This is a genomic window from Deltaproteobacteria bacterium, from assembly GCA_029860075.1.
Classification (GTDB): Bacteria; Desulfobacterota; JADFVX01; order JADFVX01; family JADFVX01; genus JAOUBX01.
The window spans coordinates 1-57,671 of sequence record JAOUBX010000013.1 but is presented as its reverse complement, the minus strand read 5'-3'; the positions used below and the strand labels follow the sequence as shown (position 1 = coordinate 57,671).

General features: G+C 44.5%; 57 protein-coding genes and 1 pseudogene (1 of these 58 running past the window's edge). 27 read left to right on the top strand and 31 right to left on the bottom strand.

Features of this window, described 5'->3' with window-relative positions:
* From OEV42_06185 to OEV42_06095, 19 genes are all read left to right on the top strand, one after another.
* Positions 1-1,288: the 3' portion of a cytochrome c biogenesis protein ResB gene (locus OEV42_06185; protein MDH3973850.1), read on the top strand. It extends 29 nt beyond the left edge of the window; 1,288 of the gene's 1,317 nt are visible here — the last part of the coding sequence; its start codon lies off the left edge, out of view; it ends in the stop codon at positions 1,286-1,288.
* Between the two features lie 71 nt (positions 1,289-1,359).
* A complete protein-coding gene (ccsA, locus tag OEV42_06180) occupies positions 1,360-2,187 on the top strand; it encodes a cytochrome c biogenesis protein CcsA (protein ID MDH3973849.1) in 828 nt (275 codons plus the stop codon).
* A gap of 52 nt (positions 2,188-2,239) precedes the next feature.
* Positions 2,240-3,055: a cytochrome c biogenesis protein gene (locus OEV42_06175; GenBank protein ID MDH3973848.1), complete on the top strand. Its 816-nt coding sequence runs from the start codon at positions 2,240-2,242 to the stop codon at positions 3,053-3,055.
* 122 nt (positions 3,056-3,177) lie between these two features.
* A complete protein-coding gene (locus OEV42_06170) occupies positions 3,178-3,675 on the top strand; it encodes a hypothetical protein (GenBank protein MDH3973847.1) in 498 nt (165 codons plus the stop codon).
* 205 nt (positions 3,676-3,880) lie between these two features.
* Positions 3,881-4,942, top strand: coding sequence for a 6-bladed beta-propeller (locus OEV42_06165; GenBank protein ID MDH3973846.1), 1,062 nt, complete (start codon positions 3,881-3,883; stop codon positions 4,940-4,942).
* Positions 4,942-5,790, top strand: a complete 849-nt coding sequence (locus OEV42_06160) for a hypothetical protein (protein MDH3973845.1) — start codon at positions 4,942-4,944, stop codon at positions 5,788-5,790. The genes OEV42_06165 and OEV42_06160 overlap by 1 nt, the downstream gene beginning before the upstream one ends.
* 5 nt (positions 5,791-5,795) lie before the next feature.
* On the top strand, positions 5,796-6,989 hold the full coding sequence (locus OEV42_06155) for a cytochrome c3 family protein (GenBank protein MDH3973844.1): 1,194 nt from the start codon (positions 5,796-5,798) through the stop codon (positions 6,987-6,989).
* Positions 6,990-7,186: 197 nt separating this feature from the next.
* The gene (locus OEV42_06150) at positions 7,187-8,395 is read left to right on the top strand and encodes a type II secretion system F family protein (GenBank protein ID MDH3973843.1); all 1,209 of its coding nucleotides are present in this window, start codon (positions 7,187-7,189) and stop codon (positions 8,393-8,395) included.
* Positions 8,396-8,514: 119 nt separating this feature from the next.
* A complete protein-coding gene (locus tag OEV42_06145; protein ID MDH3973842.1) occupies positions 8,515-10,221 on the top strand; it encodes an ATPase, T2SS/T4P/T4SS family in 1,707 nt (568 codons plus the stop codon).
* 12 nt (positions 10,222-10,233) lie between these two features.
* Positions 10,234-11,130, top strand: a complete 897-nt coding sequence (locus tag OEV42_06140) for a hypothetical protein (GenBank protein MDH3973841.1) — start codon at positions 10,234-10,236, stop codon at positions 11,128-11,130.
* 198 nt (positions 11,131-11,328) lie between these two features.
* Positions 11,329-11,694, top strand: coding sequence for a PilN domain-containing protein (locus OEV42_06135; GenBank protein ID MDH3973840.1), 366 nt, complete (start codon positions 11,329-11,331; stop codon positions 11,692-11,694).
* 2 nt (positions 11,695-11,696) lie between these two features.
* Positions 11,697-12,251: a type 4a pilus biogenesis protein PilO gene (gene pilO, locus OEV42_06130; protein MDH3973839.1), complete on the top strand. Its 555-nt coding sequence runs from the start codon at positions 11,697-11,699 to the stop codon at positions 12,249-12,251.
* Positions 12,251-13,042: a hypothetical protein gene (locus OEV42_06125; GenBank protein ID MDH3973838.1), complete on the top strand. Its 792-nt coding sequence runs from the start codon at positions 12,251-12,253 to the stop codon at positions 13,040-13,042. The genes pilO and OEV42_06125 overlap by 1 nt, the downstream gene beginning before the upstream one ends.
* Positions 13,043-13,123: 81 nt before the next feature.
* Positions 13,124-15,328, top strand: a complete 2,205-nt coding sequence (locus tag OEV42_06120) for a cohesin domain-containing protein (GenBank protein MDH3973837.1) — start codon at positions 13,124-13,126, stop codon at positions 15,326-15,328.
* Positions 15,325-15,822, top strand: coding sequence for a type II secretion system GspH family protein (locus tag OEV42_06115; GenBank protein MDH3973836.1), 498 nt, complete (start codon positions 15,325-15,327; stop codon positions 15,820-15,822). Before OEV42_06120 ends, OEV42_06115 begins: the two co-directional genes overlap by 4 nt.
* Before the next feature lie 76 nt (positions 15,823-15,898).
* Positions 15,899-16,273: a type II secretion system GspH family protein gene (locus tag OEV42_06110; GenBank protein MDH3973835.1), complete on the top strand. Its 375-nt coding sequence runs from the start codon at positions 15,899-15,901 to the stop codon at positions 16,271-16,273.
* Positions 16,274-16,285: 12 nt separating this feature from the next.
* A complete protein-coding gene (locus OEV42_06105) occupies positions 16,286-16,762 on the top strand; it encodes a type II secretion system GspH family protein (GenBank protein MDH3973834.1) in 477 nt (158 codons plus the stop codon).
* Positions 16,763-16,837: 75 nt separating this feature from the next.
* Positions 16,838-18,307, top strand: a complete 1,470-nt coding sequence (locus OEV42_06100; protein ID MDH3973833.1) for an ATP-binding protein — start codon at positions 16,838-16,840, stop codon at positions 18,305-18,307.
* 4 nt (positions 18,308-18,311) lie between these two features.
* Positions 18,312-19,688, top strand: coding sequence for a sigma-54 dependent transcriptional regulator (locus OEV42_06095; protein ID MDH3973832.1), 1,377 nt, complete (start codon positions 18,312-18,314; stop codon positions 19,686-19,688).
* A 118-nt stretch (positions 19,689-19,806) separates the two neighbouring features.
* Here OEV42_06095 and OEV42_06090 read toward each other — a convergent pair whose 3' ends face one another.
* The 4 genes from OEV42_06090 to OEV42_06075 are packed head-to-tail and all read right to left on the bottom strand — an operon-like array spanning position 19,807 to position 23,809.
* Positions 19,807-21,135, bottom strand: coding sequence for a Ni/Fe hydrogenase subunit alpha (locus tag OEV42_06090; protein MDH3973831.1), 1,329 nt, complete (start codon positions 21,133-21,135; stop codon positions 19,807-19,809).
* Positions 21,125-21,898 carry a hypothetical protein gene (locus OEV42_06085; protein MDH3973830.1) on the bottom strand — a complete coding sequence of 258 codons (774 nt, stop codon included), beginning with the start codon at positions 21,896-21,898 and terminating at the stop codon, positions 21,125-21,127. Before OEV42_06085 ends, OEV42_06090 begins: the two co-directional genes overlap by 11 nt.
* A complete protein-coding gene (locus OEV42_06080) occupies positions 21,898-22,755 on the bottom strand; it encodes an FAD/NAD(P)-binding protein (GenBank protein MDH3973829.1) in 858 nt (285 codons plus the stop codon). Before OEV42_06080 ends, OEV42_06085 begins: the two co-directional genes overlap by 1 nt.
* Before the next feature lies 1 nt (position 22,756).
* Positions 22,757-23,809 (bottom strand): 4Fe-4S dicluster domain-containing protein, encoded by a 1,053-nt coding sequence (locus OEV42_06075; protein MDH3973828.1) that lies wholly within the window; start codon positions 23,807-23,809, stop codon positions 22,757-22,759.
* A gap of 143 nt (positions 23,810-23,952) precedes the next feature.
* Here OEV42_06075 and OEV42_06070 point away from each other — a divergent pair, with 143 nt between their 5' ends.
* Genes OEV42_06070 through OEV42_06060 form a run of 3 tightly spaced genes read left to right on the top strand, consistent with a single transcriptional unit; the run spans position 23,953 to position 25,168 of the window.
* Complete coding sequence (locus OEV42_06070; protein MDH3973827.1) at positions 23,953-24,090, top strand: hypothetical protein; 138 nt, start codon at positions 23,953-23,955, stop codon at positions 24,088-24,090.
* Positions 24,087-24,296 (top strand): hypothetical protein, encoded by a 210-nt coding sequence (locus OEV42_06065; GenBank protein ID MDH3973826.1) that lies wholly within the window; start codon positions 24,087-24,089, stop codon positions 24,294-24,296. Before OEV42_06070 ends, OEV42_06065 begins: the two co-directional genes overlap by 4 nt.
* The gene (locus tag OEV42_06060) at positions 24,284-25,168 is read left to right on the top strand and encodes an Hsp33 family molecular chaperone HslO (protein MDH3973825.1); all 885 of its coding nucleotides are present in this window, start codon (positions 24,284-24,286) and stop codon (positions 25,166-25,168) included. Before OEV42_06065 ends, OEV42_06060 begins: the two co-directional genes overlap by 13 nt.
* A 1-nt stretch (position 25,169) precedes the next feature.
* On the opposite strand, the gene lysA is transcribed toward OEV42_06060, so the two are convergent.
* The 8 genes from lysA to hslU all read right to left on the bottom strand — a co-directional run bounded on the left by lysA (position 25,170) and on the right by hslU (position 34,851).
* The gene (gene lysA, locus OEV42_06055) at positions 25,170-26,423 is read right to left on the bottom strand and encodes a diaminopimelate decarboxylase (protein MDH3973824.1); all 1,254 of its coding nucleotides are present in this window, start codon (positions 26,421-26,423) and stop codon (positions 25,170-25,172) included.
* 36 nt (positions 26,424-26,459) lie between these two features.
* Positions 26,460-27,536 carry a hypothetical protein gene (locus OEV42_06050; protein ID MDH3973823.1) on the bottom strand — a complete coding sequence of 359 codons (1,077 nt, stop codon included), beginning with the start codon at positions 27,534-27,536 and terminating at the stop codon, positions 26,460-26,462.
* Positions 27,537-27,696: 160 nt separating this feature from the next.
* Complete coding sequence (gene argH, locus OEV42_06045; protein ID MDH3973822.1) at positions 27,697-29,064, bottom strand: argininosuccinate lyase; 1,368 nt, start codon at positions 29,062-29,064, stop codon at positions 27,697-27,699.
* 9 nt (positions 29,065-29,073) lie between these two features.
* On the bottom strand, positions 29,074-30,276 hold the full coding sequence (locus OEV42_06040) for an argininosuccinate synthase (protein ID MDH3973821.1): 1,203 nt from the start codon (positions 30,274-30,276) through the stop codon (positions 29,074-29,076).
* 195 nt (positions 30,277-30,471) lie between these two features.
* Positions 30,472-31,407 carry an ornithine carbamoyltransferase gene (gene argF / locus OEV42_06035; protein ID MDH3973820.1) on the bottom strand — a complete coding sequence of 312 codons (936 nt, stop codon included), beginning with the start codon at positions 31,405-31,407 and terminating at the stop codon, positions 30,472-30,474.
* Positions 31,404-32,600, bottom strand: a complete 1,197-nt coding sequence (locus OEV42_06030; protein ID MDH3973819.1) for an acetylornithine transaminase — start codon at positions 32,598-32,600, stop codon at positions 31,404-31,406. The genes argF and OEV42_06030 overlap by 4 nt, the downstream gene beginning before the upstream one ends.
* Positions 32,601-32,605: 5 nt before the next feature.
* Positions 32,606-33,487, bottom strand: a complete 882-nt coding sequence (argB, locus tag OEV42_06025) for an acetylglutamate kinase (protein MDH3973818.1) — start codon at positions 33,485-33,487, stop codon at positions 32,606-32,608.
* Between the two features lie 17 nt (positions 33,488-33,504).
* Positions 33,505-34,851, bottom strand: coding sequence for an ATP-dependent protease ATPase subunit HslU (gene hslU / locus OEV42_06020; protein ID MDH3973817.1), 1,347 nt, complete (start codon positions 34,849-34,851; stop codon positions 33,505-33,507).
* Positions 34,852-35,164: 313 nt separating this feature from the next.
* Here hslU and OEV42_06015 point away from each other — a divergent pair, with 313 nt between their 5' ends.
* The 4 genes from OEV42_06015 to OEV42_06000 all read left to right on the top strand — a co-directional run bounded on the left by OEV42_06015 (position 35,165) and on the right by OEV42_06000 (position 39,734).
* On the top strand, positions 35,165-36,712 hold the full coding sequence (locus OEV42_06015) for an NAD(P)H-hydrate dehydratase (GenBank protein ID MDH3973816.1): 1,548 nt from the start codon (positions 35,165-35,167) through the stop codon (positions 36,710-36,712).
* Positions 36,713-37,027: 315 nt separating this feature from the next.
* Complete coding sequence (locus OEV42_06010) at positions 37,028-37,789, top strand: outer membrane lipoprotein-sorting protein (protein MDH3973815.1); 762 nt, start codon at positions 37,028-37,030, stop codon at positions 37,787-37,789.
* 20 nt (positions 37,790-37,809) lie between these two features.
* Positions 37,810-39,054: an ABC transporter permease gene (locus OEV42_06005; GenBank protein MDH3973814.1), complete on the top strand. Its 1,245-nt coding sequence runs from the start codon at positions 37,810-37,812 to the stop codon at positions 39,052-39,054.
* 20 nt (positions 39,055-39,074) lie between these two features.
* Positions 39,075-39,734 carry a M15 family metallopeptidase gene (locus tag OEV42_06000; protein ID MDH3973813.1) on the top strand — a complete coding sequence of 220 codons (660 nt, stop codon included), beginning with the start codon at positions 39,075-39,077 and terminating at the stop codon, positions 39,732-39,734.
* 426 nt (positions 39,735-40,160) lie between these two features.
* On the opposite strand, the gene OEV42_05995 is transcribed toward OEV42_06000, so the two are convergent.
* The 8 genes from OEV42_05995 to OEV42_05960 all read right to left on the bottom strand — a co-directional run bounded on the left by OEV42_05995 (position 40,161) and on the right by OEV42_05960 (position 46,866).
* Positions 40,161-40,460, bottom strand: a complete 300-nt coding sequence (locus tag OEV42_05995) for a hypothetical protein (protein ID MDH3973812.1) — start codon at positions 40,458-40,460, stop codon at positions 40,161-40,163.
* Between the two features lie 230 nt (positions 40,461-40,690).
* A complete protein-coding gene (locus OEV42_05990) occupies positions 40,691-41,206 on the bottom strand; it encodes a hypothetical protein (protein MDH3973811.1) in 516 nt (171 codons plus the stop codon).
* A 136-nt stretch (positions 41,207-41,342) separates the two neighbouring features.
* A complete protein-coding gene (locus tag OEV42_05985; protein ID MDH3973810.1) occupies positions 41,343-42,077 on the bottom strand; it encodes a hypothetical protein in 735 nt (244 codons plus the stop codon).
* A gap of 42 nt (positions 42,078-42,119) precedes the next feature.
* Complete coding sequence (locus OEV42_05980) at positions 42,120-42,791, bottom strand: DUF998 domain-containing protein (protein ID MDH3973809.1); 672 nt, start codon at positions 42,789-42,791, stop codon at positions 42,120-42,122.
* A 16-nt stretch (positions 42,792-42,807) separates the two neighbouring features.
* A complete protein-coding gene (locus tag OEV42_05975) occupies positions 42,808-43,560 on the bottom strand; it encodes a PaeR7I family type II restriction endonuclease (GenBank protein MDH3973808.1) in 753 nt (250 codons plus the stop codon).
* Positions 43,557-45,206, bottom strand: coding sequence for an Eco57I restriction-modification methylase domain-containing protein (locus OEV42_05970; protein ID MDH3973807.1), 1,650 nt, complete (start codon positions 45,204-45,206; stop codon positions 43,557-43,559). Before OEV42_05970 ends, OEV42_05975 begins: the two co-directional genes overlap by 4 nt.
* Positions 45,207-45,662: 456 nt before the next feature.
* Positions 45,663-46,046, bottom strand: coding sequence for a hypothetical protein (locus OEV42_05965; GenBank protein MDH3973806.1), 384 nt, complete (start codon positions 46,044-46,046; stop codon positions 45,663-45,665).
* 142 nt (positions 46,047-46,188) lie between these two features.
* On the bottom strand, positions 46,189-46,866 hold the full coding sequence (locus tag OEV42_05960) for an SIMPL domain-containing protein (protein ID MDH3973805.1): 678 nt from the start codon (positions 46,864-46,866) through the stop codon (positions 46,189-46,191).
* 354 nt (positions 46,867-47,220) lie between these two features.
* On the opposite strand from OEV42_05960, the gene OEV42_05955 reads away from it, so the two are divergent.
* Positions 47,221-48,183: a hypothetical protein gene (locus OEV42_05955; protein ID MDH3973804.1), complete on the top strand. Its 963-nt coding sequence runs from the start codon at positions 47,221-47,223 to the stop codon at positions 48,181-48,183.
* Between the two features lie 233 nt (positions 48,184-48,416).
* On the opposite strand, the pseudogene OEV42_05950 reads toward OEV42_05955, so the two are convergent.
* From OEV42_05950 to OEV42_05900, 11 genes and pseudogenes are all read right to left on the bottom strand, one after another.
* Positions 48,417-48,536 (bottom strand): annotated as a pseudogene (locus tag OEV42_05950) (transposase).
* A gap of 59 nt (positions 48,537-48,595) precedes the next feature.
* The gene (locus OEV42_05945) at positions 48,596-49,762 is read right to left on the bottom strand and encodes an ATP-binding protein (GenBank protein MDH3973803.1); all 1,167 of its coding nucleotides are present in this window, start codon (positions 49,760-49,762) and stop codon (positions 48,596-48,598) included.
* A gap of 360 nt (positions 49,763-50,122) precedes the next feature.
* The gene (locus OEV42_05940; protein ID MDH3973802.1) at positions 50,123-50,917 is read right to left on the bottom strand and encodes an IPT/TIG domain-containing protein; all 795 of its coding nucleotides are present in this window, start codon (positions 50,915-50,917) and stop codon (positions 50,123-50,125) included.
* A gap of 201 nt (positions 50,918-51,118) precedes the next feature.
* On the bottom strand, positions 51,119-51,523 hold the full coding sequence (locus tag OEV42_05935; protein MDH3973801.1) for a hypothetical protein: 405 nt from the start codon (positions 51,521-51,523) through the stop codon (positions 51,119-51,121).
* A 207-nt stretch (positions 51,524-51,730) separates the two neighbouring features.
* Positions 51,731-52,018 carry a hypothetical protein gene (locus OEV42_05930; GenBank protein ID MDH3973800.1) on the bottom strand — a complete coding sequence of 96 codons (288 nt, stop codon included), beginning with the start codon at positions 52,016-52,018 and terminating at the stop codon, positions 51,731-51,733.
* Positions 52,019-52,218: 200 nt separating this feature from the next.
* Positions 52,219-52,584, bottom strand: a complete 366-nt coding sequence (locus tag OEV42_05925; protein ID MDH3973799.1) for a DUF6488 family protein — start codon at positions 52,582-52,584, stop codon at positions 52,219-52,221.
* Between the two features lie 20 nt (positions 52,585-52,604).
* Positions 52,605-53,369, bottom strand: coding sequence for a HupE/UreJ family protein (locus tag OEV42_05920; protein ID MDH3973798.1), 765 nt, complete (start codon positions 53,367-53,369; stop codon positions 52,605-52,607).
* 70 nt (positions 53,370-53,439) lie between these two features.
* The gene (locus OEV42_05915; GenBank protein ID MDH3973797.1) at positions 53,440-53,829 is read right to left on the bottom strand and encodes a VanZ family protein; all 390 of its coding nucleotides are present in this window, start codon (positions 53,827-53,829) and stop codon (positions 53,440-53,442) included.
* Complete coding sequence (locus tag OEV42_05910) at positions 53,826-54,338, bottom strand: hypothetical protein (GenBank protein MDH3973796.1); 513 nt, start codon at positions 54,336-54,338, stop codon at positions 53,826-53,828. Before OEV42_05910 ends, OEV42_05915 begins: the two co-directional genes overlap by 4 nt.
* Positions 54,335-55,132 (bottom strand): exosortase/archaeosortase family protein, encoded by a 798-nt coding sequence (locus OEV42_05905; protein MDH3973795.1) that lies wholly within the window; start codon positions 55,130-55,132, stop codon positions 54,335-54,337. Before OEV42_05905 ends, OEV42_05910 begins: the two co-directional genes overlap by 4 nt.
* Complete coding sequence (locus tag OEV42_05900) at positions 55,129-57,159, bottom strand: VIT domain-containing protein (protein MDH3973794.1); 2,031 nt, start codon at positions 57,157-57,159, stop codon at positions 55,129-55,131. The genes OEV42_05905 and OEV42_05900 overlap by 4 nt, the downstream gene beginning before the upstream one ends.
* Positions 57,160-57,671 lie beyond the last annotated feature (512 nt).

The following is a 57,671-nucleotide window of genomic DNA, read 5'->3' as shown; positions in this document are numbered from 1 at the left end:
TCTCGGTTCCCGTAAGCTTTCTGTTTTTATCTTTGTTATGGCAATTGTTTATTACCTTCTGCTTTATGCTTTCAGTCTTGTCGTTCCTGACTGGTGGCTTGCTAACCTGAGCAAACTTCTGCCTTATAAAGTGCTCTATCTTCTCTTTGTTATTAATCTTGTCATTTGTGAAATTAAATGGATCCCCGCTGTTTTGCGGCGTTGTAAAAAACCTGCCCCCCCGGCTTCGCCTGAGGACCTGAAAAGGTTCAGAGACAAATCGGAACTGGCGGAGGATTCAGTAAATGCCAAAGCGTTTGCATCCTATCTGAAAAAAAGATTATACACCGTTAGTGAAGGGAAGCGTCATGGTGAACTGTCTCCAGGGGCTGAAAATCCCTTTTTGCTTTACGCTTATGGCGGCAGATTTTCACCACTTGGCAATGTCATGTTTCATATTGCTTTTATACTCATTCTTACAGGCATTTACGTCAGCCTTCAGTACCGTTTTGAAGGAAAGGTGTATCTCGTTGAGGGGCAAAAGTTTACCGGCACATATGGTGAATATGCACAACTCCATGCGGCGCCCGGCGCGGATTTTATGAAAACACCTTTTCTGGTAAAAGATATAAAAACGGATTTCTGGGGAAGCCATCTCCTGTTTACCGATCTCAGGGCAGACATTACATCCGGTGAAAAGACATTCCCCGTGTGGCTTAGCAAGGCAGGAAGCATTGATGGTTACCGTATTACCATAGAGGAGCTAAATTATACGGCAAGCTATATTTTGAGCGACAAAAACGGCAGATTGGCGGACCAGGGGGCCGTCAATCTTGCCAACTTCGGACCGGGGTCCTTCGATTCGTTTCAGATACCGGGCTTTCCCTATAAAATATCGCTTTCCATTTATCCCGATGCCGTTTTGTCGGAAGGCATGCTCGTCAACCGGTCTATGAACCTTAATAACCCGGCCAGCCAGGTGAAGGTGGTAAAAAACAAGCGGCTCCTCTATTCAGGAGTAGTCAAGGGGGGACAGCCCCTGTTTTTTGATGATTATAAACTCTCTTTTCCAAAAATCAGTTATAATGGTGCATTCAGCATCGTCAGGGACCCGGGCTTGCGGTGGATTATTGCGTCATTTTTTATGATGATCACGGGGCTTGTCTGGCGGATGATTTTTTGCAGGAATGAAGTGGCGCTGGTGCAGGGTGAAGGCAAGGTCTTCATCTATACCCGGTCGGACTATTATCCCGTTACATTTAAGGGAAAATGTAGTAAAGTTGCAATGACAAAGGGGAGAGCATCATAAAGCCCCTTTCCCAAAGGGGGCTTAGGGGGATTTTTGAAGGGAGCAAAAAATACGCTCAAGGGTGAGTTGACATGACAAACATAGAAGCCATATTTATCTGGATAGCCCTTTATATCTATTTCTCAAGCTTTATCGCCTTTCTCTGGGGATTTGTCTTCAAGAAGGAGAAGCCTGTTATATGGGGCTGGCGGTTGGCCCTCATAGGTTATTTGCCCCACAACATCAGCATGATCATAAGATGGGTCGAGACAGGGCATGCGCCGGTCATGCGTTCCTATGAAAATGCGACGCTCGGCGCCTGGTTTATTCTCCTGATCTACTTTACTATTCGTTGGCGGAGTAAAAAGCTGGAAATACTGGGCATTGCCATTGTTCCCATTATCTTGCTCATGATAGGCAACGGCATCATGTCAAAACCCTACCTGGAGCCCCTTTCACCTCCTTTCAGGAGCAACTGGCTCATACTTCATGTGCTTTTTGCCTGGATAGCCTATGGAACTTTCTGTATCATGGCGGCACTTGGTATGGTCTATTTGCTGAAGAGCAGGGCTTTAGCCGCTGGAAAGGAAATCCCTTTTTATGAACGCTTCCCCGATCTCAATATTTTGGATTACTTGCTTGTTAAGACAGCCATCTTCGGTTTTATCGCCCTCTCCGTAGGGGTTGGCGCCGGGGCCATATGGGCCTATGGTCTCTGGGGACGCTACTGGGGATGGGACCCCATAGAAACATGGTCGCTAATCACCTGGCTTGTTTATGCCATCTATATCCATCTCGGGGTGACCCTGGGATGGAAGGGAAAAAGAATGGCCTGGCTTGCCATTGTTTCCATCATATTCGTTTTTATCACTTTTGGGGGAATCGGCTTTATACAGGGAATTCATACGACGATTCTTTAATGGCCCGGTGATAGAAAGCGGCAATAAAGTTTTTAGGTAAGAGAGATCTTCTATGTCTGAATTTGAAATAGTTTTCCTGGCTGCCGCTGCGTTCCTCTATCTTTTTTCAATTACAGCCTTCTTCCTTAATCTTAAAAGAACGCTCATTCTCTATGTGATACTTCCACTGGCTATTGCGGCGCAGCTTGCATCGGCTGCAATCCGCTGGTATCAGGCGGGCCATCCCCCTGTATTCGGCACCTATGAGGCGACCCTTGCCGCATCGTGGTTTATGGCGGCAGCCACCTTCCTTGCTGTTAACAGCTACAGAAAGAGTGAACTGCTTATCCCTTGTATGCTTTTCCTGGCTTTACTACACATTGTCTATGGTCTGACTTTTAATACCGCCCATATACCCCTTACTATTTCGGAACAGAGCATCTGGGTCGATCTTCATGCGCTCTTTTCCTGGCTTGCCTATGGCGCGTACTGTATCGCTTTTGTTTTGTCTCTCTTTTATCTGGCTAAAGACCGGGCCTTGCTTGCCGGGAACCTCCCTTCACCGGAGATGCTGGATGAACTCATTTTCAAATATATGACCCTTGGTTTTATTTTTCATACAACCATGTTTGCGCTCGGTTCCTACTATTCATCCATTCTCTACGGCAAGTGGTTTGTCTGGGACCCGGTAACCATTCTCTGGCTCATTTCATGGCTTTTTTACGGTCTTATTATTCACTTAAGGCTTTTTTACGGCTGGACGAGGGAAAAAATGGCCCGGCTTGTCATTGTCGCTATGGTAACGATTCTGGCAGGATACTGGTCACTCGTTTATATTCCCTGGGCGACGTACCATATTTTTGACATTGATCTGAAAATGCACGGGTGAGAGGAATAGAGAGATTTTAATTGATGAATTATGTTAAGCAGAAATCTTTGATAAATTGCACCGATAAATGCTATCATAATTGAGCAGGGAGCCGGTGGAGCTTCTGAATACAGATAAATTCTATGTTTAAAATGCTGTTCCATAACAAGAGAATTGCTTTTTTGTTTTTACCTGTTTTCCCGGTTTTAGTCGCAGGATGTATCACCGTTTCCAGGGGCATCAATGTTACCAACCCCGATTTTCTAAATGAAGTTGGCGTAAAGAGGGATTTTAATCCTCATAAAGGTGATAACTGCCCCGTTTGTCACAGGGCTCCTGCGCATATTCTGAAATCTTCCGGTCAATCAAAAAAGGAAGCGTCGGCAAAACGATCAATGCGAACGGACCTGGTAAGATTATGCGATGATTGTCATGAAGCAAGCAAGTGGCCGCACCATTTAACAGGCATAAAGCCTAAAAGCAATGTGAGCGACCTTCCGCTTGACGGTAAAGGACTCATCACCTGCGCTACTACATGCCATAATGTGCATACCGTTGACCCTGTTCTGTCTAGGGGAAAACTTGCAGACAGCTTTGATAATTTATGTCTTTCTTGTCATGGCAGGTCGGCTAATGAGTAAGCTGTCAACAGATGAACGGCTCGATAGAGGCAGGATTTTCACGCATTTTATTTTTATACTCCGTGAAAAGACAGTTTTTTTATTGAACTAAAAGTGATCATTCCGGTGAATTATCATCATTCTTTTATGGTCTAAACTAATATTGAAGAGGGCCTGATATTGTTGAAGAAGATTGTTTTAGCGCTTATGGGCAGGGTGTTTGGGCATGAAAATTAACGGCATCGCTTTTGTCCTCATTGCTTTATTCCTCTTTTTTTTTGCCGGATGTGCAGAAATAACGGTCGCCCGCATTGACGGGAGGGATGTGGACCTGGCCTGGCCCCGTCCTCCCTTGAAGGCTAAAATAAAATTTGTCGCTTCTGTTTCGGGTATCGAAACTCGCGGATTTTCCAAAAATAAAGGATTTTTTTCAGAATCATGGGATAAAATTACAGGCCAGAGTCTTGAAGTCCGGAGCTTTCTGGCGCCTTATAGTGTCACTGTCGATGAAAAAGGGATATTATATGTAGTTGACAGGGACAGGGGAGAAGTCATCTCCATCGATATGGATGAAGAGGCATCATTTATTTTCCGTTATTTTCCTGATGAGGGGAACTACGCCGGTGAAGATAAGGATTATCCCGTTGGCATAGCAGTTGCAAAGGATAATATATATGTAACGTATCCCAGAAGTGGAAAAATACGGATTTTTAGCAAATTGGGAGAATTAAAAAAAGAAATAGGGGAGGGGGGCGGTCTGAAGAGACCTACCGGTATTGCGGTGAATGAGGCAAAGGACCGGTTATATGTTTCAGACACAACAGATCATAATATCAAGATTTTCAATCTCAATGGAGATTTCATTACTTTATTCGGGGGACGGGGCACAGAGGCAGGGAAATTTAACTATCCCACTCATATTTTTATCGGTAAAGATGAAAAAATTTATGTAAATGATGAATTAAATTTTCGCATACAGCTTTTTTCAAAGGACGGGGAATTTCTTTTTAAATTTGGTCAGGGAGGACAGGTGGCCGGAACGCTTCAGTTGTCCCGGGGTGTTGCAGCTGACAGTCATGGAAATATTTACGTGGCGGACTATGCTGCCGATTATGTACAGGTCTTTGATCAACAGGGCGCCTTGTTGATTGTATTCGGCGGGAGCGGCGACGGCCTCGGCCGCTTTGGAGGTCCTTCCGGTATGTTTATTGATAGGGAAGACAGAATATTTATAGCGGACATATATAATAAAAGAATTCAGGTTTTTAAGTTTACAGGTAATGAATAATGATATTTAATCGATTGATAGCTGTTGCAGCCACCCAGCCGGCAGCAAGGTGGGGGGTTATGGTTGCCCTCTTGTTGTTGGCCGCTCCTTCCGGGGGCTATGCCGATATAGTTAACACCAGGCATAATCTTTCTGCCTGGTCGCCATATGTGGGCAGTGCATCTGCCGACCCTTCATCTCCAGACTTCCGGAGAAACAGGGTATGCATTTTCTGCCACATGCCCCACAATGCCGAATCGACTCAGGCGCCTCTCTGGGGGCATATGTCCACTGTTTCTACTTTTGTCGTTATTAGTACGACAGTAGGGAAGATACAGCCTAACGGCATTTCGAGAAAGTGTCTTGGATGTCATGACGGCACTGTCGCAGTAGGTGCCGTTTTTTCTGTCGATGGTGACATTCCCGTGGTGGGGAGCAGTGTCAGCTCAGGTTATCTGCAGCCGGGCTCTATCGGCTATATCGGGACCGATTTGACGACCGGACATTATAATCACCCTGTTTCCATGAATTATTCAAGCGCCGCCTATCTGAAAGAGCAGGTAGACCCGGGTAAGTTTATACTTCCCTTGTCGGATTACAATAAAAAAGTTTTGCTTGACGGCGAAGGAAGAGTTCAATGCCATTCCTGCCATAACCCGCATAACGATGGCGGCAATTCCCATAACCTTTATTTGGGAGAGGCTGATGCCGCCACGGGCGACCCCTTGTGGCGGAAGGAGATGGATTGCCATTGCAATAATAGCACCGTATGCGGCTCTTGTCATGATTGGGCGAGAGATAAAGGGTGTCCTGGCACGGTATATGATGAATATTATGAACATGGAATTTTATGTGATAGTCTGCCATGATAGAGATGAAAAGAGACTTTAAAATATCGCTAATTGCCCTCTTTCTTTGTATGGGGTTTTTTATGACCGTTCCTGACGGTCTCCTGGCCAGGCAGGATTTTGAGATGCTGAAAAACAGGAGCGCCAATAATAGTAATGTGCATGGCGATTTTATCAGACGTGGTGTTGCCTGCTCGGCTTGTCATTACAAGCGCAGCAATAGTGAAGAGGAGTGGATCTGTTTTTTTTGCCACAGCGCTGAACATGATGGGCAGGTTAAATCAAGGAGGGGCCGCAAGAAGGGTGCGAAAATGAGACAAAGGGTATTTGACCGCTTCAGGGAGAAGGCGAAAAAGCTCGATGTGCTGAGCGTTTACAGGAAAGAGTATACCCATCCTACCCTTTCTGTCGGTGGAGTGCACAGACATTGGGAGGAATTCGGTGGAAATAATGAACCGCCCCGGCATGCCGAATGCCCCGATTGTCACGACCCTCATGAAGTGAGCCAGTGGAATAAATTCGGGCCCATAGAAGTTGTGAAGAAAACGGGACTGAAAGAAAAGCTGAAGAATCTGCGTGACATGGAAAGGGGAGAAGCGGTCAGAGATTATGAGCTATGTTTTAAATGTCATTCCGACAGTGTTAACCTCCCCGTTGACCAAACGAACAAAAGGCTTGATTTTGATGAAAACAATCCTTCCTACCATCCCGTTCTTGCAGAAGGCAGAAACAGTATCATGCCCAGCCTTCGTGACGGCTACACTGAATCTTCAATAATTACTTGCTCTGATTGCCACAATAATGATGATAAAAATGGCCCGCAAGGGCCCCATGGCTCGAATTATAAATTCATTTTAAAGAGCCGTTACTCCATTGAAGATGGTCTTGCTGAAAGTCCGGGAGATTATGCGCTATGTTATGATTGTCATAAACGAAGCAGTATTCTGTATAATGAATCTTTCAGTTTGCATGAAATGCATATTAAAGGCAACCCGGTAACGGGAAGCAGGGGAACAAGTTGCTATACCTGCCATGATGCTCACGGGAGCCGGGAGTATGCGCATTTAATAAGGTTCAATGAAGAAGTTGTTTTTCAAAACCCTTCAACACTGGAAATAAAGTTTGTCGATGGAGATCAGGAAGGAGAGGGCGAATGCTCTCTTATGTGTCATGGCGTCAATCATAATCCCAAGGCATATAAGAAAGGCCCTGCCCCTTAACTTTTGCAGTCGCATTACATATTTTTTATTAAGGTAAGCAGGTATGGCTCTTTAGTTTAAAAAAGGGTGGTATCTGCTTTATAATTTTATGAAGGGGAATTTTTTTGTTGATTTTAAGGTGATTAAGGAGTATTCATATATCCCTTAATTTGATGCTTTAAATAGCAAGTGCTTTTATTTTTAAAGGGTGGACATTTATGCCGGTATTCCGATGTAAGCTAGGTAATGAAAGCGGAAAAATTGTTGAAGAGGAAATAGATGCTACCGATGTAAAAAGCCTGAGAGACAGGCTGGAGCGGGAGGGGCGTCTTGTTTATGAAATTTCTGAAAAAAGCATTTCTTTGTCATCTGCCGGAAAAACTCTGGCAAGGAGCAAGGTAAAAACGAGGGAATTACTTATTTTTAATCAGGAATTTGTGGCGCTTTTAAAGGCCGGCCTGCCTATTTTACCTTCCCTTGAAACGCTTGCGGAAAAAGAGGAAAATCAGAACCTGAAGAGAGTTCTCGATAAAGTCGCTTCAGAGGTAAAAAAGGGGGCCCCTCTTTCCGATGCTTTTGAGGGAGAGCCTGCTGTTTTCAAGAAACTCTATATCTCTTCTGTCCGGGCCGGTGAAAAAAGTGGAGATATAGCAACCAATATTAAAAGGTATATAAGTTATATCAAGCGCGTTGAAGAACTTAAAAAACAGATAATCAGCGCATCCATATATCCTGTTATTCTGTTGACGGTAGCTATTGGCGTTGTTTTTTTTCTTCTTTTTTATGTGGTGCCTTCATTTAGTCAGGTATTTTTAGACTCCGGTGCAGACCTTCCCTTGCCTACGGTCATATTAATTGCCTTAACCCGGTTTTTGCAGGAATACTTTCTCCTGCTGATTGCCATTATTGCAATGATAGTTCCCCTCTTTATTCTGGCAAAAAGCAATGCATTAATACGGAAGTGGTTTAGCAGGATCAAGATTGCTTCCCCCTGGCTGGGAGATACCATTAGAATATACTCAATAGCCAAGTTTTCCCGAACCATGTCAACAATCCTTAAAAGTGGTGAAACGCTTGTCCCGGCTATGGTTCTGGCTGCCGGAACCCTGGAGAACCCCTACCTGGAGGAGAAGCTTACTTATATATCCCGGAATGTGAAAGAGGGGGAGAGCCTTACCTCTGCTATGGAGCAGATGGATTTAATGCCTTCTACAGCGCTAAAGATGATTATGGTAGGAGAATCCAGCGGTTCTCTGGATGAGATGTTTGAAAATATTGCTGAATTTTTTGAAGAGGAAGTTGACAGGAGGCTTAACTTTATTACAACGACAATAGAGCCTGTAATGATGCTTGCAATGGGAATACTTATCGCATTTATCGTTGTCGCCATGTATCTCCCTATTTTTAAGCTTGCCGGTGCCTCGTAAATGAATTCAGGCAACAGGTTTTTTCTGTTGACAGCTCTTTTGTAAGAGACTTTAATTTAAACAGATTTGTTATACTCATAGTTACTAATGATTTTTAGATACAAAATCAAGAAGGTTAGATGAAAGAAAAAATAGGAGATATTTTAGTCCGGCTGGGATTCCTGAGTGATGAAGATCGGGCCGGGGCTGTTTCTCTCATCGGGACGGCAGATAAACGCTTTGGTGAGATTTGTCTGGAAGAAGGACTGATTGACGGGAAAGAGCTTGCCAGGGCGTTGGCTGCCCAGTTTGACCTGGAGTATGTAGAGCTGGAAAGTTTTGATCCCTCTGAAGATCTTCTTGGTGAAGCGCCTTTGGAGCTTATGTTGAGGTATGGCTTTGTTCCTTTTGAAAAGCGGGGTGAGTCCCTCGTTGTTGTTGTCGATGATCCTACAAATATCATCGTCATCGATGAGCTTGAACTTCTCCTTGACCGGCCTCTTACGATAGCCCTGTCATCAGCGGGCGAGATCGAGAAAGCCATAAAGATATTTGAGCGGTCAGGACGGCTTGTAAAAAATGTTTCAGAAGAAATGGAAGTCCAGCTTGTAAAGGAGACCGATGAGGGAGAGGAAGCTCTTTCCATGGAGAAGATTTCCGAAGAACTTAGCCCCATCGTCAAACTTGTTGACTCCACTATACTTGATGCTCTTGGTAAAAGGGCCAGTGATATACATATAGAGTGCACCCGCACAGGTCTTGAAATAAAGTACAGAATCGACGGCGTGCTTTACAGCGCTGCAAAGCCTCTCGATGCCAAATTCCAGGGCTCTGTTATATCGAGAATTAAAATTATGTCGGAACTCGATATTTCGGAAAAAAGGATTCCCCAGGACGGCAGGTTTAAGCTGCATATAAAGGGGCGCTTTATTGATTTCAGGGTTTCTATTTTGCCCAGCATCTTTGGTGAGGATGCGGTAATCAGGATTTTGGACAAGGAATCCATTGGTGAGAAGATGGAAAACCTGAACCTCGAGTCTGTCGGCTTTCATGAAGATGAAATTATCCGTTTTAGACAGATGATTAATGAACCTTATGGAATGGTCCTTGTGACAGGACCCACGGGGAGTGGTAAAACGACGTCTCTCTATGCTGCTTTGACGGAAATTAACAGCATTGAAGAAAAAATAATAACAATTGAAGACCCTGTTGAGTATAATCTCCAGGGCATTGTGCAAATTCCCGTCAATGAGAAGAAGGGCCTCACTTTTGCCAAGGGGCTCAGATCCATTCTTCGCCATGATCCGGATAAAATAATGGTGGGTGAGATAAGGGACGTAGAAACGGCACAGATCGCGATACAGTCTGCGCTTACGGGGCACCTTGTTTTTACTACCGTTCATGCCAATAACGCTTTTGATGTTATAGGCAGGTTTTTACATATGAACCTGGAGCCCTATAATTTTGTCTCATCCCTTAACTGTATTCTTGCGCAAAGGCTGGTGAGAAAAATATGTGACAAATGCAAACATGAAGTGCCCTTGTCGAAAGAAATTTTGCATGGATCAAACCTGGATTACGGCAAGTATAAAGACCACACCTTTTATGAAGGAAAAGGCTGCGTTGAGTGTAACTATACGGGATATAAAGGAAGAACGGCTATTGTAGAACTGCTTGATTTAACGGAAGAGCTTCGTGAATTGATACTGGCCAAGCATTCTACCGCCAAGCTTAAAAGGGCGGCAAAGGAGTCGGGGACCATATTTTTGAGGGAAGCCGCCGTTAATAAGGTTTTAATGGGAGAAACAACCCTGAAAGAAATTAACAGGGTAACTTTTGTTGATTAATAAGAGGTTAAATTGTTTGGAAAGAAATTGAAAAGAGGGATAGCTATATCTCCCTCTTTTTTATCGTGGGTAGAAGTAGGCGGTACAAGCAAAGAACCGGCGCTTGCCGGGTCAGGGGTGGAACTGCTCCCTGAGGGTCTTGTTAATCCGTCATTTGCAAGGGAGAATATTCCTGACCGTTCCGGCATGAGGGAAGTCCTCAACAAGGTTGTTCCTGTCGGGAAAAGGTCCGGTCTTGTCTCGCTGACTATCCCTGACGCCGTATTAAAAATCTCTTATCTCAATTTTGATGAGCTTCCCAAAAAGCGGGAAGAAGTGGAGAGACTCATTCTCTGGCGTTTAAAGAAGAATATTCCACTGGCTCCTGAAATGGCAAAAGTAGATTATGTAATATGTCCGCCTGCAAATGACAGTATTGATATTATTGCTGCCGTTGCTTCAAGGAAGGTCCTGAGAGAATATGAAGATCTCCTGACAGATACTGGATTTAAGCCGAACCTGGTTGATATTTTATCAATGAATTTACTCAATTTTTTTATGGAGCAATTGAAAGGCAATTATTTGTTTCTTGCAGTTAATGATCGTTCAATCGCCATTTCTGTGATTGAAAAGGGATTGGTTAAACTCTTTAGACATAAAGAAATGGAGATCAAGGAAGACAGGATAATTAAAGAGGTTTTTGCAACGGTTACTTATTATAAAAGTACTTTTCCTGAAAGTCCTGTTGACTCGGCTTACTTATTTATAGAAACGGAAAAAATACAAAGTAAGATAACAGAAAGGTTAAGCGCTTCCTTTGACGGTAATGTGTCGGAGCTCAATATGGCTGCTGCTTTAGGCCGGACCGGAGATACTCCAATTCCCGGGTACTGCGCTGCGGCAATAGGGGGGGCCTTAAGGTTAAAGTAAATGTACGGCTTTAATTTATCCACATATTCATATACCCGCAGCACAGTCAAAGGTGTAATTTATTCATTTCTTTTTTTCATAATTGTTGGTTTCTCTATTTATAACTATTCTGATTACGGCGCTGTTAAACTTGGTATCCATAATTCCAGAGTTGAGATTAATAAGCTTAATAAGCAAATTACTTCATTAAAAAAGGATATGAAGGAAAAAGTTGGTGACATCGATCTTAATGATGAAAAAGGGATAAAGAAACTTTCTGCCAAAATTGATTTCCTCAATGCAGTTATCTATGAGAATAATTTTTCATGGAGTGAACTTTTTTACTCTCTTGAAAAAGCCTCTCCAAGAAATGTATCTATTCATTCCGTTAAACCGAGCTATGAATCCAGGAAAATTAAAATCGCAGGATTGGCCAAGAAATCAAAGGATGTTGCCACACTGGTTGATAACCTTGAAAAAACCAGCTTTATCAAAAAAAGTTTTCTCCTGGGAGAGAGCGAGGAAATCATTGAAAAGAGATACAGGGCTCTTTCATTTAACATCGAAGCTGAGGGAGATTTTTGAATATGCCAGGGCTGGTAAGTAAGTATGTTGAGGAAGGCAAGTATCTTTATCTCTTCTTTTCTGTGCTCTTGCTGGTAAATGTTTTTATCAATTTGGTTGCCGTCAAACCGAGATGGTCTGAAGCTGACAAAATGAGGAAAGAATACCTTTCCCTCAGGGAGGAGGAGTCTCAATTAAGAAAGAATATGCATGAAACAATCAAACTTGCCGAAAGTATTCGTCAGGCCAGGATTGATCTTAAAGAATTCATTGACAGCCTCCCGCCTGAGTCGGCGACGTCGAAAATCAGAAGCGAATTGTACCGAATTGCAAGAAAATCAGGCATTTCTATCAGTTCTGTTAAATATTCACTGCCCGATTATAAAAATGGTGATCTCGTAAAATATGATATTTCCTTCCCCGTCAGTGGAAGTTACAGGAAAATAAGAAGGTTTATTTATCGCCTGGAGAGCATGCCTTACCTTATGAGTATTAATGGACTTGCACTCACTTCAGGCAAAAAAAGGGGAGTTTCAGTTACTATAAAAATTTCAACCTACCTAAAGGCAGGAGATTGATGAATAAAGAGAAAATTATTCTTGCTCTCCTGGTGAGCGTATTTTTAATTTTATTAGTCAATAACCTGATGACCCGGAATACAGACAGGGTAAAGGAGCTTACTTATAAAACGGGAGAGAGAAAAGATGATCAACGGGTCAATCCAATTGAATTCCCAATACTGAGGAAAGACCTTTTTCCGGTAAAACGGAAATCCTTTAAAATCGGCAAAAAAAATATTTTTAGCCCTCTTCGGTATGTTCGCAGGGCGCCCGCTCCCGTTGTGACCAGGCCTGAAGTCAAGTTGCCCCTTTCCTTCTCTCCCAATCCGCTGTATATCTATGTCGGTTCAAATGAAAACCTGGAGGTAATCAATGCTTCAGGCGACCTGTCTGCTGTCATAAATCCTCCGGGGATTGCCCTGGCCCGGGGAACTTTCTCTCCCCTTGGTATTTCCTGTCTTTCAGTGGGAACGGCTACAATAGTTATTAAGGATGGAAGCAGTTCTGCCAATGTTACGCTGACCTGTGATTTACGGCCTGAAGAAAAGAAACTGGCAACCTATACTTTTCTCGGGTTTCTTGAAAAAGAGAAAGATAAAACCATATTTCTATCGAGAAAGCCCGATAAGGAGATTTTGATTGTAAAGAAGGGTGATGTATTAATCAAAAAGAATACTTCTATCTTGCAAGACTATGTGGTAAAAAAGATTACGGATGATAAAATAATGATAACTTCATCTGATGGCTCTGATACTTTCAATATCAGCCTTATTGAAAATGAACCTCTTAAGAAAAACAGGAAGGAGTAAACCATGTTGTCCTACTATTTTACATTGAAGAGGGCTTTTATTCTTTTAATGGTTTTCCTGTCAATCGTTGGATGTGCTTCAATGGCAGCGGTAAGAACCGGTGATAAGCTCGCTGCCCAGGGGAGATGGGATGAAGCGCTTAATAAATATAGCGAGGCTTATGAGCGTGCCCCTCAAAATAAGGAATTCCGTCTCAAGATGGAGCTGGCAAAGTATGAAACGGCCATGATTCATTTTAAAAAAGGTAGTGAACTCCTTGAAAAGAAGGATTATGACAGAGCAATTCTTGAGTTTCAGTTTGCCTCTACCTTAAATCCTTCGCTTAAACGGGCGAATTACCTCATTGTGGAGGCTAAAAAAAGGAAGGACGCCCTGTTTTACTATAATTCGGGTATTGATTTTCTAAAATCGAAGAAATCGGGTGAAGCTGCCATAGCATTTAAGAGGGCCCTGTCACTTGACCCTGCATTGGAAGAGGCAAGGCAGGAGATGGATAAGCTCAAAGTAGAGAAAAAGACAATGATGGGCGGGTATGAGCTTAACCTTAAAAGCGAAAAACCGATAACGCTCAAATTCAAAGATACCAACATTAAGGATATATTTGATATTATTGCAAAACTGTCGGGAATCAGCTTTATCTTTGATGATGCTGTCAAAAAGCAAAGGGCCTCCATTTATATCGAAGATGCGACTTTTAATCAGGCGCTTGAACTGCTTCTGATGACTAACAAGCTTTTCAAGAAGGTCGTCAACGAAAATACGATCATTATCATTCCCGATACAAAGCAAAAAAGGCAGCAATATCAGGATCTCATGATCCATACCTTCTACCTGTCCAACCTTGAAGCCAAAAAAGCCGTTAACCTGCTTAGAACCTTGCTCCAGATAAAAAGCATTTATGTGAATGAAGCGCTAAATACCATCGTTATACGTGATACGCCGGAAGTTATCGAACTGGCTCAAAAGCTGCTTGCCGCCAACGATTTAACGGATGCGGAAATCATGCTTGAAGTGGAAATCCTGGAAATTCAAAAAAGTGCGGCTGAAAACCTGGGGCTTAATTTAAGTAAGGACTCGGCGTCCGGTGGACTTTTCAGTCTGGATAAAGATGATTCTCTCACATACAATGACCTGAAAAATGCGAGTATGTCGGATATGGTATTTACCATACCGGATATCATTATAAATTTACAAAAAAGTGCCGGCAACGCAAACCTTCTCGCCAATCCAAAAATCAGGGTGGCCAATGAGAAAAAAGCAAAAATTCATATCGGGGACAGGGTTCCTATTATCACTTCAACGGTGAATAACGGTGTTACGACTGAAAACGTTCAGTATGTTGATATTGGCGTCAAACTTAATGTAGAACCTGTTATTCACCTTGATAATGAAGTGACTCTAAAGATTAGCCTTGAAATCAGTTCTCTTGGAAAAGAGACAAAAACCGCACAAAGTACGGTTTATCAGATCGGCACAAGAAATGCCGAAACTGAACTTAGGCTCTATAATGGTGAGACTCAGGTTATCGGTGGCTTGATTAATGATACAGAGAGGGAAACGATAGTCAAAATTCCTTTTTTCGGAGATATCCCGGTGCTTGGCCGCCTCTTCTCTTCCGTGAGTAATTCAGCATCAAAAACGGACATTGTTTTATCCTTAACGCCCCATATCATAAGAGGGCGCGAAGTGGCGGATGCTGAAATTACCAGTATCTGGTCCGGCAGGGCCCAGGAGTTTTCTTCAAAAGCTCCCTTTGAAGAGTTTGCGCCAGATGAAATGGCATTCCCCATACCCGAACCGGGTCAGGAAAATCAGGATGCTGTCCCCGGAGGCATTCCTGTTCCTTTACCGCCTGAAGCCGCTATAGAGCCTTCAGATGTTTCTTTAACTATAAGTGGGCCTCAATCGGTTGTTAAGGGTGAAAATTTTACTATTTCTATCGACATCAATAGTAATAGAAACGTTGTTAGCGTTCCCTTCTATCTTCGTTATGATCAAAACCTGGTAAGTTTTATCAAGGCGTCGGAAGGTGACTTCATGAAGCAGGATGGCAAATCTGCCACATTTCTTACCTCTAACGATGCAAAAAAAGGCAGACTTATTGTAGGAAACTCCAGGCTGGGAGATCGTAAAGGGATAAGTGGCTCCGGTCAGGTTATGACGGTTGACTTTCAGGCTGATTCATCAGGGCAGGCGAGATTTTTTTTTGAAAACTACAGACTCATAGATGGCCAGGGAAAAAAAATAGAAACAAAGGTTTTTGATAAAACGATTAATATTATATGAAGCTTACCTTGAAAAGGCTTGTTAAGGGGAATAAAGGTTTTACGCTTATTGAAATTATCATTGTCGTTACCATTGTCGCAATTCTTGCTTCAGCCATAGTGCCTCTTGCCGGTATCAGCCGGAAAAGGGCGAAAGAGCTTGAATTAAGGAACAGCTTGAGGCTTATCAGGACAGCCATTGATAATTATAAAAAGGCTTACGACGATAAAAGGATGATGCAGGAAATTGATCGCTCCGGGTACCCTGAATCGTTGAGTGAGCTTGTTGAAGGCGTGGAGGATGTTAAAGACCCCGAAGGGAAAATGATATATTTTCTAAGACGCCTCCCCCGGGACCCGATGAATGCAAACGAATTCCTTTCCCCTGAAGAAACCTGGGAAATCAGGTCTTATGAGAGTGAGCCTGATGACTTTTCCGGTGGCGAGGATGTTTTTGATATTCGAACTTACAGTGATGAAATGGCGCTTGATGGGACATTTTACAATGAGTGGTAAGGTGTCTGTTTATTTCAACCGGCCTGAACAGGCGGATGCAACGACCTGAATAAATATGAATGTAATAAGAAAGAAAATTAACAGCAGTCGAGGCTTTACGCTCATAGAACTTATGATCGTCATGAGTATTATCGGTATCCTTCTTACCATTGCTCAGCCCATGTATAGGGACTCAACGATAAAAGCTAAAGAAGCTGTATTGATGGAAAACCTCTTTTCACTGAGAGATGTGATAGATCAATATTATGTGGATAAGGGACAATACCCCGATTCATTGGAAGACTTAACAGGAAGCGGTTATATAAGATCTATACCTAAGGACCCCTTTACGAAATCTACAGAAACCTGGCAGACAATCCCGCCGCCTGAAGGATATGAAGGAAGCCTGTATGATATTCACAGCGGGAGTGACAAGATAGCTCTCGATGGAACTGCCTACAATGAGTGGTAACTTTTATTACCTATGGACAGATTCAAAGGTGAAACCGGTTTTACTTATATTGCGCTTCTTTTTGCCATACTAATTATTGGTATTACGCTTTCATCTGTAGGCACTTACTGGAGCTTCATTGATCAAAAAGCGAAAGAAGAGGATCTGCTCTTCAGGGGAGATCAGTTTGTAAGAGCAATTGACGGTTATTATAAAAGCACTCATGGCAAAGTCAATCTTTATCCTGAAAAAATAGAAGATTTGATTAAAGATCCCAGAAGTCTTGTGCCAAAGCGCTATCTGAGGAAAATTTATAAAGATCCATTTACAGGCGAGGCTGACTGGATTTTTATTAAAGATAAAAAAAGTGGTAGAATTAAAGGCGTTAAAAGCCGGAGCGAAAAAATACCTGTCAAGGAAGACGGATTTCCTGAGCGATATCGTCATTTTGAAGGAAAAGGGAGCTATAGTGAGTGGGAATTTGTTCATAAACCTGGAATAATTAAATAAAAAGGACCCTTTCTCCTCTCACGCCATGCTTCTTTATTAAATTATTCATCATAAGCATAACCTTCCAGTGAAAATATGATCTTAAGAAGCCTTATAACCAAGGTAATTGTTTCTACTACTCTGGTCCTTTTTATTGCCATCGGTATTTCCTGGTGGATTCATATGAGAATCTATGAAGACCAGTTGATGGATGAAGTAAGAGACAAGCTTGAGACGGTACTAAATACGGCGGAAAGCAGTATTTCCAAGTCCATGAGGATAGGAAAGACGGATGATACGCAGAATATCCTTGAACTCGTTAACAGTCATATGAAAGAAAGATCGGCAGTAAGGATTTTTCATCCCGACGGTATTATTGTCAAATCAACCAACCTCAAGGAAACAGGTAAAAAAATTAATGACGAGCGAATGTCAGCTTATAAAAAGGGCATTTCGGAAATTGTTGTTGAAGGAAGTCCGGGAAGAACATTAAACCTGACAAAACCGATTAAAAATATTCGCGAATGTTTTCTCTGTCACGGTGAAACAAGTAACAGTATAGGAATTCTTGAAGCAGAAATCTCTCTCGATTTGATGGATTCTAAAGTCCGGGAAGCGAGGCAGCTTTCCAATCTTTCTGCATTTGTCATCAGTCTAGGGCTTTCTTTATTCATTTTTCTCCTTCTTTTTATTATTGTTATTAAGCCTTTATCCAAATTAAGCAGAAAAATGGCCCTTGCAGAAGATGGGGACCTGACAGTTAGAAGTGATCTCGGGAAGGGGGATGAAATTGGAAAGCTGGGCCACAGTTTTGACTCGATGATAGAACGGCTTCAGGAGGCAAGAATGGAACTCGAAAAATATCACTTCCAGCAATTGGAGCGGGCCGACAGGCTTGCTTCCGTGGGGGAGCTTGCTTCGGGAATTGCTCACGAGATAAAAAACCCCCTTGCCGGCATTGCCGGCGCTATGCAGATTTTTTCCCGTGAATTTAAGCATGACAAGAAAAAGAGCTTTATAATAAAAGAAATACTGCAGCAGATAGCCAGGCTGGACAAATCGGTAAAAGACCTGCTAAATTATGCCAGCCCTTCCATGTCCGAGTTCTCTATGACGGATTTAAACAGTATTGTTGAAAAGGCACTGTTTTTTGTTACACAGCAGCCAAATGCCAAAGAGATAAAGGTTATTAAAAAATTCAGCAAGGCCCTTCCCAAGGTAAATGCTGATGAAAAGCAGATCCAGCAGGTTCTTCTCAATCTTTTCCTTAATGCGCTTAACGCAATGGAGGGTGAGGGTGAGCTTAATATCTTGACATTTATGAACGATAATGATGAAGTTGTTTTAGAGGTGAAAGATAACGGGAAAGGCATCCCCAAAAAGGAGATGGCCAAGCTCTTTCAGCCTTTTTATACGTCAAGAGTTGAGGGAACAGGACTTGGTCTTTCAATTAGTAAAAGAATTGTCGAACAGCATGGTGGAAATATCAGGATAAAAAGCAGGCTTGGAGAGGGGACCAGTGTAAAGGTCATTCTTCCCATCGATGGATCACAGAAGGAGCATTAGGCATATGAAGAAAGCAAAGATTCTGGTAGTTGACGATGAAGAACTTATAAGGTGGTCACTTGAACAAAATCTTTCTGATGAGGGCTATCAGGTGATTACGGCAGGGACCGGCGAAGATGCACTCAGGCTGACGAGAGAGGAGTTGCCCGATCTCATCTTTCTTGATCTTCAGCTTCCCGGTATCAGTGGCATGGAAGTTCTTCAGAAAGTAAAAGAGATAAGCAGTGATATTATCGTTGTTATTATTACAGCGCTTGGCGTTGTTGAAATGGTTGTCAAAGCTATGAAGCTGGGCGCTTTTGACTATATAAACAAACCCTTTAACCTTGATGAGCTTTCTTTGCTTGTTGAAAAAGCGGTGGAAACGGTGCGCCTGAGGAAAGAGGTGGCCACTTTACGGGCAGAACAGAGTCAAAGGTTCAGCCCCGGCAATATTATTGGTTCCGATACCAAGATTAAGGCCGTTATGGGAATGGTGGAAAAGGTTGCTAAAAGTGATACGACAACGGTCCTTATAACGGGAGAAAGCGGTACGGGAAAGGAACTTATTGCCAAGGCCATTCACTCGACGAGCGCCAGAAGCAACGAGCCCTTTATGGCTGTTAATTGTGCCGCCCTGCCGGAAACGCTCCTGGAAAGTGAACTCATGGGTCATGAAAAGGGGGCTTTTACCGATGCCAAGACCATGAAAAAAGGGCTTTTTGAACTAGCCGACGGGGGAACCCTCTTTCTCGATGAAATTGGGGATATGCCGCTTGGCATGCAGGCCAAGATATTGAGAGTCCTGGAAGACAGGATGGTTCGAAGGATTGGTGGAACGAAGGATGTGGCCGTCGATGTAAGGATTATTTCGGCCACCAACAAGGACCTCTTAAAAGCCATTGAAGCGGGGACTTTCCGCAGTGATCTTTATTACAGGCTGCAGGTTATACCGATCAAATTGCCGGCGCTGAGAGAACGAAAAGGGGATATTCTTTCCCTGGTCATGCATTTTGTAGGGCAATTCAACAGGGAGTTTAACAAGGACGTCAAGGGAATATCCAAGATGGCAGAAAGGTTTCTCCTTGAATATTCCTGGCCCGGTAATGTGAGAGAGCTGAAAAATGTCATTGAAAGGGCGATCATTCTTGAAAGTGAGGAGACGCTTCTTGTCGAGCACCTGCCTCTTGAAATTGTAGCCATGGGAACCAAGCCGAGAAAGAATGAAGGTATCGATATTCAGATACCGCCTGAGGGAATTTCTATTGAAGCCGTTGAGAAGGAACTCATAGAAAAGGCCCTCGATATGACGGGGGGGAATCAATCAAAAGCAGCCAAGAAGATTGGCCTTGGGATTGATGCTTTTCGCTACAGGATGAAAAAATTCGGGTTATTGACTTAAACCGGACAACACTGAGTTGGATCATGGTTTCCAGGAGCCCGCCGTCTCCTGTGATTATACATTAGGCAGGCAAAATTTTCCCGCAGCGGATTCAGCCTAAGTGCGACATGCGGCCCGTTCAGGAAGATGAGACGGGCAGAGATGAAGCCTGTTTTTCCCGCATATCTACAAGGTGAACAGAGCAGGAGATGCAAGGGTCATAGGCTCTTGCAACTTTTTCCAGTTTAAGTTTCAGTTCCTCTTCCGGATCGCTGATCCCCATCTCTGTGGCAGCCCTGATATCTTTTTCCATATTTTCCAGGTTAATGGCCGTGGGCGTTATCACGTCGGCGTCGGTGACTATTCCTTTTTCATCAACTGTATAGGAATGAAAGAGCGTTCCCCTTGGCGCTTCCGTTCCGGCAGCGCCTGATCCTCCTGATATTTTACCGGGAACTGCCGGTTCCTCCTCCTTGTAACCTTCCTTCATAATGAGATCGATGGTTTCAATCCCTCTCTCCATGGCCTGCAAAACTTCAACTGCCTGAGCCAGGTTGTTCCAGAGGATATTATGGGGATCGTAGGATTTCTCCAGCCTTTCCATTTCACTTTGAGCCTTGCCTGTTAATTTCCCCCTGTGAAAATTAACCCTTGCCAGAGAGCCGACCATTAAAGGCTTGTCCTTATATCTCGAATGTTTGGCATGAGAATGGGAGACGACGAATTCATTGCAGAGTTCCTTATATTTATGGACAGGAAGTTTGTCTCCCGTTGAGACCAGAATAGTATCGCCATGATAACAGTAGTTGCCGCTTTCATCATCGAGGGCTGAAAATACCGATGGTGATTTGGTCAGGTTTTCCTGGGTGATGCCTTCTATAAATGCGATGGATGAGTGGGCATCGGGTATTTTTGATTCCAGCTCATTACGAAGTTTGAGAAGGGCCTCCTTTTCCGGTATTTTGGAAAAGCCGCCCACTTCGGCATTGACCTGATGTATCTTTCTTCCTCCTACCAGTTCCTGTATAGCGTTTCCAAGCTTTTTTAAGCCAAGACCCATCCGGACGACGCCTTCATGCCTGTCTGCCATGGCGGCAACACCGGGAAACCCAAGGAAGTCCGGCGCCGCCAGGCAAAATAGATGAAGTGTATGGCTCTCTATCATCTCTCCCATAATGAGCAGTTCACGAAAAAGTTTTGTTTGCCTCGATACTTCCAGACCAATGGCCTTTTCTACGGCCCTTATAGCGACGGTCCTGTGTGATGCCGAACAGATGGCACAAATACGGCACATGATCATGGGAACATCTTTATAATGCCTCCCCCTTATAAGCGCTTCGAAGAAGCGGGAGCCCTCGAAAATTTCCATTTGCACGTCAAGGAGTTTTTTTCCGTCCAGTTCTACCCTGATTCCACCGTGGCCTTCAACCCTGTACAGGTGATCTATTTTTACGGTTCTATTTGCCATTTTTACCTTTCAAAAACTCACTGATAGAATCAGATGCTGTTGCAAAAACACCGACCATACGGGCAATTTCATCTTTTTCAATCCCTATTTCCCTTAATACATTATATTCCATTGCGACATTTGCTTCGTCTACAGGGCCGAAACAGCCGTCACAGCCCTGGTAGTGACTGGGACATCTTGCGTCACATCCTGCCAGGGTAACAGGTCCGAGACAGGGAATCTTGTGATGAACCAGCACGCACTCATTTTCCTTTCTTTTGCATTCCGTACAGACGGGATAATCAGGAAGCAGGGGCAAGTCTCCGTGAAGCAGGTAGCCCACTGCTGCAATAAACTGGTGTTTTTCAATAGGACAGCCCTGGAGTGAAAAATCGACCTTCACATGTTCATAAAGCGGCGAAGGCCTGATGGTTGGGATAAAAGCGCCCGCCTTGCCATAAACGATATCTTTAAGTTTTTCCCTGTCTGTATCTCTATCTATGGCAGCCACTCCGCCGTAAGTTGCACAGGCGCCGATGGCAATAAGAAGACCTGAGCGTTCCCTGATATTTTTAAGGATTTCCACTTCCGACGGTTGCACGATGGTTCCTTCTACAAAGGCAATATCCATTTCAATGTCAAGGTTATTGCTTTGCGCCATTCCAAAGGAGACGATATCGACGGCTCCTGCAATGTCGAGAAGTTCGTCTTCACAGTTAACAATCTCAAGCTGGCAACCTTCGCAGCAGGTAAAACTGAATATGCCTATTTTGGGTTTGGACATTAAATGATCTCCCTCATGTTGATGGCATCCCAATAGGTAAATATGGGACCGTCAAGACAGGTATATTTAAAACCGACACTGCAGTGCACGCATTTACCTATACCGCACTTCATTTTTCGTTCAAGGGACATGAGAATATTTCCCTTGGAAAATCCCATGTCAAGAAGATTGTTTATGACAAATTTATACATAACAGGCGGGCCGCAGACGGCGGCGTAGGTATTATTGGCATTGATGTCGAGTTTGTGGAAAAGATCGGTGACAAAGCCTACCTCACCTTCCCAGGCGCCGTCAGGGTCATGCTCGACAGCCAAAAGCGTTTTTACGTCCTTGCGGCCCTGGAGAGAAAGCAACTCTCCCACAAAAAGGAAATCCTCCCTGTTTCTGGCTCCATACATAAGGATAATATCTTTAAATTTACTCCTGTGATCAAGGGCGTACAAAAGGAGCGACCTGAGAGGCGCCATTCCAATTCCCCCGGCAATAATGAGCAGGTTGTTGCCTTCCATAACGTCAACGGGATAACCATTGCCGTAGGGACCTCTCATTCCGAAAAGGGCATTTTGTCCCATGGCGTGAAAGGCCTCTGTAACGCGGCCCGCTTTTCGAATGCAAAGATCTACCGTTCCATGCCTTGTTGGTGGCGAAGCGATGGAAATAGGGCACTCCCCCGTTCCCATAACGCTTACCTGAACAAACTGACCCGGTTTATGAATGAATTCCTCGGCCAGTTTATCGTCTTCAAACCTGACCTTAAAAAGCATGGTGTCTTCAGTTTGAGGTGTTGAAGCCACGATTCTGCATGGATGAGGGAGGTAAGGATTGTAAAACAGGGCTTTTTGTGCAAACTGTATCATCTTATTCATCCTCCGGATGGATGCAGGATATGTCACCCTTGATTCTTTTGAGCATACCGACAAAATGGATATCAGCGGGACATTCCTGGGTACACCTTCCGCAGCCTACGCAACTCGGTCTGCCAAACTCTCCCATGAACTCCTGGTGCTTGTGAAGGAAACGGTGCTTGAACCTGTCCGCGCGTTTTTCCCTGAAGTTGTGCCCGCCTGCAACCATGGCATGGCTTTTGAAAAGGCAGGAATCCCAGCAGCGTTTTCTCTCTCCCGTTGCACCGTCAAGGCAGACTTCGTCGTAAACGTCAAAACAGAAGCAGGTAGGGCAAACCATGGAGCAGATGCCGCAATTAAAACAGCGGTTCCCCATTTCCTCCCATATTTCGCTTTTGTACTCCATATCAAGGATGGCAGGCAGGTCCGATTCATCGACTTTTGTTGTAAAAAGTGTTGTGAATTCATTAATTCGCCGCTTGTATTCCTGGAGGTCATTATTGTCGTATTCCGTAAATAAAGACTCTGCCGTTGAGACCATGTCGTCACCGAGGCTGGTGCCGATCTTTACCAGGTAAGCGTTTCCAACATCAGAAAGGAAGAGGTCAAAACCTTCTTCCGCAAAGCTCGTACCCATGCTGTGACAATAGCAATATTCATCAGGAATGCAACTAATTCCTATAATGGCGGTATTTTGCCGCCTTCTGAAGTAGTAAGTATCGACATATTTGCCGGCAAAGACACGGTCAAGGGTAAGGAGTGCGTTAATTTCGCAGGAATGTACACCGAAGATTACTTTTTTCCCCTCATCTTCATAGGCATCTTCATAACCTTTCTCAGGTGAAAAGGTCATCATCTTATCGACGGGTTTATGAAAAAACTTTTTTATAGGGAGAATGGTTCGCGTATATTCTTCGTTTGAAACGATAACTTTGGATGGATCGGTGACTACCTGGTAAGCAGATGATTTTTTGCCTTTTTTCTGAGGCGCATGCAACTCGCCAAAGGAAGCAAGATGTTCCAGGAAAGGCAGAATATTTTCTTTTTCTATTTTCAGGATCTTCATTTTTTCCCCTTATGTAGAGCAGCCTTAATACTGATCTTAACATAAAAAAATTGGCTGTCAATAAATCCGAAATTTTTATTTATACCTTTTTAAACTTCAAATTTTAAGTAAACTGTCATATGATTCTTTCATTGAGGCTTACCATGGCAATTACAGGATTAAGCGATAAATCGAGATCATTTCTCATTGAAATCATTGAAGCCCTTCTCCATAGAGGAAGGAGCCTGTCCTCAACTGGAAGAGGCAGGCCGAGAGCCATCAACTTTATCGCACTGAAATGAGTATCGATTATTACGAGAAAACTATGGAAAGGTATCTCTTTTCCATTTCCGATGGTAATTTCGATGGCTTTTATGAGAGAATTGCCGAATCAGCAATTGAGTTCGCCCGGGGAGCCGATTTTACTTTACTATTCCTGCAAGCTAAGCAATGTGGGATAATCATTTTTACTTTCATTTTTAAAAGGGAGCTTCTATGGATAGCTTAAAGCGGGCGATTTCTGATAAATACGGAATGAGCCTCATTTTTATCGATGTTTCAAAAACGGCCTCCCTTCTTGAGCAGCGCCACCTTAATGGTCCGGCGACAGCAGAAATACTGGGACAAAGTGTAGTTAGTGCCGCACTTATTTCATCGGGCCTTAAAGGCCGGGGGGAGAGAATTACTTTTCAGCTTAAAGTTGACGGGCCCATCAACGGGATCATTGTCGAGGCAGGTTATGAGGGGTATGTGAGGGGTTATACGGATGTAAAGCTTCTCGATAATGTTGATGGAAAAGCTGACATCAAGGAAAGTGAAATTCTTGGAAACACAGGAACCCTGAATGTAATACGTTCTGATGAGCGGGGTATTATCTACTCAGGACAGGTAAATATTTCTCCACCCAATATAAGAACGGTTACCGCCAGATATCTCAACCGGTCGGAACAGGTTCCCACGGGGGTTGAAATATTTTCAAAAATGCAGGATTTCAGGATAGAAAAGATGAGGGGACTTATGGTTCGGAAACTGCCTGATGCCGATACAGAGAAATTTGTTCATGTTCTCGAAGAATTTGAAAAGGGCCGTGTTAAAGAGCTTCTTGGCGGAGCGGAAGAAATCGCTGCATTTGCAGAGCTTTTTAAAATGGAAGATCTTGAGATTCTTGAAGAAAAAGAGATGACCTTTCGTTGCCGCTGCAACTACAAAAAATCGCTTACCATCATTAATTCGCTTGAGGCTGTAGAACTGGAAGAAATGATAAAAAAGAAAGAGCCGCAGCAGGTGACCTGTCACTTTTGCGGTGAGACGTATAATATAAAATGGGAAGATCTGCAATCGGTTTTACTCGATAAGGCAGATACTTCCCGTCCCATCTGATTTACAGGAATGAAGGTATTTTTTCTCCTTTAATGAGATCCCTGAATTCTTCCCTCTCCCTGATGACCTGGAAGGCGTTACCCTTGACCATAACTTCAGCCGCCCTTACTCTTGAGTTATAATTGGAAGACATGGTAAAACCATAGGCGCCGGCGCTGCCTACAGCAAAAAGATCACCCTGCTTTAAGGGCTGAATTTGACGGTCCTTGGCAAGAAAATCACCGGATTCACAAATAGGGCCTACAACATCGGCCACAATTTCCGGCGCATCACTCTTCTTGACGGGAATGACTTTCTGGTAAGAACCATAGAGCGAAGGTCTGGCCAGGTCATTCATGGCTGCATCGGCAATGATGAAGTTCTTCTCTTCACCCTCTTTCGTATAGAGGACTTTGGAGACGAGCATACCGGCATTACCCACAATGACCCTGCCCGGTTCGAAAATAAGCGTAACGCCAAGGTCCTTTGTCTCCCTGATGATCGCTTCGCCATATTCTGTGGGGTGAGGCGGCGATTCATCTTTATAGGTAATGCCCAGGCCGCCTCCAAGGTCGAGGTATTTAATATCAATATCTTCCCCTCTGAGCTTTGTAATAAGTTCTTTCACTTTTTTCAATGCATCAACGAAAGGCTGGATCTCTGTTAGCTGGGACCCGATATGGCAATCAACACCGATAACATGAATATTGTCGAGGGTTGTTGCATATTTAAAGGTTTCAATGGCCTCGGCGACGGGAATGCCGAACTTATTTTCCTTGAGTCCCGTTGAAATATAGGGATGCGTCTTGGGATCCACATCGGGATTAACTCTCAGTGCGATTCTTGCGTGCTTACCCATTCTTGCCGCCACTTTATTGAGGAGTTCCAGTTCCTGCCGGGATTCGACGTTAAACATGAGAATATCTTCCCTGAGGGCATATTCCATTTCATCATCCTTTTTGCCGACGCCCGAATAGACGATTTTCCCCGGTTCAACACCTGCTTTTACAGCCCTGAAAAGTTCGCCTCCCGATACAATATCAGCGCCTCCTCCCAACTCGGAAAAGAGCCTCAAAACGGCGAGATTTGAATTTGCCTTGACGGAGTAGGAGACGATGTGAGGGATTTCAGCAAAGGAGCTGTCAAAGGCTTCAAAGTGACGTTTGAGTGTTGCATGGCTGTACACATACAATGGTGTTCCAAGGACATCGGCTATTTTCTGGATATCCACCTCTTCACAAAATAGATTTCCTTCGTTATAACTGAAATGGTGCATTTTACTTCTTTGCCTCCTGTATATTTAAAAAATAGTTTATTTTGGAATTTTAATACTAATCTCTTCAGAGGGCACGCTTTCGTTTTTCTGAAGAGAGTTATCGACAGCTGTTATTGCGTAGAAATAGCTGATGCTGTTAATAACATCATAATCGCTGAAAGTTGTTCCTTCAACAGGGCTCTTATTTATTTTCCCGGCAGCAAGGTCTCCCTTTTTTCTCCTGTATATGTTGTAACCCAGTATGTCCTTCGTAACTTGAGGCTCCCAGAAGAGCCTCACTCCTACATCAGCAAGGACCGCTGTGAGACGTTTGGGAGGCGCCGGCGGCACCGTATCGATGGGAATAAGAATGATTTCTCCCGAGGGTTCACTTTCAATGATCCTATCGCCGGTTATTATAACGCTTTTGGCTGTGTAGTAATATTGCCTGTTGTTTTCAAGACCGATATCGGTGAAACTGTCTCCCTTTACAGGTGACTTCGTTATCGGTGATGAGGGGTAGTCCCCCGAAGTATTGCTGCGATAAATATTATAAGCTATCACGTCTTCCTCAATTGTTTCATCTTTTGTTGCAGCTTTGAAAGGCTGCCACTTAAGAACTGCCGTCCTGTCCGATGCCGAACCTTTAAATCCCTCCGGCGGCGGTGGAGGACTTTGCCATTTTATATTTACGGCCTCTGAAAAAGCGCCCCGGTAGCCGCTTTTGTTATAAGGCGCGACCTTATAGCTGTAATACCGGTCTTCCTTAAGGTCCGTATCGATAAAGGTGACCCTTCTTCCCTCGATCAATGCTGCACCGGGGGCCTCCAGATCAATATCGACGTAAATGGGGTATTCTTCACCGGGGCATTTGGGGCACTCCTCTCCGCTTTTTTTGTAAAGTTTAAAGCCTGCCAGATCGGCCGGTTTTGATCCGTCGCTGTTCTTTTGAGGCATGGTCCAGCTAATGAAAAGGGAATCTCTGGCGCCTTTTACTTTTACCGATGCAACGGCTTGCGGGACGAGGCTTTCCGGGGGAAGGGGCGCTCCCTTTTTCCCGCAACCTGCCGGGATGACAAGAAATAAAGAAAAAATAGATAAGGCAAGAGGCAGCGCCTCTAAAGGATGTTTCATCCCGCCGCCCTTATTGGGAAAAGACTTTTTAGAACGGATTAACATGGATTAATTATGATTTTTTAAAAGCTTAAAATAAAAAAATTAACCTTTCGACTTTAATGGGAGTTAATCATAAGCTATTAGCGCTAATCTATATAAAGCCGGGTTTTATTGCTTATCAAACACCGACATCATCGATCTTGAAAAGATCCGTCTTGCTTATGGTTGACCTTTCAAGGTCGGCATGAATATAGATGTCGTCTTCAATCATATCGCAGAACTGCCGAAATTCCTCGATTTTAAGATCACCGATCTGCCGGATATTGTTTTTGATGCAGTATTTGACGATATTCCCCACCACTTCGTGTGCCTCCCTGAAGGGGAGACCTTTTTTGACGAGATAATCAGCCACTTCCGTTGCATTTGAATAACCTCCGCCCGCTGCCAGCAGCATACTTTCTTCATCGATGCGAATATTCCTCATCATTTCCGTAAAGATCTGAAGGGAGATGGTAATGGTGTCAATGGTATCGAAAAGCGGTTCCTTATCTTCCTGCATGTCTCTGTTGTAAGCCAGGGGAAGCCCTTTCATAAGGGTAAGGAGAGACATGAGGTTGCCGTAGACTCTTCCTGTTTTTCCTCTTACCAGTTCGGGAATGTCGGGGTTTTTCTTCTGGGGCATAATGGAGCTTCCCGTGCAGAAGGCGTCGGCAATTTCAATGAAGCCGAACTCGTCTGAAGACCAGAGGATCAGTTCCTCTGAAAGACGGCTGAAATGCATCATCAGTATGGAAGCCGCCGCCGTAAATTCGATAACGTAGTCCCTGTCACTTACCGAGTCGAGGCTGTTTTTCGTAATGGCTGGAAAATCGAGGAGTTGAGCAACATATTTTCTGTCGATAGGGAATGTCGTTCCGGCCAGGGCGCCGGCGCCGAGGGGCATAACATTAATTCGTTTGAGACAGTCGCTAAAACGCCCGGCATCTCTCTCCAGCATTTCAAAGTAGGCCATCATATGGGTGGAAAAAAGGATGGGCTGGGCCCGCTGAAGGTGAGTGTAACCGGGCATAATGGCCGTGGGATGCTTTTTCTCCAGTTCAATCAGCACCGTCTGGAACTCTTTAATCAGTTCGATGATTTCCTTCGTCTTGTTTCTTAAATAAAGCCTCGTGTCGAGAGTGACCTGGTCGTTTCTGCTTCTTGCCGTATGAAGCCTGCCACCTGCTTCACCGATCCTGTCGGTAAGCCGTTTTTCGATATTCATATGAATATCTTCGAGTTCATCGGAGAATTCGAATTCACCCCTGTCGATTTCCCGGCGAATCTCTTCCAGTCCCCTGATGATTTCCTTGCTGTCTTCTTCGGAAATGATTCCCTGTTTGGCAAGCATGGTGCAATGGGCAATGCTTCCTTTAATGTCATAAATGTAAAGCCTTTTATCGAAACCTACCGATGCGCTCAGTTTCTCAAGGAGCTTGTTCGTTTTTTCTTCGAAGCGCCCCCCCCACGGCTTATCAGTCGATTTTTCAGATGGTTTTTCAGGCATTATCCCCTCCTACAGACCTGTCAGCGCCCTGATTCTCAATCTCAGGGAGTTGATTTTAATAAATCCTTCGGCATCTTTCTGGTTATAGACGCTGTCTTCTTCAAATGTAGCAAATTCCGGGCTAAAAAGCGATTTTTCCGCCTTTCTTCCCACAACTTGACAATTTCCCTTGTAGAGTTTAAGCCTTGCCGTACCGTTAACGGTAAGCTGGCTCTCATCGATTGTTTTCTGGAGCAGTTCTCTCTCGGGGGCATACCAGTAGCCGTTATAAACCAGCTCTGCATATTTGGGAATGAGGGAGTCTCTTATGTGCATGACTTCCCTGTCCATAGTGAGTGACTCGACGGCCCTGTGGGCTTCATGAAGGATAGTGCCGCCCGGTGTTTCATAAACACCGCGTGATTTCATCCCAACGAATCTGCTTTCCACAAGATCAACCCGCCCTATACCGTTTTCACCACCAATCCTGTTGAGTTCTTCCAGCAGGGTGGCAGGCGACATCTTTTTACCGTCTATAGCAACAGGGTTTCCTGCTTCGTAATCGATCTCTATATAGGTCGGTTTATCGGGCGCTTTTTCAGGCGAGACGGACATAACATACATATCTTCCGGCGCTTCCACCCAGGGGTCTTCCAGTACGCCCCCTTCAAAACTGATGTGAAGAAGGTTTCTGTCTGATGAGTAAGGTTTGGCCTGGGTTACAGGGACGGGGATATTATGCTTTTTCGCATAGGCAATGAGAGATTCCCTTGAATTTAAATCCCAGTCTCTCCAGGGCGCTATGACCTTTATATCGGGCTGAAGGGCAAAGTAGGTAAGCTCAAATCTCACCTGGTCGTTCCCTTTACCTGTTGCTCCGTGAGAAACGGCGTCGGCATTTTCCTTTCCGGCAATCCTGATCTGCTCTTTTGAAATAAGCGGTCTTGCGATGGAGGTGCCGAGAAGATACCTGCCTTCGTAAATGGCATTTGCTCTAAGCATGGGAAAGACGAAGTCGGAAACAAACTCTTCCTTCAGGTCTTCAATATAGATATTGCTGGCACCCGTCTCGATGGCTTTCTTATTAAGAGGTGCAAGCTCCTCTCCCTGTCCCAGGTCGGCAGCAAAGCAGATAACCTCACATTCATATTCTTCTATAAGCCATCTTACGATGACGGAAGTATCGAGACCGCCTGAATAGGCAAGAACAACTTTATTAATATTTTCTTTCACAAAAATCCTCCAAATAGGGTTAATAAAGGGAGCCTATGGCTGCCTTTTTAAAGTGAGTTTTCTTTGAATATTTTCATTGGAAACCTCTATTCCAGTCATTGCGAGCGAAGCGAAGCAATCGGGGTATTATTAAAAGTAACGCTCTGGAGATTGCCGCGTCCTTTCACTATTGGCAAAGGCGGTAAAGCGACTTTTTCAATAGCTTCCATGTTCCTGCTTATTCTTCATAAGCAGTTCCATCACCGCTTTTTGCAGATGCAGCCTGTTTTCCGCCTGGTCAAAGATAGCCGAGTTGGGACCTTCGATCACTTCATGAGTTATCTCTTCATCGCGGTGCGCCGGAAGGCAGTGAAGGACGATAGCATTACCCGAGGCATGAGAGAGCAGTTCGTTGTTCACCTGATAGGCGGCAAAGACCTTTTTGCGTTCCTCATACTCATCTTCCTGGCCCATGCTTGTCCAGACGTCCGTATTAATGACGTCCGATCCTGTTGCCGCTTCTGCCGGATCTTCCACAACACTTATGTTCGCTTTATCTTCCTTAAGGGCCATAGCCAGAATTTTTTCGTCCGGCTTATGCCCTTTGGGGCAGGCAAGAACGAGCTCGAAACCGATTCTCCGTGCAGCATTGATCCAGGAGTTGGCCATGTTGTTGCCGTCACCAATCCAGGCAATTTTGCGATTTTCCAGGTTTCCAAACTTCTCTTTTACTGTGAGAAGGTCAGTGAGTACCTGACAGGGGTGAAGGAGGTCGCTGAGGCCGTTGATGACAGGCACCGTGGCGTACTCTGCAAATTCTTCCAGAATTTTCTGTGAGTAGGTTCTTATCATAATGCCGTCAAGGTAGCGCGAAAGCACCCTGGCCGTATCGGCAATGGGTTCGCCTCTGCCGATCTGTGTATCTCTGGGGCTAAGGAAGAGGGCATTGCCGCCAAGCTGGAATGCACCTACCTCGAAGGAAACTCTTGTTCGGGTGGAAGACTTTTCGAAAATCATGCCCAGAGTTTTGCCTGCAAGGGGATGGTGGCCGATGCCTTCTTTTTGCATTGCCTTCAGTTCCATGGCGCGGCCCAGGAGAGAGTGTATCTCTTCCCCGCCAAGATCCATTATGCTGAGAAGGTTTCTCTTCACGGGTTTACTTCCTCCAATACGTTATCGAGAATGGAGATCATCTGTTTTATCTCTTCTTCTTTAATGATAAGGGGAGGAAGAAAACGAAGGACCGTGCCTGCCGCACAGTTGATAAGCAAGCCTTCGCTCAAGGCCTTGTTTACAATTTCCGCTCCCTCCCTGTGGAGTTCCATGCCGTAGATAAGTCCTTTGCCCCGCACTTCCTTAATGTAAGGATATTTATCTTTCAGTTTCAAAAGTTCCCCTTCGAGAACTTCTCCCATGTTGGTACAGTTTTCCAGTATCCCCTCTTCCAGTGTCGTTTCCAGTGCCGCAATGGCTGCCGCCGAAGCCAGTGGATTTCCACCAAAGGTGCTCGCATGAGTGCCGGGAACAAAGCTTTTGGCCATATTCTCTTTAGCAAGCATGGCTCCCATTGCCATTCCGCCGGCTATCCCTTTTGCAAGGCTCATAATGTCAGGCTCCATACCGTAATTCTCATAGGCAAAGAGCTTGCCCGTCCGTCCCATGCCCACCTGGACTTCATCGAGGATGAGAAGAACGTTCTTTTTGTTACAGAGCTCCCTTACTCCCTTAAAGTAATCCTGGGAAGGGACATTGACGCCTCCTTCGCCCTGGACAGGTTCAACCATGACGGCGCATATTTTATCATCGATAGCCGCTTCAAGCGCCTTTAGATCATTAAAAGGCACATGTTTAAATCCCGGAAGGAGGGGCTCAAAACCCTTGCTGAATTTCTCCTGTCCCGTTGCCGTAATGGTAGCCATGGTCCTGCCATGAAAGGATTGGGTCGTGGTAATGATTTCATTCCTGCCGGCACCCAGGTTATCGTAACTGTAACGGCGGGCAAGTTTAATGGCCGCTTCGTTGGCTTCAGCGCCGCTGTTGCAGAAAAAAACCTTGTCTGCAAAGGAGTTTTGCACGAGAAGCTCTGCCAGTTTCGATTGTTCAGGAATATGGTAGAGGTTCGATACATGAACAAGCTTTTCTGCCTGTTCCTTTATGGCCTGTGTCACTTTTTCATGGCAATGGCCCAGGTTGCATACGGCAAGGCCCGAGACAAAATCGAGGTATTCTTTTCCGTCAGCGTCCCATAGCTTTGCTCCCTTGCCCTTGACCATGGCAACAGGATAGCGGCCGTAAGTACCGGCAACAAAAGCTTCTGTTTTATTAACTATTTCTTTGTTTGTCATTGTTTTTACCCTGTAATCTGGGTCCCTATTCCCTTATCGGTAAATATCTCAAGCAGGAGCGCATGTTCAATGCGTCCGTCAATAATATGCGTCTTTGTTACGCCATTGCCGATAGCCTCAAGGCAGCACTCGATTTTCGGAACCATTCCTTCCCTGATGACGCCCTCATCCATGAGATTGAGGGCTTCTTTCCTGGAGAGGCTTGATATTAAATCTCCCTTACCGTCTTTAACACCTTCAATATCGGTGAGGAGAACGAGCTTTTCCGCCGAAAGCGCTTCGGCTACCTTCCCTGCTACCAGGTCGGCGTTAATATTGTAGGTTTCTCCCTTTTCGCCCACGCCGACAGGCGCAATGACGGGAATAAAGCCGCTTTGATCGAGCGTATCGATAATTTCAGGATTAATGTGCTCCACATCACCTACCATGCCGATATCGATGATTTCAGGGGGCTGGTCCTTTTTATCGGTTTTTTTGAGATACCTTTTTTTGCCCCTGATAAGACCGCCGTCTTTTCCGCCCAGTCCCACGGCACGGCCCCCCTCCCTGTTAATGAGGTTGACGATTTCCTTGTTGACCTTGCCCACGAGAACCATTTCGACAACACCCATAGTCTCGTCATCGGTAACCCTGAAGCCGTCGACGAAGCGGGGTTCGAGGCCCATCTTTTTCATGACCTCTCCTATCTGGGGGCCACCGCCATGAACAACGACGGGATTGATCCCGATATGTTTCATAAGAATGATATCGAGGGCAAAGCCGACTTTAAGTTCCTCTTCGATCATGGCATTGCCGCCATACTTTACAACAATCGTTTTTCCTGAAAAACGCTGAATGTAGGGGAGCGATTCAATAAGGACTTTCGCTTTTTCTATCAGTTTTTTCATTTTTTGCTTTTACTGTATTAAAGTATATACCTGCTGAGATCGACGTCCTTGATGATTCCTGCAAGCTTTGTATTTACGTAAGCTTCATCAATGGCAACCTTCTTTTTCTTCATATCCGGCGCTTCAAAGGAGAGTTCGTCAAAGAGCCGCTCCATGATTGTATGGAGACGCCGGGCGCCTATGTTTTCCATCCGCTCATTGACCTCCTGGGCCATTTCGGCGATCCTTGAAATGGATTCATTCTTAAAGTCAACCTTGATCCCCTCCGCACCTATAAGGGCTGTGTACTGCTTAATAAGTGCATTTCTCGGTTCCGTCAGTATCCTGATAAAGTCATCTTTCGTCAAGGCTTCCAGCTCCACCCTTATAGGGAAGCGTCCCTGCAATTCGGGGATCAGGTCGGATGGTTTGGAGACATGAAAAGCCCCTGCTGCAATGAAAAGGACATGATCGGTTTTTACCATACCGTACTTGGTGTTTACCGTCGAGCCTTCAACAATAGGGAGAAGGTCTCTTTGAACCCCTTCTCTTGAAACATCAGGTCCTTTGCTTCCTTCTCTTCCGGCCACCTTGTCAATTTCATCAAGGAAAATAATGCCTGACTGTTCTACTCTCTTTAGCGCTTTTTTAATGACCTTTTCATTATCGACCAGTTTCTGTGCCTCTTCCTGGGTAATGACTTTCATCGCCTCGGGAATAGAGAGTTTCCTCATTTCACTCTTTTTCGGCATGAGGTTGTTGAAAATATCCTTAATGTTAATATCCATGTCTTCCATGCCGGCAGGAGCAAGAACCTCAATCATGGGGGATGATTTTTCTTTGATCTCTACCTCGACGCTTCTTGAATCAAGCTTGCCCTCGTGAAGCATTTTCCGGAATTTTTCTCTCGTCTTGTTATGGTCCTGTCTCGCTTTTTCAACTTCTTCTTCTTCTGAGGGTGAAAAAGGAAGCAGAAGATCAAGGATTTTCTCTTCAGCAAGTTCCGAGGCTTTGGCTTCCACCTTTTCCTTCTCTTCATTCCTCACCATAATGACAGCCAGTTCGGTCAGGTCCCGTATCATGGATTCTACGTCCCTGCCCACATAACCCACTTCGGTAAACTTGGAGGCTTCAACCTTTATAAAGGGCGCATTGGAAAGCTTTGCAAGACGTCTTGCAATCTCTGTTTTACCAACTCCTGTCGGCCCGATCATGATGATATTTTTGGGCGCTATTTCATCCCTCATGTCATCGGATAATTGCTGCCTTCTCCACCTGTTTCTAAGGGCAATGGCAACGGCGCGTTTTGCCTGCTTTTGCCCTACTATATATCTATCCAGTTCAGATACGATTTCTCTTGGCGTTAATGACTTTGTAACTTCCAAAATATTCCCCTTAAATAAAAAATGAAAAAACCCTCATTATACACTAAAGCGTAAGCTAGTCAAGAAATCGATGAAGCCGCTAATGTCAGGTGATAAGGCAAGATTGAGGGGGTGTTATCGGCAAAGGAGGTGAAGAGGGCGCTTTTGATTTTGAATTTAAAAAAAGGTATGTTATATAGGGGCAGGGAAAGTTGACGTACGATGATATAAATGATTGTTTGACCTCCCCTTAAGCCCTTTATACTCTTTAGGGCGCTCCCTGGCAAGGAAGGTTAGGGGGGGGTGATTTTAGCAAAAAACCGGAGGAGTTCACATGAAGGTAGTCACTGCAGATGAGATGAGAGAAATAGACCGCCGGGCCATAGAAGAGTTTGGCATTCCAGGTGTCGTTCTCATGGAGAATGCAGGCAGGGGGGCTGCGGAAATTATTGCAGAGATTACCCATGAAACAGATGCCGGGAGAGTGCTTGTTATTGCAGGCAAAGGGAACAACGGTGGAGACGGGCATGTGGTGGCCCGTCATCTTGTCAACAGGGGAATTGATTGCGAGATACTTCTAGTGGGTAAGATAAAGGATGTTAAGGGGGATGCAAGGATAAACCTCGATACGGCCATCAAGATGGGCATAGAAATAAGGGAAGAAACAGGGGATATCTCAGTTGTTGAGAATGTCATAACAGGGGCTCACCTTGTTGTCGATGGATTGCTCGGAACAGGACTTGCCAAGGAGGTAAGCGGTTTTTACGAACAGGTTATAGAAGCCATTAATTCATCGGATCTTCCCGTCGTTTCTCTCGATATTCCGTCAGGGCTCGATTCAACGACGGGCAGGCCCCTCGGTCTTGCTGTAGAGGCTGATGTGACGGTAACCTTCTGTCTGCCCAAGACGGGCGCTGTTATTTATCCCGGTGCCGATTATGTGGGGCAACTCGAAGTGGCAGATATTGGCGTTCCCTATGCGTTGCTTGAAGACAGGGAGAAAAAGACCTCTCTCATCCTCAAGGCTGATGTTGAGGAAATCCTTTTGCCGAGAGAAGCTGACAGCCATAAGGGAAGTTATGGACACCTGCTCGTTGTGGCCGGTTCAGGGGGAAAAAGCGGGGCCGCCGTCATGGCCGGAAAGTCTGCCCTGCGGAGCGGGGCGGGACTTGTTACCGTAGCCGCTCCTTCATCGATAAACAGCATTCTTGAGACGAACCTGACGGAAGTCATGACAGAATCGTTAAGTGATGTTGATGGGGGATTTCTGGGTAGTGGCGCAGTAAAAAAGGCGCTTTATCTGCTTAAGGACAAATCGGCGCTTGTTCTTGGCCCGGGACTTTCCCGGGAAGAAGAGTCGGGAACCTTTGTGAGAGCAATTATGGAAAAGCTTTCCATTCCCGCTGTCCTCGATGCCGATGCTCTCTGGCACCTTTCCGCTCATACCGGCCTGATCTCAAAGTGCAAAGCGCCCCTCATTCTCACGCCCCATCCCGGTGAGATGGCCACAATTCTCGGCATATCATCGAAAGAGGTTCAGCAGGATCGTCTAAATATTGCCCGGTCTTTTGCGGCTGACTTTGAGTGCTATCTCATTTTAAAAGGCGCAAGGACCCTTGTCGCCTCACCTGAAGGTGATGTTTTTATAAACATGACAGGCAATGCGGGTATGGCAACGGCCGGCACGGGTGATGTTCTTTGCGGCATTGTTGGTTCACTTCTCGGTCAGGGGTACAGCGCTCTGGAGTCGGCCCTTGCCGGTGTCTATATTCACGGGGAAGCGGGAGACAGGATAGCAGAAGAAAAGGGGGAGGCAGGTCTTATTGCTACCGATATAATAGAGCGTTTTCCGGAGGTTTTTAGGGAGATGGGCCGGTATTGACTTAAAAACCTTGATTGGACACAGATTAACGCTGATTTATTATGATTTTCATTCTTGTCATCCAATTCAGCAAGCCCTTAAAACTCCTCTCCTATTTTAGGAGGGGACAGGGTGGTAAAACCTCTCTTTATCAGTACATCTTTGACAAAGAGGGGGAACTTAAGGCTCCTTCCTTTTTACTAAAGGGGAGGTTCGGAGGGTTTGCGATTCTTGATTTGAGTTAAACACCCTAAAAAGTATTTTTTTTGGTTATGCAAATCATAAATTATCAGTGTCTAAGTAATTTATTACCTAAATATTAGTGAATAAAACAACATGAAAAAACCATTTCACATCATCTTCGTAACAGCGCTCATTCTATCCCTCACCACTCCTGCATTTGCTACGGAACTCACGGCCAGGGATATTATTAAAAAAGTCGACGACCTGCTTCGTGGCGACAGCGCCCATTCGGTGATGGAGATGACCATTATCAATCCCCGGTGGCAGCGGACCCTTAAGATGGAGAGCTGGGAGGTGGGGCGGAAAAAGACGCTTGTCAGGATTCTGCATCCCAAAAAGGAGGAGGGCGTCGGTTCGCTCAAGATCGATTACCAGATGTGGAATTATCTTCCCCGTGTGGAGCGTGTTATCAAAATTCCACCGTCCATGATGATGTCCTCCTGGATGGGGAGCGATTTTACCAATGATGATCTCGTTAAGGAATCGAGCATTGTCGAGGACTATACCCATGAACTTGAAGGGGAGGTTGAACTGGAGGGAGTAAAGGCCTACAAGATAGTAGCAATCCCTAAAGAACATGCCCCCGTTGTTTGGGGAAGGCTCGTTTTTTTTGTAAGAGTTGACGATTATGTGCCGCTAAGGCAGGAGTATTTTAGCGAAAGGGGCGAGATGGTCCGCTATCTTGATTTCCAGGAAATAAAAAAAATGGGCAGGCGTATCCTTCCTACGGTCTGGGAGATGGTTCCTCTCAATAAAAAAGGGAAAAAGACGGTTGTCAGAATGGTGGATATTGAATTTGATCTGCCCATCGATGATAATATTTTTACCTTGAGGAACCTGAAAAAATGGCCATGAGTCAGCCTTCTTTTTCCTTAATGGAGACTTTCTCCCTCTATACTATCCTGGGCTTGAGAAACATCTGGCGCCATCCCCGGCGCTCCCTTCTCACTTTTCTTGCCATCATCCTGGGGCTTATGCTTTTTATCCTCACGCGGGGAATCCAGATAGGGACTTACGAAAAAATTATCGAAAAGGGAGTCAGGACCAGTACGGGTTATATCCAGATCCACAAGACGGGTTACCGTGAGAACCACAGCTTTGAATATATTATTGAAAATGCAGACAAAGTCTTTCAGGTGCTGGCGCAAGAGTCTCGCATTGCTGTCTTTTCGCCGAGGATAACCGGTGAAGCCCTGGTTGCGAGTGATGAGGGAACAACAGGTGCGGCCGTCATGGGAGTGGATACTGAAAGAGAGTTTGAGGTAACGACGCTTTCATCGAGGATGAAAAAAGGGGATTTACCAAGAGGGAAGGGTGATATTATTATTGGCGAGAGGCTGGCAAAGAACCTTAAAGTCGCTCCCGGCGATGAACTGATCCTCATTGCCAACGGCGCAGACGGTTCGCTTGGCGCAGACCGTTTTACCCTGTCAGGCATCTTCGCCACCGGTGTTGCCGACTTCGACAGCTCCGTTGTCCTTATCGGCATTGAAGACGCCGATCTTCTCTATTCAATGTATGGGGCTATTACGGAAATTGTCATTCATCTCAAAGCGTTCGATTTTGCCGAAAGTACGGCAAAAAAACTGTCTCTATCCCTTGGTGGAATGGGAATGGAGGTTCACTCCTGGAAAGAGCTGCTGCCCGAGATGGTACAGATGATCAGTCTCGACAATATTGGCGGCCTCGTCATGCTCTGGTTTTTCTTCATCGTTGTCATTGCCGTTATTCTTAACACCATCCTCATTTCTACGTTGGAGAGAATCAAGGAATTCGGTATTATGATGTCGCTGGGTCTCAAACCCTCCAGGGTTTTTTTCATGATTCTCTACGAAGCGGCTATTCTTGTCTCCATTGGCACTGTCATCGGCCTTATCTTTTCATGGCTTGCCGGAAGCTACCTTGAAGCCAATCCCTTCAGTATCAGCGAGACGGTCTCCAAAAATATGGAGGCCCAGGGTTTTTCACCACTCATTTACACAAAGCTAACGGCAGGTATCATTTTTTCCTGGGGAGCAGGTATTTTCCTGGCATCTATCTTTGCCGCACTCTATCCGGCGCAGAAAGTCGCAAGAATGTCACCGCTCAAGGCGCTTCATCCGGGGAGAGGTGAGATGTAGATGGAGGATAAACTTCAAATATGAAACAATCCATTTATAGTCCGGCGCTTTTTCGTCTTATTATCTGTGCACTGTGTCTGCCGCTTTTCCCGGCATTTCTCTTTGCGGGCGAAGGGCCTTGCACTTACTCCACCTATAAGTGGAACGTCAATTCCAGGGAGGCCGTTGATTTTAAGAGGGTGAGCCATGCCTATATGGACCTGACCGAAGAGGAAATTGACCCTGAAACGGGGTGTACCGTCTGTGAGGAAGATCAGGTGATTATAGACATTCCCCCTGTAAAGCCATTCCGTGTTTGTAAAAAGCTGGCTCCGGCAATTACAGAAGCCCTCTACGGGATGATGGAATCAGGAGAGCCGGTCTTTAAAGTTGTCGGTTACCGTGTAGGAAAAACCAGGGGTGAGCCTGACAGCAATGGAAACAGGACAGGTTTCAGCAATCACTCATTCGGCGTCGCTATCGATATCAATCCCGATCAGAACGGGTTGTACGATAAATGTATAGATTTCGGAGAACATTGCCGCCTTATTAAAGGGGGGCCATGGCTGCCGGGCCGGCCGGGAACATTGATGCCGGAAAGCGAAGCGGTAAGATTGATGAAAAGGGCAGGCTTCAAATGGGGCGGTGAGATAGCAGGCAGACAGAAGGATTTTATGCACTTTTCCATTAGCGGATATTGAAAATTTTTAAAGGATGGAGAGTTTTAACAGATATAAATCCTTGCATCAAGCCTGATGATGGTATATTATAGGTTGCAAATAACCACAGAGGCCCCGCCTTTACAACCTCCGCGCCAACGGATTCAGTTTTGACGTACTCCCTTTGTCTTGAAGGGAGTACTATAGTTTAAAGCTTTCCTTTCTTCCCCTTATTGGTATTAATAGGGACACATCCGAATGGCACTAAGTTAAGCCCCTTCAGCACGATATTTTGCCCTGTGTGGAATCTCTATCATCTCGTGCCTTGGTGCGGTTAATTGTGCAAAGTTTTTGCGCCTTCACTTAACTGCTCTTGGTTCTCGTCTGCCCGGTCGTTCAGGCACAATATTTCCAGCAATTGATTCATACAGATGTCCAATTAAACGGACTTGTTCCTGAAGGCTGATTTTAGACTGGTTCAGATGGGGCTCCCACTGCCGTAAGGCTTGTACACTTCCCTTGAAACTGATTTGGCGCACTCTCATACCTTTTTTCTTTACTAAACCTCCTCCTGCGACTCAATGCACCAGATTTGGCTGGATTCAGGTATTGTTTTGGTACAAATTTACCGAAACATACACCAGGCTGACCAGGCGATTTCCCTTTTAGTTGTTCTACTTTTTCAGCCAATATCTGTTGGGCTGAACGGGGCTTTTTTCGGAAAGTTTTTATATGGAAATTGGGGAATAAAGGAGTATAGTTTTTCATACCCGATTATACCCTTTTACCCTTATATTCACTGCTCTTTTTCTATGATAAAAGCGCTTAACCCAGTGCCATTCGGATGTGTCCCTGTTAATTAAAATAATCTCCTTCATTCACCAGCTTATATATCTTCAATGCCACAGGTCGCCCAATTTTCAGGATAAATACCCTTTTCAACGATTAAAATCACTGGTGTGGTAACACGTTTGTTGTATTGTGGGGTTAGGTACTCTTTATCTATTTCTTATCCATTCCATAAACTCTGGCACGACATCTTCAGATAATTCGAGTATAGCCTCAGCAAGGTCATGGTGGCCCTTCGCAACAATAACAGCTGCTGCAACGGCCCTGGAATAGGAGCCATCCCAATCTTGTTTTGCCGCTTCCGCCACCAAAAGAGGGAGACGGCTCAAGGATTCAAAATATGGATTTTTTAAATCAGTAGGTATTTCAGGCCCCCTGCCTTGGTATCTTGAAATTTCAATGCAAGTTGGCAACAGAAAGAAATGCCAGTGTGCTTTAGCTGGATCAGCCGCTAATATTTTAATAATGTGAGGTGTGGCGGCGTACGATGCCGTGTAAACGTCATCTTGGTGGCAGAGCGCACTCCACAAGGAAAAATATGGTTCAGACTCATAGTCTTTATATGGTGGGTTACTAGCTAATTTGCGTAGCATGTCTGGTATGTCAGACGCTTCACCATATGCATGCTGTAATTCAGACCAACGATTGCTTTCAAGTCTTAACATAGTTTCTACCGGACTAACCAGCCGCGCGAAGATGTTTGTTTCTAATCCTCATTTTGCTCACGCTTTCAGCTTTTTTTATTCTAATACTATTTCGTCAAAAGTGTAGAAATGACGCCTATTTTTTTAAATTACCCAATCACTTTGTAAACCCGGAATTTAAATCAGCACCGAATAATTTATATTCAACACGTATTGGTTTATTGCTTTCGTCCTTTTCCACAACATATCCGGCTATCACTACTAATCTGTTGTGAAAGGGATCTTGGAGCCAGCCCATTGGCCTGGTGGTTTCCGGGTATGATGTATTATGATCATGAATTACTCCCAACCGTTTTTCGCCCTTTTCTTTCGATGTAATCCATACTTCAGCCCATGATTTAAATACATTCTCACCTGAAATAGATACTTGTTCTCCTGCGTTTACTTTAATGACCATATCATATTGACCGCTATTTACCTTTGCCGGAAATTTACCACCTAAATATTTACTGATAGCTTTTATGGCATGGTTCTCTAAATCCTTTGTGGAGAGACCACTTCTACAATAACAATTGTCTCCTTTTTGTGTAGGGGTATCGGAATAACATTCTGGGTCACAAGAAATATTTATTAGGCGGGCGTCATAACAAGGAGGGGTATTACACATCTTTAACTTTTTATTAAACTCGTAATCAGTTTTCTTGCTTGTATAAGCAAGCCATCCATCCTTAGAAAAACCCAGGGGATATACTCCATTATTCATCATTATTCCAGCCCAGTCATCATATTGATGTGATGCCGCATTGAAATGAGGTGGATAATGCCTTGATTTAGCTTCCGAAACAGAAATTGACGGCATCAATAATAAGAGCATCAAAAGAACATTCCTCATGTATCTACCTCAATATTTGACCCTGGTCATATAATATTTGAATTAAACCACGCCGCTTTTTGGCGTCGCTTTGAATGACTTGTTGGATACCATTACCAGCACTAAAGTAAAAGCTAGCCACAGACATAATAATGCGGCTCTTTGGTTTAAGCCAATAGTAGCACCTTCAATACCGATGGCTTTTGGCCATTTCGTAGTCATAAGCATAAACGATATTGGAGCCATGCATAATATGATGCCACCCAGCACCCTATTAATTTTATTATAATTATAGATAATAGTTAGTGTTCCTAGAAGTACGGCTAATGATAGTGAACTATAAAAAAACATGAGCAACCCTGCGTCATGAAATGATTGAATACGTATTGCCATAAACCCTGATTGTTTTAGTACACTTAAATTTTTTGCTGTTTCCTCATAATAAGCAAGCATAACCAAGCCAAACGATGCTGCTCCGGATAATGCCGGTATAAAATGGGCTAAGTGGCTAGAACCAAATATTTGGAATTTCGAATTTATAAAACTAATTATTAAAAGTGTTAAGGATGATAGCAACATTGATGTTGTTATTAGGTAATCGTATGGTGCTTTTGCCGCATAAGTGCTTATTTGGGAGGATATCAAATTAAGCTCATGAGAACCAAAATGGCCGAGCACCATTGAAACAAGTGAAAGAAATGCGATTATTAAACCTATCCTGCTTATGAGTATCATGGTTTTTTGCATCAAATTATGATGTAGTTTTCATCCGGGCGGCAACTGCTGCAATGTGCCCTGCCAGTGAGGTAACAAATATCGTGAGGCTTGTCATTGATGATAATGTTGAATAATCGCCTGTTTTCGCTGCGCTTCGGGGAGAAGTTATGACCGTTGCTGTTGTATAAAGCTGTTCCTGAATGAGCCTCTGACATAGTAGATCGTAACGCTGAAGGTAGGAAGCACCCTTGAATTCCTTGAAAACAGGAAAGTGCGGGGATTTATCACTCACAGGCGCACGAGACTTTGGAGCGTCTTCAACAAGCATGAGCCATCCTGTGAAAGGCCGTGGTTGTTTCCCAAAGGCGCCTTCCCGGTAAGCTGTCCATAGATCGTGGGCAGTACCGATTGCCTCTTCAGTCCTGTTATTAAAATTATTGCCGAAAGACGGCCCTACGTGGCTTTTGAGTTCAATGGCTGCAATTAGTTCACCTTTGTAAATTACCAAAAGGTCCCAGAGTTTTGTAGGTCGAAAATAGCCCGGTAATGTCAGCATGGCCCGCTGCCGGTGTATTTCTGCATGAGGAAGGCCGTTTTCCTTGATAATGTCGAGGATTAGGGCAATAAAACCATCCATATTTTTTCCTGCAGTCACGCCTGCCCGCTCTCCCTGATCGGCTTTACCCGATGTGATTTGTTTCTCACGGGCTGCTTCACGGTTTTTCCAAAAGGCTTTTACGGCCTTTTTGGCCTTTCTTTCGTAATCAACTAATCCAGCGCCATTTATTTCCCATTCCCTCCAAGTATTGATCTTTCTTCACGATTTAGTCCGTATAGCTCAAATGCGGCACTATTACATGCTTCCATGTCTCTATTGACGGCTGCATCGTGCAGTTGCATGCGCAATGTTTCCGAAACATCATTCCAGTTGGGAATTGGAATTCTCCTTAAGTACTGGGCCTGAAAACGCAGATAACCGCCTCTCATTTTGGTGGAGTAGGCAGCAATAAAAAACCTGGCAACGTCCGACAGCAAAAGAGCCTGCAAAGCTCTTAAATCCCATTCTTCCGATGTGATGAAATACAGGTTGTGATGGGGATAAAGTTTTCCACCTTCATAAACGATATGTGCCCGGCCCTTGATATCAGGGATGAGAAGTTTTGCCTTAGAGGTAAGGGCGGGATCGATACGATCGATTGTCCGGTACCATTTTGAGGGATTCTTTCTGGCGCAGTGCCGTCCGGCAATAAGGTCTTTCCGGGCTTCAAGATAGCTGTGAAGCCGGGGATAATTATTGAGGTCAGCGAGGCTTCCGTCATCCATAAAAGGATTAATAATCCCCTGCCCCTGCCAGCTGACTTCACCGGACAGGATATCGCCTGTCGTTGCCAGCGGCAGCTTCCGGTCTGTCTCTACATCGAGTTTATCGTAGGCGCCGATAAAAGCTTTGTCTGCGCCCGTTGCTACACCAATGCCCACCTTGCAGCCTGCCTCTTCAAGAAGCGGAAACTGCGCTTCGAGACGGCGCAAAAGAGCCAGCTGGTCCGGTGAATCGAGCAGCCACGGTTCCTTTCCCTTTGTCACACAGGCTAATTCACCAATGTAACTGTTTTTTTCTTTTGTTTTCCTTGATGTTAATTGAGAGGCAAGCTCAGACAATGTGGCTGAATCAATTTCCGGACGATGCGCTATGCGTGTCACACCCGGTTTTTCATTGCCGATAACGATAATGGCAGGATATGCAGAGACGTCACGGTGAAAAGCGGGTGTGCCTGCCATATCGACATAAATTTTAAGGTGAAAATTTTCGGCAATAAAACTGCGTAAGGGGCCGCCATAGCGGTTCTTGGTCCACCTGTCTGCGCAAATAAATCCAAGATTCCCTCCTTTTTCAAGCAGCCGAAGTGAGCGCTCGATAAAGGGAATATAGAGATCGGCCCGGTCGTGCATGGTTAGGTAGCGGCTACGGTATTCGGCAAGCAATGTAGCCGGAATCAGTTCCTGGCGCACATAGGGGGGATTGCCGACGACAAAATCAAAACGGCCCTCAAGCGGGGTAAGGAGAAAATCTCCCTGAACTAACCAGCGATCTGTAAGCTCAGCCGCAGACTGTGAATCAACTCCTTCCGCCCTAAACTTTTCAATAACTCTTTTACGGGTTTCGATAAAGGTTTTATGATGGAGTTCGACGGCACAAACGGCATTGCCCAGATCGTCGACAATATGGCTTTTCTTTTTCCACGATCTCCATGAAGCAAGAAGCCGTTTCATGAGGGGCAGAAGAAAGTCACCGGAACCGAAAGAGGGCTCAAGAATTTGCATTTTATGAAGTGGCCGATCAGCGGTATAACCGGCAAGATCAAGGATAAAATCGGCAACTTCCCTGCGCGTAAAGACAGCGCCGCGGGCTTCAATCCCCCCCTTGCTTGCCAGTGAATCAATTGCAGCCGCCACTGTTGGTGACCACTTGCCTGTGGGCTTGGTAAATAAATCGAATTTAAGCTGATTGGACGCCAAGGTCAGTAACTCCGTTGATTTGCTTTTTAAAGACAAAATATCACAGGGAAGGAGTTAAAGACAAGGTGGGATACATAGAAAGAGAGTTTCATCAGAGATTGCATAGAGACGGCCCGGCGGGCTTTCTAAATAATAAAGCAGTTAATAATCCTGTTTGTATTCTGTCAACGATTGCTGTCATTTCGACCAGCGGGAGAAATCTTGCCTCCACTCTTTCCTTAAAACCCTCTTTTTACCCCCGAAAAAGTGCTTCTAAGCCTTTTTGGGGCCCTGTTTTTAGGCTTTTTCCTTTTAATTGCAGTATGTTAAGTTGGCCTGACCCTATTCCAGTTAATAGTATGCGCAGCTTTATGCGCAGACTCGTTAGCGGCATTACTCTTGATACTCCACAACTTTTTTGAATAAAGTACTTTCTTTAGCGAGGTTTTCAATAGTTTCAACTATTTTTATTGCATCTTCAGATGCCATTTGATCTTCTACAGTCTCAGATGACATTTTATAATATAGTCCCAGGTTATCTATCACATGCTGTGCTGCAAGATTAGTTTCACCATTTTCTATTTTTTTTAATAATTCAATTTCACTAGCAGCATTAAGGTACTGAACATATTCAACTGTAATGCCTTCCTTTGCTTCTTCGACAAACTTAATAGCTTCTTCAAGATTAGACAATTTTTTATTTGCATAATAATAGCCAAGTAACCATCCCAATATTAAGCATACACTTCCGATAATTATAATTGAGAAATAATTCATTTTTTTAAGCAGCTAACAATTGGCGTTTTATCTGTAGCCCCGTAGGGCGAATAAGTTTTGTAGGTTGAGTTGCAAAACCCAACAGATTTATTTTATCGTTTCAGTTTGAGTTGGGATTCATTCTTCAACCCAATCTACCGAATTATTGTAATTCAAATTCAACGGCTACAGTGGCCGTAATATCCACCGAGCCGTATGTACTGCCGCTGCTTTCTTCACTTCTGTAATTTGAATAAAGTTTTTTTGATGCATAATTTTCCACGCTTATTTCGTGGATGTTGAATACAGGCCCGACTTCTGCGTTAAGACTTTTGGCCATGAGTAGGGCTTTTTCTTTTGCAGCTAGAAGCGCTTTCTTGAATCCTTCATTTCGCCTTTCAAATTCATCGTTTCGGCCGTAGTCTGTTGAGTTAATTGCTAAGGCATTATATCTGGAGAGTTCCTTATAGATGGAAGGAAGTTTACTCAAGTTATTTATACGGAGTTGAATATTGCAGGATGAATAATACCCGACATGTACCCATGATTTATTTTCCCATCTCTTTTCCTCACCCTGCATTATCAACGATTTTGTAATCACCTGATTGGTCAAACCGACTTTATTGAGGTTCTCTATGATCGCTGAAAGCCCTTTTTGGAGTTCCTTATAGCTCTCATCGACTGTTTTTTTCACATACTTCAGTTCCGTATGAATGATTGAATATTGCGCATCTAATGAAACTTTTGATTTTCCAGTAACTGATATTTTTCTGATATTATCCCCGGCAAAGGCAGTATTCGAAAAAACAAGTAAAATAAATAGAATTTTTAGTACTTTCATATCTCCTCCATTTCATTCAGTTTCGCAGGCCGGGCATTGCCCGGATAATGCAATTTTGTCAAATGTGTAGATCCGATCTCTTTATGCGCGTGATTATATTACAATTAGTTAGCTTCACCAGATCCCATTACTGCCCGAATTTGCTTACCTGATTCAATGATATGACAGGTATTATTTTTTGCCATTTCCCTTGAATGGTTAGTTCTGGTTTATTATACTTTTTTTGTAGAAAAAATGATACTTCCGGAAATTAAATAATTTAAGGTGTTAATAATGATGCTGTATAAGCCGCCTTAATCCGATCCTGTAGAAAGGATCAGATTTATAAAATTTAATATAGAAGGAGGAGGCGTAATGAAAGGATTTTTTTATAGTATGAACATAGCGGTTTTCTTTCTCGTTTTGGCAATCGGTGAGGTGAGAGCACAGCCGCCAATCATTGATACGGATAAGAGTATGTATAACCTGGACCCTTATTATTGGGTTTACGATGCCTCACAATATAAGTGGCAAGGGGTAAATCAAAACCTTTGGCCTGCAGAAGGGCATGATCTTACTGTCGGTTTTTCTCTTTCCGGATTTACAGGCAGCACATCTTTGACTTTTACAGTCGAAGGTCTTGCTGATCCTGTGGAAGGTATTATGGAGGAGGATCCGGGAAATGGCCTTTACAGAGGGGCATTTGTCGTCAGTGAAGCCAGTGTCGGAGGAGAGCTGTTCAAACCGGGAGAAAAGGACGAACAGGGAGTTTCTCTCTTACCCAGGGTCCTCACCCTGGCCATCTCCGATGAAACTGAAACAGTTGCCTCACGTGAGATTAAAATTACCAGGTGGGGCTGCGACCGCTGTCATCTATCCCAGGCATTAGCCAATGAGATCTACTCCTGGGCCTCCCCTGCAGGAGGGCCCCTGGGACCCCATAATTGGCCCAATGTTCTCGGCCGTAATGGCGGGCGCCCGGGGTTTGATTATAATAATCTGACCAATGATGCGCTAACCCACACCCCGACGGTAGGTGGCTATGTATGGGACAGCGGAACGGGAGAAAATGTCTGGGTAGATAACCCTCTTAATCGCCCGCCCTATCACCAAAGGACCAATCAGAAGCTTGGCAGCTCTGAACTTTGCGCACCCTGCCACCAGGGTTCCGGTCGCGTGAGGAGACCAATGATTATTGAGGGAACCCCTCTTTATATCTCAATGGAACTCTCTCGTAACGTAAAGTGTGTATTCTGTCATAGCAATGATAGCGGTTATGTTCCCGATGACCCCCACCGCCCCATGTGGGAGGACTGGGTTATGCAAGGATGGAATTAAAGGTGGTCGGTAAGTCATTATATTATTTATAGCATTCTTCTATTATGATAATTCATCTATACAGGGTGGAATAACTTCTTTGGCAATTAGCGCAAGTGGCGGAAACGCCACTTGCGCCCCTTTAAACCCTCTTTTCATCCTCAAAAAAAGTGCTTTTAAGGCTCAGCTTGCCCCTGTTTTTAGCTTTTATCTTTTAATTACAGTGAGTTAACACGCTCCAACCCCATTAGTTTCCTGGCCGATTCCCGAAGTAACTCAATATGATCGGCAAGAAGTGATTTTCTTCTTTCTAACAAATTAACGGTAAAAAAGTAGCCGGCACTATCGATTCTTTGTCGTCTGTAATTTGGCATGGTGTTGTGCTTTAATCAAACGGCGTATAGCGCAGGCTTATACGACCTACGGGGCTGCCTTACTTTCTTCCTATCTCTGACACCAACTCAAAAAGAGAAATAACTTCAATATCCGATGCAATCCGATAGCGCTCCGTCCCCGGATAAATGATAATTTTTCGTGATGGATTCAGGTCGCTGCAAGCAGCATAAAACCCTTTTTTTACCTTGGGAGCAAGGCTTCGTTTAATCTCCATAGCCCATAGATCACCATTGGGCCAGAACAGCAGCAAATCAATCTCTGCACCTCCACTGGTCCGATAGAAAAATGGCTGAACCTGATCCGGCAGGCAGGCAAGAAGATTTTCCATGATGCAACATTCCCAGCTTTGCCCGATGACCGGATGAGCACTCAAGGCTTCCTTGTCTGCAATACCAAGAAGGGCATGCACAAGGCCGCTGTCCCGGACATAGACCTTGGGTGACTTTACCAGTCGCTTTCCTATGTTGGCATGCCAGGGTTGCAGGCGACGTACGAGCAGCAAATCAACAAGCAGGTCGAGATAGCTTCCGGCTGTTTTGACGTCTACCCCCAGATTACGGGCGAACTGGGCAGTATTGAGAAGCCCGCCCTGATGATGGGCAAGCATTACCCAAAAACGCCTGAGAGTTTCAGCGGGAATTCGCCTGCCAAACTGGGGAATATCCCTTTCGAGATAAGTTCGGATAAAATCCTGCCGCCACCTGAGGCTGCGGGAATTGTCGGCAGCCAGCAAACTTTCAGGAAAACCGCCTCTAACCCATAGGTCATCCATCGAACAATGTTCCGCTGTTTCCATGATGTGCAAAGGAGTTAGTTCAAGATAGCTAACACGGCCGGCCAGCGTTTCACCTGATTGTTTGAGTAAATCGACTGATGCAGAGCCGAGCAGCAGGTATTGTCCTGAACGTTTTCCGGCGCGGCGGGCCTTGTCGATGAGACCACGGAGAACAGGAAAAAGGCCCGGAGCACGATGTACCTCATCGAGTATAACCAAACGGTCCTGGTGATCCGATAGGTATATTTCGGGTTGAGCCAGTTTGGCGCGGTCCTGTTCGGACTCAAGATCAAGATAGATGGCCTTGAATTGTGCTTCCAATTCAAGGGCCAAAGTGGTTTTTCCCACCTGCCGTGGCCCCAAAAGTGCCACCGCCGGATATTGATTGACCGAGTCTATGAGTCGGGGATATAGATTTCGCTTAATCATCCTTGCAATTATGGAGTCTTATTCCCTGATTTGCAAGGGAAAAAGAAGTGCGTAAGGGGAAGATTTTGAGGATTGTTAGTATGGGTTTTCTTAAAACTCCTTTTTTAGAGGCTCAAATGGGCCTTTTAAGGCTGATTTTAGGGTGCTTTTTAGGTCTTTATCTTTTGTTTTCAGCTGCTTAACTCGGTCCGACCCTATTACCGATTTCTAAACTTACAACACCCGATTACTCGAATACTGCTTCACGGTACTACCGGGACGAATGAGCAATTCCCCGGACAGGACTTTAACCTGCTAGATAGGTTGCCGGTAACGGCGTACGGTCCGACCCTATCACGGGCTACCCTTGTTGAATTTGCCTTAAGTAATAACCAGGCTGCCAGCCATGTCGTGAGAGTAGCCATCTGAGGGTCCGTTAGTATCACAATAAGCATAATTGATATTATCCAAGGTAAACCGGAAAGCATAGTCATACACACCAACTGTGGATATGGTTAATGTGGCCATATGCTCATCATTGTTCGTAGTAAAATCATAACCTGGATTAATTGCACCATCCACCCAGATAAAATTCACTATCGTGGGATCACTCCCATCTGCGCCATAGCCAAGCTGGCTAACAATCGGGGCTGGAGTACTAGCTATATCCGTCAAGCCCGCGACATAGACCTGGCCATAGATATTTTCGGTGGTGACACCTGCTGAGGTAGTTGAGGTATAGGGTGCCTGGATGTTACAGAAATCAACAGCACCAAGGTTTACCCCTGTATAGGTAAAAGCAGCAGTCAGGGTGGATGTATTTCCACTGCCGTTATCAACGGAAATATCCAATACTTCAGCAATCCCACCATTTGCCGGGAATGTGCATTCCAGACTTGTACTATCTACAAGCGTACAACTTGCTGAGTTTTGACCAATGGACACGGTATCTGTATCTGAAAATCCTGTTCCTGTGAGAATCACGGTTTGGGTGGTGGTGGCCAGGCCGTTATCAGGAAAGACGGAACTCAACAGCGGAACCTTTGGATCTTTATCCTGAGAGGATGCCGGAGTGTCACTCCCACAACCGGAAACTATCGGAAGAGCCATGATCAACATGCCATATAATGGTATAAGGGATAATCTGTACTTCGAATTTGAACTGTTTTCCATCATCTATTCCTCCGTAAGACATTTAATTATTTCCCTGTAGTATTTATAATAGGGACATAAAATAGGGGTAAAATAAAATCAGACGCTATTTTAATATATCTCAAACAACAAAATCCCTCTCTAAAGGGTTTTTTCTACAGTTTCAACGTTAAAGTTGTGGGGTGCAAGCGCAATAGCGCACAGCATCCCGCACACGACGACTTGTTAGGGCTTTGGTTCTGTAATAACTGGCTCATTATCAGTGATTACACTAACACATTCACTTTCACCTAGTATTAAATACTCGGAATAAACACCTGTTACACCAGAAACAAAACCACTTCGGTTTTTCTCAAGATCGTACCAACCACCTGACTTAACAACCCATAACCAGCCTTTCGGTCTTGAGTCATTACTCCAGAACTCAAGCAGATCACCTTCTTCTAAAACACGAAATCCTTTCGGCGCATCAAACGTAACATAAACTGGATTATCTATTTCTTGGAAACGAAGTGTGATTCTTAATAGCCATAAGTCATAATGGATATCCGTTACCTCAGGTAGTCCTTTAAAACTATCTGATGCTTCGAAAGTTTCCGATACAGGTTTTTTTATGGCTTTATTGTCCATTCTTTTTTAGCCCTAACGAGTATTATGTAGTTTCCCGATAACACTCCTTTTTGAGTGTTATCCGACTTTTCTATCAGTGTTATTTAATCATTCGGCCAGACGGCTCGTATTAGCGTATGGCGCAGGCTTATACGCCCTACCGGGCTTGGCATGGTCGATTTATATCATATCAATCCGTTGCTGTCAATTAATTGGGATGTGTCCCTATTAACTAATGCCGGGAACCTGGACAATAATTTTATCTTCTCCACTTCGTTGGACAGTTGTGCCTGACACTCCTATTTCATCAATACGGTTTCTGTAAACAGCAAGCGTTTGCTCTATCGCTTCCTGCTTCTCATTCTCCGGAATATCCTTTAATACGACGCCAATCGTAAAATGAGTTCCTCCGGCAAGGTCCAGTCCCTTATTCAGACCTTTGGCACTGATAACGTATATACTGATACAAATTACGATTACGACAATAAGACTTCTCCAGAATAATTCTTTTTTCATTGCAATCTCCATAAATTATTCATTTTTTTTGCTACTCATTTTTTAATATAAGTACGGCAAAAGGAGATTGCAACTTACGGGAGGAAATAATGTGGGAAAGGTAGAGGGGAGAAAATTTCGATTATATGATGGGTTTCACGACCTTGCACCCATCCTACGCTTTAAGTAAAAAACACCATTTTGGAACCCTCCCCCAAACCTCAACCCCCCTTAAACTTCCCACTAAAATTTGCACCGAGATATTCAACATGAACCGTTAAAAGTACAAAGAGAGTCCGCTTCTTTTCCCTGTTATAAAAGGAGACAATGACAAAATTCTCCGTCTTTTTGACAATCTTTTTGTCCTCTTCTTTAATCTTTTTCCAACTCTCATCGAGGAAGTCCCCCTCGACAGGCTCTTTATCATCAACGATGATGGAGACATCAAAGGTTGCCTTTCCGAAAAAATCTGCGTCTGTGAGAGGTGGATGATCGTGGTCGCCATGAGCGAAAAGCAAAGGGGGAAGAAAAAGCATCACCGCCATCACCTGAATAAAGAAACTTCGCTTGATTATATTCCTCTTCATTATCTACTCCTTTAATGGGATCACCGGTGTCCCTTATAGATTTCCCGCGCCTTTTTTATCTCATCCGATTCCATATCTTCGTGGGTATGATAATGGCCGTCTTCATGGCTATGAGTAGTAAACAAATAAGCATGCATTTGAATCACCAGAAGAACCACTCCTGCCGCAATGAGCCCCTTGTTGGAAAGGGTGCTGAAGTGATTGAAAGACTCCCTTTTGCGCCACCCGGCCATAAGAATGATCATGACCGTCAGTGCCATGATCTGCCCTGTCTCCACACCGACATTAAAAGAGAGTATTTTCAAAACCAAACCCTCATTTCCCAGGGGGAGCTGCTGGAGCCTTGTAGAAAGGCCAAAACCGTGAATAAGTCCGAAAATAAATACAGCCCACATAAGGTTGGGAGAGTTCATCTTGAGATGCTTTTTAAAACCATCGAGATTTTCAAAACCCTTATAACATACGGTCAGTGCAATCACCGCATCGATGAGATAGTAATTAGCCTTAATCCCATAAAGGGTGGCAAAGAGCAGTGTAATGCTGTGCCCGACTGTAAAGGCTGTTATGAACTTAACAATATCCCCGAAACGAGTCAGAAAAAAGATGACGCCCAGGAGAAATAACAGGTGATCATAACCTGTCAGCATATGCATGGCCCCGAGCTTTAGATACTCCAGGTTCCCCCCCTCGATCATGCGCTGCCTGTCAGCCGCTGACATACCATGTGCGAAGGCATTTGTAGTGACAAAAAGAGGAAGAAATATAAAAAATACGGTTCTAATCATTAGCAGTATGACTTCATTTTTTTACTTTCCTAATATGGGAAGCAATGATATTCCGGTGACAAATGGTATGTCAATATTTTTTGGGTGATTTCATACCTTTCACGGATAGAAGGGTAAATAAAACAATGCCCGCTGCATCAGCCAGCAGGTCAGTCATATCAGCCGTTCTTTCAGGGAAATAATATTGAGAAATTTCTTCTAAAAGTGCAAAGGAAAAGACAGTCAAGGATCCAAGCTGCCAGTAGAGGCCATATTTTTCAATATAACGGTAAGTGAGTGCCCTATTCAATAGAAACGATAGAAATCCATAAAGCATAAAATGCCCCAGCTTATCCCCCAATGGGACTCCTCTGAAAAAGTCGAATAAGAAGCTCTCTGCCCCCACATCTGCCAGAATAATGATGTAGCAGATGAAGAGGAAGAAAAGCAAAGCCGGCAAAATTCTTTTGAGCTTCATCATACTTCTTCCGCCACAGTCAGCGCCCACCAGGGGCCATTGCTTTTTCCAAACAGTGCCGACCAATACCATGACGAGGTGTCACTCCAGCTATTGCCTGATTCATCATAAATAATTTCACAAACGCGAATCTTTTTCCCATTCATCTCAGCCTTGACGCAACCCCAATATCTTCCATCACCTTCATTGCGTAAAGGGAGGTGACTTACCCTGTAGCCGGCGCCTTTTAGACAGTCTGCCGCAGGGTGGAGTTTTCTGCTCTCCTTTTTAATCCACCTTATAATAATCTCCCGGGAACCGTCTGTAAACCGTGCAATTTCTCCCGGGAAATCATTACCGAAACTCTTCTCAACATGGGACAACTCAAGTCTTTTCAAGGGCAGCCCATTTAATTCTACCGGCCATTCCACAATATTTCTATTTTCAATATAGGGCGTATTATTAAAGGAAAAGAAGGGCATGGCGGCGGCAAAGATGTGCAGGAAAATCCATAGACATTTTATTTTCATCATCTTACCCCTCCTTCTGCTTTTTTTAATGAACTGTGAAGTGAAACAATTGCGAGGGTAACCGCTGTGAATGCAACAAGCCCAATCCCATTGTGTATCCAGGGAGGACCATGCAATATCCCCGTTTCCATATAGAAAAGGGCTGTCACACGCATCACATTGCCTGTGAAGATTATTAACATGGAAAGGCTGTAGGTCAGCCACGTCCTGATAGTGTTGAGACCGTTAAAACAGGCCAGCGTGAAATTGAGATAGAGCCCGGTCCAGAGCATCCTTATCCCTGCACAGGGCGCATCAATGGAGATAATCTCTCCGGCCCAGCTAAGGCAGGTTCCGGCCGCCGTCGTGTAATAACCGGTGAGAGTGATAAGTTTAGAGGCGATAATAGCCGTTACAAAACGAACGGGATAGCCGAGATAGAACTGCAGCGAGGCAATAATCGGCAGGGAGAGTAAAAGCAGACCTATAATACCGATATGTACCGACCTCCCGAAACGTGATGGACTCAGGATAGAGGCAATACTCATTACAGCCAGAAAGGCCCTGCCAAGAGGAGGCAGGGCCTTGAAAGTGACGAGATATACAAACAGAAATACTGATGATACTATCATCTGGCGAGAACTGATCTTCACCTCTTTCCCCCGCAGTCCGATAAAAAGCAGGGCCGTTACAAGCGCTAAGAGCCCCCAAGGCTCATCGGAGGAGTCAAGCAGTCTGCTTACATACCATCTCCATACGGGCCAGAAGGCCACAAGCTGCAAGAGGAGAAAGGCTGAAGATTTTGACAGGCCGGTCACAGTCTGATCCTTTTCCTATATGTGAAAACCCGCCAAATAAGGACAATTCCAAGCACCACAACAAGCATGTAGGTTTCAGGTTCCGGTACGGCAGGAACGTTTCCACCGACTGCAAGGTTCGTTACGCCCTGCGGCAAGGGCAGGGGCTGTTTGACCTTCTCCGGCTTGCCGGAGACATTCCTTATTATCTCGTCAACAGCAATGAAAGAGGTATATTTTGTAAGCAGGTTATAGGTCAGTCCAAGTCTCGTAATTTCCTTCTTTCTTTCACTGTTGCCCCTGATCATTTCATAATCGCCGAGGGTACTGATCCTGTGCCGTGCCCACAGATATTTGAGGGCGGAATTGGACGATTGCGGGTTCACATCACCAACATTGACAATCTTTTCATAGGCCTTGTCACCCTGGTTTCCCCTGATTATTATTTTTCCCTTAGCCTTGCCTTTCCACTTACCGAAAATAGTTAAAGGCCTTTTTGCAAGAAGATCGGGAACACTCTCAGGTTCAATGTCATATGCCTCAAAGCCCTCAAAATCAAGCTTTATGTGGGAAAGAAGGGGCGTCAAAATGTATTCTCCGAGCTTCTCTGCCATGATGGGCGCCTCGCTATGTTTAGTCACCACAAAAGGCTCACCTAAACCGGCCCTTGCCATCCCTTCTATGAGGTGACGATTGACGCCGGAACCGATGCCGAAGGCAAAAAGATTCGCCTTGTTCAGGTTTTTCCTGATAAGGTCAAATGCTTCAGCCTCAACATTTACATATCCGTCCGTTGCAACTACGATAGTTCTGGCATAATTTTTATCAGCCGGGAGCTTTAAGGCTCGTTTTAGTGCCGGGAGCAGTCGAGTTGATCCTCCTCCACTCTTGCTGTCAAGGAGCCTGAATGCCCTTTTGATATTTACGGGTGTTGCAGGAAGGGACCTGTTCGACAAAACTTCCGAACCGCCCGCAAAAAGGAGAATATTGAATTTGTCTGTGGGGCGCAGTTTCTTTGCCAGATCCTTGATCAGTTTCTTTGTTATATCGAGAGGGAAGCCGTGCATGGAGCCGGATACATCGACAATATAAATATACTCTCTCGGCAGGATCTGGGCGGAAGTGATCCGTTCGGGCGGCTCCATATTGAGAAGAAAGAAGTTTTCATTCTCTCCCTTATAAAGGAGCAGGCCCGACTCTATCTGCCCACCCTGCAACCGGTATTGAAGAATATAATCCCTGTTTCCACCGAACCTTTCCGTATCACTGAGAGAAACTTCAGCACGATTTGCACCTGAAAAATTGATATTAACCTTGTGAGAGGTAGAAACAATATCCTTGATAGGTATCCCTGTAGCAATATTTACCTTCAGGTCGAAGGAATAAGAAGGCTTTTCCTCTTCCTGCAGGTAGGGGTTTGCAACCCATTGTTCACTGGCAGGAGCAGTACCCGCTTTTTTACTGGAGTACCTCGGCCCCACAACTGTGGGATAAACAAACTCATAGAGACCATCGGTAGGAATTATATTTTCAGAATAAAGGAGTTCTACCTTTATTTCATCGCCCGGCATAATATTGGCCACACTCATCTGGAAAACATTAGGCCTATGCTGCTCCAGGAGGGAGGCACTTTTGCCCTCTTCCTTTGCCTTTTCATAGGTTTTTTTAGCAGCGCCCCGCTCTTCAATCTTTGCCTTAATGACTCTTTCACCAATAGTCATCGTCATGCCGTGAACAGCTGCCCTTGTCGAACCGGGGAAGATATAGATAGCCTCGATTGGCTTTGTTCCTTCATTCTTGTAAACCTGTTTTACTTTCACATGGGCAACAACCCCGGCAATGTCCACAACAGCGGAGCTTTCTTTAAGAGGCATGCCGTCAGTTCCCTCATCTTCTGAAATAACATGAAAATAAGGTGACAGCGTCTTGTCCTTTTCACTCCCATCTTCCGTCCCTTCGTAACACCACACAGGCAGCGGTATCAGCAGCAAGAGAATCACTCCCGACATTATCCCTCTAATTAGTGTCTTTGATTTTATCTTTTCCATTTTTTTCTCCTTTCTTAAGGTTTAGTGTCTTAGAAAAAATAGGCACCATTTTTCCGGCAGATAATTTTTTCGTTAAGACACTTATCCAGTTTTCTGGGTTAAGGAAAGTATAAATGGCGAGTTTGAAGTGAGTTTGAAGGGGTTGTGAATTGTTTGTGAAGAAGTGATGAAGGGGGCTGCAAACTTACGGAGAGAAGGGGCTCAATTCTTTGAGGTTTACACCTACTAGTAAATAAAATTTGCGTTGTAATAATATAAGGATTACTGGTTGAAGTGTGGTTATCCTACAGGTTCAATAATTAAGTTATTGTAAGTATTTGATGCACTTTGATTGCTAGTGGGACAAAAATAAATGCCGATATTATTAATGAAATAGCAAGAAATATAACATTGTTAAAGTTACTACCCTTTTTTGAGATTCTTCTCAAGTGCTTTTGTAGAATAGTAGCCTATTGTGGCCGTTATTGCTGCAACTGTCAGTGCAATGAGATGGGCAGCTAAATCACTATTAG

Excerpts from the sequence above, each read along its gene's own strand:
- OEV42_06080 (MDH3973829.1), bottom strand. The coding sequence starts at position 22,755 with ATGATACAGTTTGCACAAAAAGCCCTGTTTTACAATCCTTACCTCCCT.
- OEV42_05920 (MDH3973798.1), bottom strand. The coding sequence starts at position 53,369 with ATGATTAGAACCGTATTTTTTATATTTCTTCCTCTTTTTGTCACTACA.
- OEV42_06060 (MDH3973825.1), top strand. The coding sequence starts at position 24,284 with ATGGATAGCTTAAAGCGGGCGATTTCTGATAAATACGGAATGAGCCTC.
- OEV42_05930 (MDH3973800.1), bottom strand. The coding sequence starts at position 52,018 with ATGAAAAAAGAATTATTCTGGAGAAGTCTTATTGTCGTAATCGTAATT.
- OEV42_06090 (MDH3973831.1), bottom strand. The coding sequence starts at position 21,135 with ATGGCAAATAGAACCGTAAAAATAGATCACCTGTACAGGGTTGAAGGC.
- OEV42_05995 (MDH3973812.1), bottom strand. The coding sequence starts at position 40,460 with ATGAAAAACTATACTCCTTTATTCCCCAATTTCCATATAAAAACTTTC.
- OEV42_05985 (MDH3973810.1), bottom strand. The coding sequence starts at position 42,077 with ATGAGGAATGTTCTTTTGATGCTCTTATTATTGATGCCGTCAATTTCT.
- OEV42_06135 (MDH3973840.1), top strand. The coding sequence starts at position 11,329 with ATGAAGGAAAAAGTTGGTGACATCGATCTTAATGATGAAAAAGGGATA.
- OEV42_05940 (MDH3973802.1), bottom strand. The coding sequence starts at position 50,917 with ATGATGGAAAACAGTTCAAATTCGAAGTACAGATTATCCCTTATACCA.
- argH (MDH3973822.1), bottom strand. The coding sequence starts at position 29,064 with ATGCCTGAAAAACCATCTGAAAAATCGACTGATAAGCCGTGGGGGGGG.
- OEV42_06070 (MDH3973827.1), top strand. The coding sequence starts at position 23,953 with ATGGCAATTACAGGATTAAGCGATAAATCGAGATCATTTCTCATTGAA.
- OEV42_06005 (MDH3973814.1), top strand. The coding sequence starts at position 37,810 with ATGGAGACTTTCTCCCTCTATACTATCCTGGGCTTGAGAAACATCTGG.
- pilO (MDH3973839.1), top strand. The coding sequence starts at position 11,697 with ATGCCAGGGCTGGTAAGTAAGTATGTTGAGGAAGGCAAGTATCTTTAT.
- OEV42_05960 (MDH3973805.1), bottom strand. The coding sequence starts at position 46,866 with ATGAAAGTACTAAAAATTCTATTTATTTTACTTGTTTTTTCGAATACT.
- OEV42_05990 (MDH3973811.1), bottom strand. The coding sequence starts at position 41,206 with ATGTTAAGACTTGAAAGCAATCGTTGGTCTGAATTACAGCATGCATAT.
- OEV42_06095 (MDH3973832.1), top strand. The coding sequence starts at position 18,312 with ATGAAGAAAGCAAAGATTCTGGTAGTTGACGATGAAGAACTTATAAGG.
- OEV42_05910 (MDH3973796.1), bottom strand. The coding sequence starts at position 54,338 with ATGATGAAAATAAAATGTCTATGGATTTTCCTGCACATCTTTGCCGCC.
- OEV42_05915 (MDH3973797.1), bottom strand. The coding sequence starts at position 53,829 with ATGATGAAGCTCAAAAGAATTTTGCCGGCTTTGCTTTTCTTCCTCTTC.
- OEV42_06165 (MDH3973846.1), top strand. The coding sequence starts at position 3,881 with ATGAAAATTAACGGCATCGCTTTTGTCCTCATTGCTTTATTCCTCTTT.
- OEV42_06015 (MDH3973816.1), top strand. The coding sequence starts at position 35,165 with ATGAAGGTAGTCACTGCAGATGAGATGAGAGAAATAGACCGCCGGGCC.
- OEV42_06030 (MDH3973819.1), bottom strand. The coding sequence starts at position 32,600 with ATGACAAACAAAGAAATAGTTAATAAAACAGAAGCTTTTGTTGCCGGT.
- OEV42_05935 (MDH3973801.1), bottom strand. The coding sequence starts at position 51,523 with ATGGACAATAAAGCCATAAAAAAACCTGTATCGGAAACTTTCGAAGCA.
- OEV42_06105 (MDH3973834.1), top strand. The coding sequence starts at position 16,286 with ATGGACAGATTCAAAGGTGAAACCGGTTTTACTTATATTGCGCTTCTT.
- OEV42_06155 (MDH3973844.1), top strand. The coding sequence starts at position 5,796 with ATGAAAAGAGACTTTAAAATATCGCTAATTGCCCTCTTTCTTTGTATG.
- OEV42_05900 (MDH3973794.1), bottom strand. The coding sequence starts at position 57,159 with ATGGAAAAGATAAAATCAAAGACACTAATTAGAGGGATAATGTCGGGA.
- OEV42_06010 (MDH3973815.1), top strand. The coding sequence starts at position 37,028 with ATGAAAAAACCATTTCACATCATCTTCGTAACAGCGCTCATTCTATCC.
- OEV42_06150 (MDH3973843.1), top strand. The coding sequence starts at position 7,187 with ATGCCGGTATTCCGATGTAAGCTAGGTAATGAAAGCGGAAAAATTGTT.
- OEV42_06085 (MDH3973830.1), bottom strand. The coding sequence starts at position 21,898 with ATGTCCAAACCCAAAATAGGCATATTCAGTTTTACCTGCTGCGAAGGT.
- OEV42_06000 (MDH3973813.1), top strand. The coding sequence starts at position 39,075 with ATGAAACAATCCATTTATAGTCCGGCGCTTTTTCGTCTTATTATCTGT.
- OEV42_05980 (MDH3973809.1), bottom strand. The coding sequence starts at position 42,791 with ATGATACTCATAAGCAGGATAGGTTTAATAATCGCATTTCTTTCACTT.
- OEV42_06125 (MDH3973838.1), top strand. The coding sequence starts at position 12,251 with ATGAATAAAGAGAAAATTATTCTTGCTCTCCTGGTGAGCGTATTTTTA.
- OEV42_05955 (MDH3973804.1), top strand. The coding sequence starts at position 47,221 with ATGAAAGGATTTTTTTATAGTATGAACATAGCGGTTTTCTTTCTCGTT.
- OEV42_06175 (MDH3973848.1), top strand. The coding sequence starts at position 2,240 with ATGTCTGAATTTGAAATAGTTTTCCTGGCTGCCGCTGCGTTCCTCTAT.
- OEV42_06075 (MDH3973828.1), bottom strand. The coding sequence starts at position 23,809 with ATGAAGATCCTGAAAATAGAAAAAGAAAATATTCTGCCTTTCCTGGAA.
- OEV42_06100 (MDH3973833.1), top strand. The coding sequence starts at position 16,838 with ATGATCTTAAGAAGCCTTATAACCAAGGTAATTGTTTCTACTACTCTG.
- OEV42_06170 (MDH3973847.1), top strand. The coding sequence starts at position 3,178 with ATGTTTAAAATGCTGTTCCATAACAAGAGAATTGCTTTTTTGTTTTTA.
- OEV42_06145 (MDH3973842.1), top strand. The coding sequence starts at position 8,515 with ATGAAAGAAAAAATAGGAGATATTTTAGTCCGGCTGGGATTCCTGAGT.
- ccsA (MDH3973849.1), top strand. The coding sequence starts at position 1,360 with ATGACAAACATAGAAGCCATATTTATCTGGATAGCCCTTTATATCTAT.
- OEV42_06065 (MDH3973826.1), top strand. The coding sequence starts at position 24,087 with ATGAGTATCGATTATTACGAGAAAACTATGGAAAGGTATCTCTTTTCC.
- lysA (MDH3973824.1), bottom strand. The coding sequence starts at position 26,423 with ATGCACCATTTCAGTTATAACGAAGGAAATCTATTTTGTGAAGAGGTG.
- argB (MDH3973818.1), bottom strand. The coding sequence starts at position 33,487 with ATGAAAAAACTGATAGAAAAAGCGAAAGTCCTTATTGAATCGCTCCCC.
- OEV42_06050 (MDH3973823.1), bottom strand. The coding sequence starts at position 27,536 with ATGAAACATCCTTTAGAGGCGCTGCCTCTTGCCTTATCTATTTTTTCT.
- OEV42_05945 (MDH3973803.1), bottom strand. The coding sequence starts at position 49,762 with ATGATTAAGCGAAATCTATATCCCCGACTCATAGACTCGGTCAATCAA.
- OEV42_06120 (MDH3973837.1), top strand. The coding sequence starts at position 13,124 with ATGGCAGCGGTAAGAACCGGTGATAAGCTCGCTGCCCAGGGGAGATGG.
- OEV42_06115 (MDH3973836.1), top strand. The coding sequence starts at position 15,325 with ATGAAGCTTACCTTGAAAAGGCTTGTTAAGGGGAATAAAGGTTTTACG.
- OEV42_06160 (MDH3973845.1), top strand. The coding sequence starts at position 4,942 with ATGATATTTAATCGATTGATAGCTGTTGCAGCCACCCAGCCGGCAGCA.
- OEV42_05925 (MDH3973799.1), bottom strand. The coding sequence starts at position 52,584 with ATGAAGAGGAATATAATCAAGCGAAGTTTCTTTATTCAGGTGATGGCG.
- OEV42_05965 (MDH3973806.1), bottom strand. The coding sequence starts at position 46,046 with ATGAATTATTTCTCAATTATAATTATCGGAAGTGTATGCTTAATATTG.